Origin of the sequence: Enterobacter sp. E12 (assembly GCF_014596715.2) — a bacterium.
In the GTDB taxonomy this organism is placed as follows: Bacteria; Pseudomonadota; Gammaproteobacteria; order Enterobacterales; family Enterobacteriaceae; genus Enterobacter; species Enterobacter bugandensis.
In genome coordinates, this window is sequence record NZ_CP115601.1 from 4709263 (window position 1) to 4766650 (window position 57388).

At 57.1% G+C, this 57388-nt stretch carries 56 protein-coding genes and 1 pseudogene (2 of these 57 running past the window's edge); 30 read left to right on the forward strand and 27 right to left on the reverse strand.

Annotated elements, in window-relative coordinates:
• Nucleotides 1-14 (forward strand): annotated as a pseudogene (locus IB212_RS22535) (hypothetical protein); its annotated part reaches 97 nt to the left of the window's first position; the annotation flags it as partial.
• 58 nt (nt 15-72) lie between these two features.
• Here IB212_RS22535 and zapB read toward each other — a convergent pair.
• Nucleotides 73-312 (reverse strand): septal ring assembly protein ZapB, encoded by a 240-nt coding sequence (gene zapB, locus IB212_RS22540; protein ID WP_028014842.1) that lies wholly within the window; start codon nt 310-312, stop codon nt 73-75.
• Nucleotides 313-710: 398 nt separating this feature from the next.
• Here zapB and IB212_RS22545 point away from each other — a divergent pair, with 398 nt between their 5' ends.
• The 4 genes from IB212_RS22545 to fpr all read left to right on the forward strand — a co-directional run bounded on the left by IB212_RS22545 (nt 711) and on the right by fpr (nt 5063).
• Nucleotides 711-1556 (forward strand): MIP/aquaporin family protein, encoded by an 846-nt coding sequence (locus tag IB212_RS22545; protein WP_028014843.1) that lies wholly within the window; start codon nt 711-713, stop codon nt 1554-1556.
• 21 nt (nt 1557-1577) lie between these two features.
• The gene (gene glpK, locus IB212_RS22550; protein ID WP_028014844.1) at nt 1578-3086 is read left to right on the forward strand and encodes a glycerol kinase GlpK; all 1509 of its coding nucleotides are present in this window, start codon (nt 1578-1580) and stop codon (nt 3084-3086) included.
• A 123-nt stretch (nt 3087-3209) separates the two neighbouring features.
• Nucleotides 3210-4220: a class II fructose-bisphosphatase gene (gene glpX, locus IB212_RS22555; RefSeq protein ID WP_045630599.1), complete on the forward strand. Its 1011-nt coding sequence runs from the start codon at nt 3210-3212 to the stop codon at nt 4218-4220.
• Between the two features lie 96 nt (nt 4221-4316).
• A complete protein-coding gene (gene fpr / locus IB212_RS22560; RefSeq protein ID WP_041911792.1) occupies nt 4317-5063 on the forward strand; it encodes a ferredoxin--NADP(+) reductase in 747 nt (248 codons plus the stop codon).
• Here fpr and IB212_RS22565 read toward each other — a convergent pair whose 3' ends face one another.
• Nucleotides 5064-5483: a DUF805 domain-containing protein gene (locus tag IB212_RS22565; protein ID WP_028014847.1), complete on the reverse strand. Its 420-nt coding sequence runs from the start codon at nt 5481-5483 to the stop codon at nt 5064-5066.
• 112 nt (nt 5484-5595) lie between these two features.
• Between IB212_RS22565 and IB212_RS22570 the strand changes: the two genes are divergently transcribed.
• Together IB212_RS22570 and tpiA are read left to right on the forward strand one after the other, a co-directional pair.
• Complete coding sequence (locus IB212_RS22570) at nt 5596-6192, forward strand: DUF1454 family protein (RefSeq protein WP_041911791.1); 597 nt, start codon at nt 5596-5598, stop codon at nt 6190-6192.
• Between the two features lie 111 nt (nt 6193-6303).
• Nucleotides 6304-7071 carry a triose-phosphate isomerase gene (gene tpiA / locus IB212_RS22575; protein WP_006808674.1) on the forward strand — a complete coding sequence of 256 codons (768 nt, stop codon included), beginning with the start codon at nt 6304-6306 and terminating at the stop codon, nt 7069-7071.
• A 38-nt stretch (nt 7072-7109) separates the two neighbouring features.
• On the opposite strand, the gene IB212_RS22580 is transcribed toward tpiA, so the two are convergent.
• The 6 genes from IB212_RS22580 to cpxP form a co-directional block, all read right to left on the reverse strand.
• Nucleotides 7110-8414: an SLC13 family permease gene (locus tag IB212_RS22580; protein WP_041911790.1), complete on the reverse strand. Its 1305-nt coding sequence runs from the start codon at nt 8412-8414 to the stop codon at nt 7110-7112.
• A gap of 73 nt (nt 8415-8487) precedes the next feature.
• A complete protein-coding gene (locus IB212_RS22585) occupies nt 8488-9231 on the reverse strand; it encodes a CDP-diacylglycerol diphosphatase (protein WP_041912098.1) in 744 nt (247 codons plus the stop codon).
• A gap of 107 nt (nt 9232-9338) precedes the next feature.
• Entirely contained in the window at nt 9339-10328 is a 990-nt protein-coding gene (locus tag IB212_RS22590; RefSeq protein ID WP_028014851.1) for a sulfate ABC transporter substrate-binding protein, read from the reverse strand.
• Nucleotides 10329-10462: 134 nt separating this feature from the next.
• Nucleotides 10463-11425 carry a 6-phosphofructokinase gene (gene pfkA, locus IB212_RS22595; protein ID WP_028014852.1) on the reverse strand — a complete coding sequence of 321 codons (963 nt, stop codon included), beginning with the start codon at nt 11423-11425 and terminating at the stop codon, nt 10463-10465.
• 174 nt (nt 11426-11599) lie between these two features.
• Entirely contained in the window at nt 11600-12493 is an 894-nt protein-coding gene (gene fieF, locus IB212_RS22600) for a CDF family cation-efflux transporter FieF (protein WP_188246146.1), read from the reverse strand.
• Nucleotides 12494-12646: 153 nt separating this feature from the next.
• A complete protein-coding gene (cpxP, locus tag IB212_RS22605) occupies nt 12647-13153 on the reverse strand; it encodes a cell-envelope stress modulator CpxP (protein ID WP_028014854.1) in 507 nt (168 codons plus the stop codon).
• A gap of 150 nt (nt 13154-13303) precedes the next feature.
• Between cpxP and cpxR the strand changes: the two genes are divergently transcribed.
• Together cpxR and cpxA are read left to right on the forward strand one after the other, a co-directional pair.
• Nucleotides 13304-14002: an envelope stress response regulator transcription factor CpxR gene (gene cpxR, locus IB212_RS22610; RefSeq protein WP_006179159.1), complete on the forward strand. Its 699-nt coding sequence runs from the start codon at nt 13304-13306 to the stop codon at nt 14000-14002.
• The gene (cpxA, locus tag IB212_RS22615) at nt 13999-15372 is read left to right on the forward strand and encodes an envelope stress sensor histidine kinase CpxA (protein ID WP_003862003.1); all 1374 of its coding nucleotides are present in this window, start codon (nt 13999-14001) and stop codon (nt 15370-15372) included. Before cpxR ends, cpxA begins: the two co-directional genes overlap by 4 nt.
• 52 nt (nt 15373-15424) lie before the next feature.
• Here the strand turns inward: cpxA and yiiM are convergent, their stop codons facing one another.
• Nucleotides 15425-16099 carry a 6-hydroxyaminopurine reductase gene (gene yiiM, locus IB212_RS22620; RefSeq protein ID WP_045630603.1) on the reverse strand — a complete coding sequence of 225 codons (675 nt, stop codon included), beginning with the start codon at nt 16097-16099 and terminating at the stop codon, nt 15425-15427.
• Between the two features lie 71 nt (nt 16100-16170).
• Nucleotides 16171-16791, reverse strand: coding sequence for a superoxide dismutase [Mn] (gene sodA / locus IB212_RS22625; RefSeq protein WP_126496747.1), 621 nt, complete (start codon nt 16789-16791; stop codon nt 16171-16173).
• A 288-nt stretch (nt 16792-17079) separates the two neighbouring features.
• Here sodA and rhaT point away from each other — a divergent pair, with 288 nt between their 5' ends.
• Nucleotides 17080-18114, forward strand: coding sequence for an L-rhamnose/proton symporter RhaT (rhaT, locus tag IB212_RS22630; protein WP_188246145.1), 1035 nt, complete (start codon nt 17080-17082; stop codon nt 18112-18114).
• On the opposite strand, the gene rhaR is transcribed toward rhaT, so the two are convergent.
• Nucleotides 18115-18963 (reverse strand): HTH-type transcriptional activator RhaR, encoded by an 849-nt coding sequence (gene rhaR / locus IB212_RS22635; RefSeq protein WP_028014857.1) that lies wholly within the window; start codon nt 18961-18963, stop codon nt 18115-18117.
• Nucleotides 18964-19036: 73 nt separating this feature from the next.
• Nucleotides 19037-19873, reverse strand: coding sequence for an HTH-type transcriptional activator RhaS (rhaS, locus tag IB212_RS22640; RefSeq protein WP_188246144.1), 837 nt, complete (start codon nt 19871-19873; stop codon nt 19037-19039).
• Between the two features lie 301 nt (nt 19874-20174).
• On the opposite strand from rhaS, the gene rhaB reads away from it, so the two are divergent.
• From rhaB to rhaM, 5 genes are all read left to right on the forward strand, one after another.
• Nucleotides 20175-21644, forward strand: coding sequence for a rhamnulokinase (gene rhaB / locus IB212_RS22645; protein WP_188246143.1), 1470 nt, complete (start codon nt 20175-20177; stop codon nt 21642-21644).
• The gene (gene rhaA, locus IB212_RS22650; protein ID WP_041911783.1) at nt 21641-22900 is read left to right on the forward strand and encodes an L-rhamnose isomerase; all 1260 of its coding nucleotides are present in this window, start codon (nt 21641-21643) and stop codon (nt 22898-22900) included. Before rhaB ends, rhaA begins: the two co-directional genes overlap by 4 nt.
• 96 nt (nt 22901-22996) lie before the next feature.
• Nucleotides 22997-23827, forward strand: coding sequence for a rhamnulose-1-phosphate aldolase (rhaD, locus tag IB212_RS22655; protein WP_041911782.1), 831 nt, complete (start codon nt 22997-22999; stop codon nt 23825-23827).
• A 30-nt stretch (nt 23828-23857) separates the two neighbouring features.
• Nucleotides 23858-25006 carry a lactaldehyde reductase gene (fucO, locus tag IB212_RS22660; protein ID WP_188246142.1) on the forward strand — a complete coding sequence of 383 codons (1149 nt, stop codon included), beginning with the start codon at nt 23858-23860 and terminating at the stop codon, nt 25004-25006.
• On the forward strand, nt 25003-25317 hold the full coding sequence (gene rhaM / locus IB212_RS22665; protein WP_028014863.1) for an L-rhamnose mutarotase: 315 nt from the start codon (nt 25003-25005) through the stop codon (nt 25315-25317). The genes fucO and rhaM overlap by 4 nt, the downstream gene beginning before the upstream one ends.
• On the opposite strand, the gene IB212_RS22670 is transcribed toward rhaM, so the two are convergent.
• From IB212_RS22670 to IB212_RS22685, 4 genes are all read right to left on the reverse strand, one after another.
• The gene (locus IB212_RS22670) at nt 25305-26582 is read right to left on the reverse strand and encodes an MFS transporter (protein WP_188246141.1); all 1278 of its coding nucleotides are present in this window, start codon (nt 26580-26582) and stop codon (nt 25305-25307) included. The two genes, rhaM and IB212_RS22670, sit on opposite strands and share 13 nt — an antisense overlap.
• Before the next feature lie 44 nt (nt 26583-26626).
• Nucleotides 26627-28750, reverse strand: coding sequence for an alpha-galactosidase (locus IB212_RS22675; protein ID WP_188246140.1), 2124 nt, complete (start codon nt 28748-28750; stop codon nt 26627-26629).
• Nucleotides 28751-28854: 104 nt separating this feature from the next.
• Complete coding sequence (locus IB212_RS22680) at nt 28855-29850, reverse strand: LacI family DNA-binding transcriptional regulator (RefSeq protein WP_045630613.1); 996 nt, start codon at nt 29848-29850, stop codon at nt 28855-28857.
• Between the two features lie 16 nt (nt 29851-29866).
• On the reverse strand, nt 29867-30415 hold the full coding sequence (locus tag IB212_RS22685) for a helix-turn-helix domain-containing protein (RefSeq protein WP_003861973.1): 549 nt from the start codon (nt 30413-30415) through the stop codon (nt 29867-29869).
• Between the two features lie 103 nt (nt 30416-30518).
• Here IB212_RS22685 and IB212_RS22690 point away from each other — a divergent pair, with 103 nt between their 5' ends.
• The gene (locus IB212_RS22690) at nt 30519-31178 is read left to right on the forward strand and encodes an AzlC family ABC transporter permease (protein WP_028014867.1); all 660 of its coding nucleotides are present in this window, start codon (nt 30519-30521) and stop codon (nt 31176-31178) included.
• Nucleotides 31178-31501 carry an AzlD domain-containing protein gene (locus IB212_RS22695; RefSeq protein WP_188246139.1) on the forward strand — a complete coding sequence of 108 codons (324 nt, stop codon included), beginning with the start codon at nt 31178-31180 and terminating at the stop codon, nt 31499-31501. Before IB212_RS22690 ends, IB212_RS22695 begins: the two co-directional genes overlap by 1 nt.
• Nucleotides 31502-31541: 40 nt before the next feature.
• Here IB212_RS22695 and IB212_RS22700 read toward each other — a convergent pair whose 3' ends face one another.
• Nucleotides 31542-31754, reverse strand: coding sequence for a DUF1471 domain-containing protein (locus IB212_RS22700; RefSeq protein ID WP_041911778.1), 213 nt, complete (start codon nt 31752-31754; stop codon nt 31542-31544).
• Between the two features lie 114 nt (nt 31755-31868).
• The gene (gene fdhD, locus IB212_RS22705) at nt 31869-32705 is read right to left on the reverse strand and encodes a formate dehydrogenase accessory sulfurtransferase FdhD (RefSeq protein ID WP_045260237.1); all 837 of its coding nucleotides are present in this window, start codon (nt 32703-32705) and stop codon (nt 31869-31871) included.
• 371 nt (nt 32706-33076) lie between these two features.
• Here fdhD and fdnG point away from each other — a divergent pair, with 371 nt between their 5' ends.
• The 4 genes from fdnG to fdhE are packed head-to-tail and all read left to right on the forward strand — an operon-like array spanning nt 33077 to nt 38600.
• Nucleotides 33077-36127 carry a formate dehydrogenase-N subunit alpha gene (gene fdnG, locus IB212_RS22710; RefSeq protein ID WP_120266897.1) on the forward strand — a complete coding sequence of 1017 codons (3051 nt, stop codon included), beginning with the start codon at nt 33077-33079 and terminating at the stop codon, nt 36125-36127.
• A gap of 12 nt (nt 36128-36139) precedes the next feature.
• Nucleotides 36140-37042, forward strand: coding sequence for a formate dehydrogenase subunit beta (gene fdxH, locus IB212_RS22715; RefSeq protein ID WP_003861960.1), 903 nt, complete (start codon nt 36140-36142; stop codon nt 37040-37042).
• The gene (fdoI, locus tag IB212_RS22720; RefSeq protein WP_015569914.1) at nt 37039-37674 is read left to right on the forward strand and encodes a formate dehydrogenase cytochrome b556 subunit; all 636 of its coding nucleotides are present in this window, start codon (nt 37039-37041) and stop codon (nt 37672-37674) included. The genes fdxH and fdoI overlap by 4 nt, the downstream gene beginning before the upstream one ends.
• A complete protein-coding gene (gene fdhE, locus IB212_RS22725) occupies nt 37671-38600 on the forward strand; it encodes a formate dehydrogenase accessory protein FdhE (protein ID WP_047362474.1) in 930 nt (309 codons plus the stop codon). Before fdoI ends, fdhE begins: the two co-directional genes overlap by 4 nt.
• A 39-nt stretch (nt 38601-38639) precedes the next feature.
• Here fdhE and IB212_RS22730 read toward each other — a convergent pair whose 3' ends face one another.
• A complete protein-coding gene (locus IB212_RS22730) occupies nt 38640-39011 on the reverse strand; it encodes a type II toxin-antitoxin system VapC family toxin (RefSeq protein WP_077266491.1) in 372 nt (123 codons plus the stop codon).
• 2 nt (nt 39012-39013) lie between these two features.
• Nucleotides 39014-39256 (reverse strand): ribbon-helix-helix domain-containing protein, encoded by a 243-nt coding sequence (locus tag IB212_RS22735; RefSeq protein ID WP_060573391.1) that lies wholly within the window; start codon nt 39254-39256, stop codon nt 39014-39016.
• 199 nt (nt 39257-39455) lie between these two features.
• On the opposite strand from IB212_RS22735, the gene IB212_RS22740 reads away from it, so the two are divergent.
• Nucleotides 39456-40373 carry an alpha/beta hydrolase gene (locus IB212_RS22740; protein ID WP_047362471.1) on the forward strand — a complete coding sequence of 306 codons (918 nt, stop codon included), beginning with the start codon at nt 39456-39458 and terminating at the stop codon, nt 40371-40373.
• Between the two features lie 12 nt (nt 40374-40385).
• On the opposite strand, the gene fabY is transcribed toward IB212_RS22740, so the two are convergent.
• The 6 genes from fabY to IB212_RS22770 all read right to left on the reverse strand — a co-directional run bounded on the left by fabY (nt 40386) and on the right by IB212_RS22770 (nt 45130).
• The gene (gene fabY / locus IB212_RS22745; RefSeq protein ID WP_028014875.1) at nt 40386-41327 is read right to left on the reverse strand and encodes a fatty acid biosynthesis protein FabY; all 942 of its coding nucleotides are present in this window, start codon (nt 41325-41327) and stop codon (nt 40386-40388) included.
• A gap of 44 nt (nt 41328-41371) precedes the next feature.
• Nucleotides 41372-41809 (reverse strand): D-aminoacyl-tRNA deacylase, encoded by a 438-nt coding sequence (gene dtd / locus IB212_RS22750; protein WP_008501836.1) that lies wholly within the window; start codon nt 41807-41809, stop codon nt 41372-41374.
• Entirely contained in the window at nt 41806-42687 is an 882-nt protein-coding gene (locus IB212_RS22755; protein ID WP_188246138.1) for a virulence factor BrkB family protein, read from the reverse strand. Before IB212_RS22755 ends, dtd begins: the two co-directional genes overlap by 4 nt.
• On the reverse strand, nt 42681-43280 hold the full coding sequence (yihX, locus tag IB212_RS22760) for a glucose-1-phosphatase (protein ID WP_041911771.1): 600 nt from the start codon (nt 43278-43280) through the stop codon (nt 42681-42683). The genes IB212_RS22755 and yihX overlap by 7 nt, the downstream gene beginning before the upstream one ends.
• Nucleotides 43281-43398: 118 nt before the next feature.
• Complete coding sequence (locus IB212_RS22765) at nt 43399-44199, reverse strand: DeoR/GlpR family DNA-binding transcription regulator (RefSeq protein WP_000059683.1); 801 nt, start codon at nt 44197-44199, stop codon at nt 43399-43401.
• Nucleotides 44200-44233: 34 nt separating this feature from the next.
• Complete coding sequence (locus IB212_RS22770; RefSeq protein ID WP_188246137.1) at nt 44234-45130, reverse strand: sugar kinase; 897 nt, start codon at nt 45128-45130, stop codon at nt 44234-44236.
• 155 nt (nt 45131-45285) lie between these two features.
• Between IB212_RS22770 and yihU the strand changes: the two genes are divergently transcribed.
• The 7 genes from yihU (at nt 45286) to ompL (ending at nt 54023) form a co-directional block, all read left to right on the forward strand.
• Nucleotides 45286-46176: a sulfolactaldehyde 3-reductase gene (yihU, locus tag IB212_RS22775; protein ID WP_188246136.1), complete on the forward strand. Its 891-nt coding sequence runs from the start codon at nt 45286-45288 to the stop codon at nt 46174-46176.
• Nucleotides 46177-46193: 17 nt separating this feature from the next.
• Nucleotides 46194-47069, forward strand: a complete 876-nt coding sequence (gene yihT, locus IB212_RS22780) for a sulfofructosephosphate aldolase (protein ID WP_188246135.1) — start codon at nt 46194-46196, stop codon at nt 47067-47069.
• Nucleotides 47070-47083: 14 nt separating this feature from the next.
• Complete coding sequence (yihS, locus tag IB212_RS22785; RefSeq protein ID WP_023345127.1) at nt 47084-48325, forward strand: sulfoquinovose isomerase; 1242 nt, start codon at nt 47084-47086, stop codon at nt 48323-48325.
• Nucleotides 48326-48341: 16 nt separating this feature from the next.
• A complete protein-coding gene (locus IB212_RS22790; RefSeq protein ID WP_188246134.1) occupies nt 48342-50366 on the forward strand; it encodes an alpha-glucosidase in 2025 nt (674 codons plus the stop codon).
• A 45-nt stretch (nt 50367-50411) separates the two neighbouring features.
• Nucleotides 50412-51794, forward strand: coding sequence for an MFS transporter (locus IB212_RS22795; protein ID WP_022649848.1), 1383 nt, complete (start codon nt 50412-50414; stop codon nt 51792-51794).
• A gap of 43 nt (nt 51795-51837) precedes the next feature.
• Nucleotides 51838-53262 (forward strand): MFS transporter, encoded by a 1425-nt coding sequence (locus IB212_RS22800; protein WP_188246133.1) that lies wholly within the window; start codon nt 51838-51840, stop codon nt 53260-53262.
• Nucleotides 53263-53336: 74 nt separating this feature from the next.
• Entirely contained in the window at nt 53337-54023 is a 687-nt protein-coding gene (ompL, locus tag IB212_RS22805) for a porin OmpL (RefSeq protein ID WP_023333894.1), read from the forward strand.
• A gap of 51 nt (nt 54024-54074) precedes the next feature.
• Here the strand turns inward: ompL and typA are convergent, their stop codons facing one another.
• On the reverse strand, nt 54075-55898 hold the full coding sequence (gene typA / locus IB212_RS22810) for a ribosome-dependent GTPase TypA (RefSeq protein WP_028014891.1): 1824 nt from the start codon (nt 55896-55898) through the stop codon (nt 54075-54077).
• 378 nt (nt 55899-56276) lie between these two features.
• On the opposite strand from typA, the gene glnA reads away from it, so the two are divergent.
• On the forward strand, nt 56277-57388 hold the 5' portion of the coding sequence (gene glnA, locus IB212_RS22815) for a glutamate--ammonia ligase (RefSeq protein ID WP_008501856.1). The gene runs 298 nt beyond the window's last position; only the first 1112 of its 1410 coding nucleotides appear in the window; its start codon is at nt 56277-56279; its stop codon lies beyond the right edge, outside the window.

Below are 57388 nucleotides of genomic sequence, written 5' to 3' on the forward strand. Positions count from 1 at the left end.
CGCTGGATATCGAGAAAAAAAACCGGGTAGCGGCGACGCTTACCCGGCTATTTCTGTTCAATCCCGACAGAATTAAACCTCTTCCATACGTCCCAGCAGCGCCTGCAGGCGATCCTGCCAGCCGTTCTGCTGTTCGCGCAGCTGGTTGTTTTCGCGCTCCAGTTCTTCGCGGCCGTGCTGAGCGTTCTGAACTTCCTGCGCCAGGCTGTTGTTCTTCTCTTTCAGCTCTTCAATTTCCATCTGCAGCAGCGTGATGGTGTCAATCGCCTGCTGTACTTTCGCTTCCAGTTTCTCAAACACTTCTAAAGACATGATCCTACCTCTCCTGAATTGCAAGGCGACGCTTTAACGTAAACGCGCACAACATATGTTCCGATTGTATGGAGCGCAGTCGCCCCTGTCCAGCGGCATGCCACGCAGATCGCGGTTTGCAACACTTTTCGGCCTCGTCCTGGTGCGTTCGCGGCATATACCTCTAAGTTGTTAACCCATTCGTTAAAAAAATGATTCAGCTCACCATGCGCGACTGATGCAAAAACGCGCTTTATGGCGCGAAAACGCTCATTTTATTGACACAGACCACACATTTTAATTTCGATATTTCTCGTTTTTGCTCGTTAACGATAAATTAACACTATGTCTACAGGGCATCGTGGCTGTCACGGGCGGCCACGCTAACAATAAACATCAATTTCTTCAGGATTCCGATTATGAGTCAGACATCAACCTTAAAAGGCCAGTGCATTGCCGAGTTCCTTGGTACCGGGTTGTTGATATTCTTCGGAGTGGGCTGTGTCGCTGCACTGAAAGTGGCGGGTGCCAGTTTTGGTCAGTGGGAAATCAGTATCATCTGGGGTCTGGGCGTGGCGATGGCCATCTACCTGACTGCAGGGGTCTCTGGCGCACATCTTAACCCGGCGGTGACTATCGCACTGTGGCTGTTCGCGTGCTTCGACGGACGCAAAGTTGTTCCCTTCATTATTTCTCAATTTGCCGGCGCGTTTTGCGCAGCGGCGTTAGTTTACGGGCTTTATTACAATCTTTTCATCGACTTCGAACAGACGCATCATATGGTGCGCGGCAGCGTCGAAAGTCTGGATCTGGCAGGCATCTTCTCAACCTACCCTAACCCACATATCAATTTTGTGCAGGCGTTCGCAGTTGAAATGGTGATTACCGCTATTCTGATGGGCGTCATTATGGCTTTGGGCGATGATGGTAACGGCATTCCACGTGGCCCGCTGGCGCCATTGCTGATTGGCCTGCTGATCGCCGTCATCGGTGCGTCCATGGGGCCGTTAACAGGGTTTGCGATGAACCCGGCGCGTGACCTGGGTCCAAAAACCTTCGCCTTCTTTGCAGGATGGGGCGACGTGGCTTTCACCGGCGGCAAAGATATTCCTTACTTCCTGGTACCGCTGTTCGGACCAGTCGTAGGGGCGGCACTGGGTGCATTTGGCTATCGCAAATTAATTGGTCGCCACTTACCGTGCGACACCTGTGTGGAAGAGGAGAAGGAAACGACTTCTACCGCACAACAAAAAGCTTCGCTGTAATCTGACTACGGGACACATACCATGACCGAAAAAAAATATATCGTTGCGCTCGACCAGGGCACTACCAGCTCCCGCGCTGTCGTAATGGATCATGACGCGAATATCGTCAGCGTGTCACAGCGCGAATTTGAGCAAATTTATCCTCGTCCAGGCTGGGTAGAACACGACCCGATGGAGATCTGGGCGTCACAAAGCTCCACGCTGGTAGAAGTGCTGGCGAAAGCCGACATCAGTTCCGACGAAATCGCCGCGATTGGTATCACCAACCAGCGTGAAACCACCGTGGTGTGGGAACGCGAAACCGGTAAGCCGATTTACAACGCCATCGTCTGGCAGTGCCGCCGTACGTCAGAGATCTGCGAACAGCTTAAGCGTGACGGGATGGAAGAGTACGTGCGTAGCGCCACCGGCCTGGTGGTTGACCCGTACTTCTCCGGCACCAAAGTGAAGTGGATCCTCGACCACGTGGAAGGTTCACGCGAGCGTGCAAAACGCGGCGAGCTGCTGTTCGGTACCGTTGATACCTGGCTTATCTGGAAGATGACTCAGGGACGTGTCCACGTTACTGACTACACTAATGCCTCGCGCACCATGCTGTTCAACATCAACACCCTGGAGTGGGATGACAAGATGCTGGACGCGCTGGATATTCCGCGCGCGATGCTGCCTGAAGTGCGTAAGTCGTCTGAAGTCTACGGCCAGACCAACATCGGCGGTAAAGGCGGCACCCGTATTCCTATCGCCGGTATCGCCGGTGACCAGCAGGCGGCGCTGTTCGGCCAGCTGTGCGTCAAGGAAGGGATGGCGAAGAACACCTACGGCACCGGCTGCTTTATGCTGATGAACACCGGCGAGAAAGCGGTGAAATCAGAAAACGGCCTGCTGACCACCATCGCCTGCGGCCCGCGCGGCGAGGTGAACTATGCCCTGGAAGGTGCGGTGTTTATGGCGGGCGCATCTATTCAGTGGCTGCGCGACGAGATGAAGCTGATCAGCGATGCGTTTGACTCCGAGTACTTCGCGACCAAAGTGAAAGACACCAACGGCGTGTACGTGGTGCCAGCGTTCACCGGTCTGGGCGCACCGTACTGGGACCCGTATGCCCGCGGCGCAATTTTCGGCCTGACGCGCGGTGTGAACTCAAACCACATCATTCGTGCGACCCTGGAATCCATCGCCTACCAGACGCGTGACGTACTGGAAGCGATGCAGGCAGACTCCGGCATTCGTCTGCACGCCCTGCGCGTGGACGGCGGCGCGGTGGCCAACAACTTCCTGATGCAGTTCCAGTCCGACATTCTGGGTACCCGCGTTGAGCGCCCTGAAGTACGTGAAGTGACGGCACTGGGCGCGGCGTATCTTGCGGGTCTCGCGGTAGGCTTCTGGCAGAACCTGGACGAGCTGCAGGAGAAAGCGGTCATCGAACGCGAATTCCGCCCTGGCATCGAAACCACCGAGCGCAACTACCGCTACAGCGGCTGGAAGAAAGCGGTGAAACGCGCCCTTGCGTGGGAAGAGCACGAAGAGTAAGCCTATATTCCCTCTCCCTGTGGGAGAGGGTTAGGGTGAGGGGCATCGACCGCACCGGTCCCCTCACCCCTCCCCACTCTGTGATAAACTTCGTGCAATTCCTTTTGATTGTACGAGTCCCTCATGAAACGTGAACTTGCTATCGAGTTTTCCCGCGTCACCGAAGCAGCCGCCCTTGCAGGCTATAAATGGCTGGGTCGTGGCGACAAAAATACCGCAGACGGCGCGGCCGTCCACGCCATGCGCATTGTGCTTAACCAGGTCAACATCGACGGCACTATTGTCATCGGTGAAGGCGAGATCGACGAAGCGCCGATGCTCTATATCGGTGAAAAAGTCGGGACCGGCAAAGGCGATGCCGTGGATATCGCGGTCGACCCGATTGAAGGCACCCGCATGACGGCGATGGGCCAGGCCAACGCGCTGGCGGTGCTGGCCGTGGGCGATAAAGGCTGCTTCCTCAACGCGCCGGACATGTACATGGAAAAGCTGATTGTCGGCCCTGGTGCGAAAGGTGCAATCGATCTCAGCCTGCCGCTGGAAGAGAACCTGCGCAACATCGCCAAAGCCCTGGGCAAACCCCTTAGCGAACTTACCGTGACCATTCTGGCGAAACCGCGCCACGACGCCACCATCTCTTATCTGCAAACACTCGGCGTGCGCGTGTTTGCCATTCCGGATGGCGACGTTGCCGCGTCTATTCTGACCTGCATGCCGGACAGCGAAGTCGACGTGCTTTACGGCATCGGCGGCGCGCCGGAAGGCGTGGTCTCTGCGGCGGTGATCCGCGCGCTGGACGGCGATATGCAGGCGCGCCTTCTGCCGCGCCATGAGGTGAAAGGCGACAGCGACGAAAACCGTCGTATCGGTGAGGACGAGCTGGCGCGCTGCGCAGCGATGGGCATCGAAGCCAATAAAGTACTGGCGCTGAACGACATGGCGCGCAGCGATAACGTCGTCTTCTCTGCAACCGGCATCACCAAAGGCGATCTGCTGGACGGCATCACCCGCAAGGGCAACATGGCGACCACTGAAACGCTGCTGATCCGCGGTAAATCGCGCACCATCCGACGCATTCAGTCCATTCACTATCTCGACCGTAAAGACCCGGACGTGCAGACGCACATTCTGTAAAACCGTTTGATCGATAGAGCTTTCCGGCCCGAAGGGGCTGGAAATGTTTCCCACAAGTACGGAAGATAGAACAGAGAAACAGCACAGGAGAAGATCATGGCGGACTGGGTAACAGGTAAAGTCACAAAGATAGAATTCTGGACCGATGCGCTATTTAGTCTCACCCTGCATGCTCCCGTTCACCCGTTTAAGGCCGGGCAATTTGCCAAGCTGGGGCTGGATGTCGACGGCGAGCGCGTGCAGCGCGCCTACTCTTACGTTAACGCGCCGGATAACCCGGACCTCGAGTTCTATCTGGTCACCGTTCCTGACGGTAAGCTCAGCCCGCGCCTTGCCGCCCTTCAGCCCGGCGACGAAGTGCAGATTGTGAGCGAAGCGGCAGGCTTCTTTGTGCTCGAAGAGATCCCTGACTGTGACACGCTCTGGATGCTGGCAACCGGCACGGCCATCGGTCCGTATCTCTCTATCTTGCAGTACGGTAAGGATCTGGAGCGCTTCAAAAACATCGTGCTGGTGCACGCCGCGCGCTATGCCGCAGATTTAAGCTATCTCCCGCAGATGCAGGCGCTGGAACAGCAGTACGGCGGAAAGTTAAAGATTCAGACGGTAGTCAGCCGCGAAACCGTAGCAGGAGCGCTTACCGGTCGCGTACCGGCGTTAATTGAGAGCGGCGCACTGGAAGACGCGGTGGGTTTACCGATGACAGCCGAAACCAGCCACGTCATGCTGTGCGGTAACCCGCAGATGGTCCGGGACACGCAGCAGCTTCTGAAGGATACCCGGCAGATGACGAAACATCTTCGCCGCCGGCCGGGTCATATGACCGCCGAACACTACTGGTGATCAGCGGTATTTCACCTCGACGGTATCTTTACCGTATTTATTTTCGCTCTGGGTGCCGATAAACGCGCCCAGATCGACAATCATCATCACGAAGATGACCGACGGCAGCAGCCTGCCCACGACCCACGGCAGGATGGAAGGCAGCATCGCCCAGTTCCCTGCCACCAGCATCCACGCCAGTATGATCAAAAATGCCCACGCGCCGGAGCGGCCGCGATCGTGCAGGCGTTTCACCACGACGGCCGCCGTTGGCCATAGCAGGCAGACCAGTGCAAATGCCGCCGTTTGCGTGCTCAGCCAAGCGTTGTAGGCAACGAAAAAAAGAAGCAGCATGGCGACGACCCACGTCACCATCCAGACCCAGAAATCACGGCGTCCAATACGCCCTTTGAATGAAAACAGCCACTGCTGTATGGTCATGTAAGGTTCCTTATTATCGTTTAGCCCGCATTTTACCCTGGAGTTGTGACCTTTTGACAAGCCGACCAGATATCGTTTTAATCATGAGCACTTACGGCCAGGTGCAATGTTGATGAAAAATTCGGCACATTCTCTTTTCCTGTGTTTAGCGATGCTCGGCGCGGGTTTTCCGCTGCACGCCGCCAACACCGCGGCCCCCACCACTGCGCCGTATTTGCTGGCGGGCGCACCGTCTTTCGATCAGTCCATCAGCCAGTTTCGCGAAGCTTTCAATCAGGCCAACCCAGGGCTGCCGCTGGATGAGTTTCGCGCCATTGATAGCTCGCGCGATACCCCTACACTGACCCGTGCAGCGAGCAAGATTAACGAGAATTTGTATGCTTCCACGGCGCTGGAGCGCGGTACGTTAAAAATCAAAAGCATGCAAATCACCTGGCTGCCGATTCAGGGGCCAGAGCAGAAAGCGGCTAAATCGAAGGCGCTTGATTACATGAGCGCGGTGCTGCAGGCGTTTACGCCTGCGCTGACGAAAAAGCAGAGCCAGCAAAAGCTGCAAAAGCTGCTGGCCGCCGGTAAAAACAAGCGGTACTACGCCACAACCGAAGGTGCGATTCGCTATGTGGTGGCGGATAACGGCGAAAAAGGACTGACCTTCGCCGTTGAACCGATTAAGCTGGCGCTATCTGACACCCTTGGCGGGGCCAATTAATGACAAAAAGCAAAGCCTTTCGAGGGAAAATCTCTATACTGATTCACAGACCATGCTGCCCGACAGGGCGGCCATATTCCTTAATTCGCTTATTTAGCGTGGAGAATTGAAATGCGACATCCTTTAGTGATGGGTAACTGGAAACTGAACGGCAGCCGCCATATGGTAAACGAACTGGTTGCAAACCTGCGTAAAGAGCTGGCTGGCGTGACCGGCTGCGCGGTTGCTATCGCTCCGCCGGATATGTACCTGGATCTGGCTAAACGTGCCGCTGACGGCAGCCACATCGTGCTGGGCGCGCAGAACGTTGACGTTAACCTGTCTGGCGCGTTCACCGGTGAAACTTCCGCTGAAATGCTGAAAGATATCGGCGCGAAATACATCATCATCGGCCATTCCGAGCGTCGCACCTACCACAAAGAATCTGACGAGTTCATCGCGAAGAAATTTGCCGTGCTGAAAGAGCAGGGTCTGATCCCGGTTCTGTGCATCGGTGAAACCGAAGCGGAAAACGAAGCGGGCAAAACCGAAGAAGTGTGTGCACGTCAGATCGACGCCGTGCTGAAAACGCAGGGCGCGGCAGCGTTCGAAGGCGCGGTTATCGCTTACGAGCCAGTCTGGGCGATCGGTACCGGCAAATCTGCTACCCCTGCGCAGGCTCAGGCAGTTCACAAATTCATCCGTGACCACATTGCTAAAGCCGACGCGAAAGTGGCTGAGCAAGTGATCATCCAGTACGGCGGCTCCGTAAACGCCTCCAACGCTGCTGAGCTGTTTACCCAGCCAGATATCGATGGCGCGCTGGTTGGCGGTGCATCCCTGAAAGCGGACGCTTTCGCGGTGATCGTTAAAGCGGCAGAAGCGGCTAAACAGGCGTAATGGCCTTTGTGGCGGGTGGCGCTTGCGCTTACCCGCCGCTACAAACGCCCTAACACGCTAAACCACAGATAATCCAGCGGCAGCAGCACCAGATACGTCGCAATCGCCAGCGCCAGGCAGAGCACCATCCCCGCCCTTGCAGGCACCTTTCCTAGCCCCATCGCCACCACAATCGGCGACGCCTGATACGGCAGCAGCGGCGTGGAATAGCCCAGTACCTGAATCATGATCACCGACAGCAGCGGGAAACCGGTCGCGTCCGAGAAGCTCTGCGCCAGCGTGGTGTACAGCGCCGGAACGCCGTTGGCAGTCATAATGAAGTTGAGTGCCGTAGTAATTCCGGTTAGCGCCAGGAAGCTGGTGAATGGTTTGTCCACATCCAGGGGCATTATGCGCAGCAGCGCCTCGCCTACGGCCGCTCCGATACCCGTTTGCGTCACGACGATCGCCAGCCCGAGAATACCCGCAACGTAAATGCAGGTGCGCATATTTACCCCCGCCGAAAACTCCTCGCCGGTGATAAAACCAATGCGCGGCAGCATAACGATAATCGAGGCCGCCAGCCCCGTCCACGCCGGCCCCACGCCGTGCCAGCTCTCCGTCACCCACATCATCAGCACCACCACCAGCAGCCAGGCGAGTCGTTTTTCGTCACGCCCCATCGGTTCAGACAGCGTGAAATCCTTCGCCGGTTTCGGGCTGCCGGGGAACAGCCAGCAGATGAGGCCAATCAGAATCAGGCCTTTGAGAATACCGAGCACCGGCGTGTGCAGCAGCAGATACGGGACATAGTTCAGGTGAATGCCGTACGAGCCTTCCGCCGCGCCGCTCATGACCAGGTTAGGCACGTTGGCGGGCAGAATGGTGGCCGAGAGCTGGAAGGTACCGAAGCCGACTGCCAGCGCAAGGCCGAACCAGGCGCGGGAGCCGTCGGCAATACCGGCGCGTTTCGCCATCGCCGCGACAATGGGCATCAGCAGCGCAATACGCCCCATGTTTGACGGCATCACAAACGCCAGCGCGTAGCTGAGCAATACCACGCTCGCCACCATCAGCATCCAGGAGTCGGTGAGCTTTGCCGACAGCGCCCGGGCGGCCCTGTCCGCCAGGCCGGTTTTACGGATCGCCACGCCGAGCACAAAGCCGCTGAAGACCAGCCAGAAGGCCGACGAGGCAAAACCGCCAAAAATCACCTCCGGCGGGGCGATTCTGGCGGTCATCGCCGCCGTGAAAAACAGCAGCGCGGTGATAAATTCCGGCAACAGCGACGTCGCCCACAGCACGATGGTGACGCCGACGATCAGCGAGGGCAGCAGCAGAGGATGCGTTAACCAGAGCGACATACCTGTCTCCTGTAGATTTTTTCAGCAAGTCTACGGTGACAGGCAGCCTGAGTAAACGCGATTTATAGTGGGGTTACTTCAGGATAGCGCATTGATGATCCTGCAATTCCTCTGCCGACGCGCGGTTAAGCGTGAGCAGGTTACGCTCGGTCGCCAGCAAAACAAACGAACCATCCGACTGCTGCGCCATCGCCAGCGCGAAGCGTCCCATATGGTCGCGCGCCTCCGGCAGCTCTTCCGCCAGCATCATAAACGGACTGCGCTGGACCAGTTCATTCTCCGTCACCCGGCGTGCGAGGTACTCATGCCCTTCCAGCCCACCCGGGAACGGTAGCCACTGGGTGCTGATATCTCCCTGCGCCGCGTTGAGCTTCTCGCGCACGTCCGGGCGCAGGCAGGAGATATGGATATGGAAATGGTTTTGCGTGCGTCCGGTCGGTGAGTTAATCGTCAGCGAAATAGCGCTGTCCGGCACTTCAGAGCCACGCTTCAGGGTCATAAAGCTGCGCGACTGCCACGCCAGCCAGAAGAAGTTTGGCGTATGAGGCTCGGTCAGGAGCGGGCTTTCGGTGCCGTTGATGCGATACGTTGGCATCAGCAGATACTGCAGCGGCCCGTTGCGGTCCTTAAATACCACATAGCCCGCGTCAGGCTTCACCTGCACGCAGGGTGCCGGGTTACGGTGTTGCAGCTGATTAGGCAGACACTGGTCGAGGACGATATGGCGCAACGCATTCGGATTACCCGCTTTTATCCAGTACACGCCGCCTGCGGCAAGGGCGATGACAATCAGGATCAATAAGATAATTTTTTTCACAACGCGTTCCCTGTTTTCAATAGAGGCAAAAGAGTAACGCAAAATGATGACCAAATAAAAAACCCGGTGGATTTCTCACACCGGGTCGCCGTGTCGTTTGCTAACCGTTAACGCTGGCTAATCTGGTCGAAGGTGCCGCCATTAGAGAAGTGCTCTTTCTGCGCTTTCGTCCAGCCGCCGAACACATCATCAATGGTGAAGAGCTTCAGTTTCGGGAATTCGCTGTCGTATTTCTTCGCGACAGCCGCATCGCGTGGACGATAGAAGTTCTTCGCCGCGATTTCCTGGCCTTCCGGCGAGTAGAGATACTTCAGGTAGGCTTCCGCCACCGCTTTGGTGCCTTTCTTATCAACGACCTTATCGACCACGGAAACGGTCGGCTCGGCGAGGATGGATTCGCTCGGAGTCACGATCTCAAACTTGTCTTTACCCAGTTCGTGGGTCGCCAGCAGGGCTTCGTTTTCCCAGGCAATAAGTACGTCGCCAATTCCGCGCTCGACGAAGGTGTTAGTGGCACCGCGCGCGCCGGAGTCCAGCACTTCAACGTTTTTGTACAGGGATTTGACGAACTCCTGTGCTTTAGCCTGGTCACCGTTGTTGTGGTGCAGCGCGTAGCCCCAGGCCGCCAGGTAGTTCCAGCGTGCCCCGCCGGAGCTTTTCGGGTTCGGGGTAATCACAGAAACGCCCGGTTTGATCAGGTCGTTCCAGTCCTTAATCTGTTTCGGGTTGCCTTTACGCACCAGGAAGACGATGGTCGAGGTGTATGGCGCGGAGTTGTCCGGCAGGCGTTTGATCCAGTTTTTGTCGATACGGCCACGCTCGGCGATAGCGTCGACATCATAGGCCAGCGCCAGGGTAACCACGTCGGCTTCAATACCGTTAATCACAGATGTCGCCTGCTTACCAGAGCCACCGTGCGACTGGCGAACCACCACGTTATCGCCGGTTTCCTGCTTCCAGTGCGCCGCGAAGGCTTTGTTGTATTGATCGTACAGCTCACGCGTCGGGTCGTACGACACGTTGAGAAGTTGAATGTCCTTTGCCAGCACGCTGGTCGATGCCAGCAATAATGTTAACCCCACGCCCCATTTATTCATCGCCCAGCTCTCTTGTGTAGTGTTTTGATGAATGCAGCGTGCCAGAAAGCGAATCGATGATTAAAGAATAAAAAAAGATTGGCTATAACGTGGAGGAATAAAAGCCCTCTTCAGAAAGAAGAGGGCTCGAAAGATCAGTACAGTTTTTTCGCGCAGTCCAGCCAGTCACCTTTGAACGGACGCTTCATGTTTTCAATCGCGTCGATGATGTCATGGTGAACCAGCTGTTCGTTCTGAATACCGACGCAGCGGCCGCCGTGGCCCTGCAGCAGCAGCTCGATAGCGTACGCGCCCATGCGGGACGCCAGAATACGGTCGTACGGGCCAGGGGAACCGCCGCGCTGGATGTGGCCCAGAACGGTCGCGCGGGTTTCGCGTTTAGTTTCGGTTTCGATGTACTTCGCCAGCTCGTCAACGTCACAGATGTGCTCGGTGATAGCCACAATCGCGTGTTTCTTACCTTTCGCGATACCGGCTTTGATTTCTGCAACCAGATCTTCGCGGCTGAATTCCACTTCAGGAACCACCACAAACTCACAACCACCGGCGATAGCCGCTGCCAGGGTCAGGTCACCGCAGTAACGGCCCATCACTTCAACGATAGAGATACGCTGGTGAGAAGAAGAGGTGTCACGCAGGCGGTCAATGGCTTCCACAACGGTGCCCAGCGCGGTGAAGTAACCGATGGTGTAGTCAGTGCCTTTGATGTCGTTGTCGATGGTGCCCGGCAGGCCGATGCACGGGAAGCCCATTTCGGTCAGACGTTTTGCACCCATGTACGAACCGTCACCGCCGATAACGACCAGCGCGTCCAGACCACGCTTTTTCATGTTCTCGATAGCCACTTCACGGATATGTTCGTCACGGAATTCCGGGAAGCGCGCAGACCCAAGGAAGGTACCGCCACGGTTGATCATGTCAGACACGCTGTAGCGGTCGAGCTGAACCATACGGTCTTCATACAGACCCAGGTAACCATCATAGATACCAAAAACTTCCAGACCTTCCGTCAGCGCTGCACGGACAACCCCACGAATTGCCGCGTTCATGCCCGGCGCATCACCGCCGCTTGTCAACACACCGATTTTCTTAATCATGACTACCTCTGAACTTAGGAATGCAAAATTGAAATCTGTTGCCGGAAGAAACTTATCGACCAACGAATACTGCAAATAGTATATCAATCCCTTCTGGCTGAATTGATTCAGGTCAGACCAAATGGCGGTAATTTATACACAAAATGCTGGCCTGGCTCACTTTTTTACAACGAATTACGAAAGCCCAACATGTCCGGATACAACCGAGCAGGGATCCTGGTGAATGATGACGTCTGAACCAGGAAAACGCTGCAAAATCGCCTGCTCGACCTGCTCAGCAATAACGTGAGCCTGTACCAGTGGCAGGTTGTCTTCCATTTCAATATGAATCTGAATAAAGCGGGTCGGCCCTGACTGCCGCGTTCGAAGATCGTGTGCACCGCTGACGCCGGGCCAGGAGGTCACGATAGAAAAAATTTCGTTACGTTCTGAGTCCGGAAGAGCGCGATCGAGCAGTGATTGCACCGCGTCATACCCCATCCGCAGGGCGCTATATAAAATATAGATACCAATCCCTAACGCAAACAACGCATCGGCCCGATGCCAGCCATACCAAGCCAGACCGAGCGCAATAAGAATAGCCCCATTCATCATAACATCAGATTGATAATGAAGCATATCCGCCCGTACGGCCTGACTTTGCGTTTTGCGAACGACCCAGCGCTGGAACGTTACCAGAACAAGTGTGCTTATAAGTGCAATGACCGTGACGACCACGCCGACACCGGGATTGTTCATCGGTGAAGGCGAAACCAGATGCTGGATACCGGTCAAAAACAGGAACAGTGCAGAGCCAGAAATGAACATACTTTGCGCCAGCGCCGCGAGCGATTCCGCCTTGCCGTGCCCAAACGTGTGCTCTTCATCCGCCGGCTGCAGCGAGTAGCGCACCACCAGAAGATTGGTCAGCGAGGCGGCGATATCGACCAGTGAATCCACCAGCGCCGCCAGAATACTGACCGAGCCGGTATACCACCAGGCAAAGATTTTGATCAGCAGCAGGCCAGAGGCCATGACGGTCGCCGCAATGGCGGCCCGGCTTACCAGCCTTCCATAGGATTGATTCATAAACGCTCCTGTCATGTCATGCCGCTAGTATAACGGAAGCATGGGGAGGCAAAGGATGAATAAACGGTTAACAAATCAGAATGCGGGGCAAAAAAAACCCCCACATCATGTGGGGGAAGACAGGGATGGTGTCTATGGCAAGGAAAACAGGGTTTACTGGTTACTACGGGTACTGCTATTGCTACTGAAAAACGTCGCTTCTGAGCTTCGCTGCATCCGTGCAACCTCACGCAGCTGGTCCATACGCTGCTGATGTTTGGCATTCAAAACCGCTTGCTGCTCGGGCGTTAGCAGGTGGAACATCTGGTTGCGGACCTTCGCCATTTCTACCTGGCGGGCAACCTGTTCCTGTGCCATTTTTTCGGCCTGAGCGCGAACAGCGCTTTCGTCAAAATTTTCTGCGGTGACAAGGCGATGCATTGTCTCCATTTCGCTAACATTAACAGGGGGCTGGTCGTGTCGTGCCCTCTGCATCAGATCTCGCATCTGTTGACGCTGATGTTCGGTTAAACTTATGCCGTCAAACATATGGCTTTGGCTGCTGTGCTGCGTTGCGCCCTCTTGCGAGGAACCGTTATCGCCGATGATAGCTACAGCAGCCTGGCTAAACGCACTGAACGCCAGCGTTGAGGCCATGACGGCAGCGGTAACTTTGCGCATCACTTGCTCCCAAAATCTTTCGTGTCGCGATTCAACGAGAGACAGTCTACGATTCAGGCTGCAAACATGCGTCAGGGGGTGTAAAACAACGTAAAGTCATGGATTAGATAGCCTTGATGTCGTAATTTCTGCCTCGGAGGTATTTAAACAATGAATAAAATCCTGTTAGTTGACGATGACCGAGAGCTCACATCCCTTTTAAAGGAGTTGCTCGACATGGAAGGTTTCAACGTTCTGGTTGCCCATGATGGCGAGCAGGCGCTGAGTCTCCTTGACGACAGCATCGATCTACTTTTGCTCGACGTAATGATGCCAAAGAAAAACGGTATTGATACGCTAAAAGAGCTTCGCCAGACACACCAGACCCCCGTTATCATGCTGACCGCCCGCGGCAGCGAGCTTGACCGCGTTCTCGGCCTTGAGCTGGGTGCGGATGACTATTTACCGAAGCCGTTCAACGACCGTGAACTGGTGGCCCGTATTCGCGCGATCCTGCGTCGTTCCCACTGGAGCGAGCAGCAGCAGAATACCGACAACAGCTCGCCAACGCTGGAAGTGGACTCCCTGAGCCTGAACCCGGGCCGTCAGGAAGCAAGCTTCGACGGCCAGACGCTGGAGCTTACCGGCACCGAGTTCACACTGCTGTATCTACTGGCGCAACATCTTGGCCAGGTGGTATCGCGTGAACATTTAAGCCAGGAAGTGCTGGGCAAACGCCTCACGCCGTTTGACCGCGCCATCGACATGCACATCTCTAACCTGCGCCGCAAGCTGCCGGAGCGTAAAGACGGTCACCCATGGTTTAAAACCCTGCGTGGTCGTGGTTATCTGATGGTTTCTGCTTCATGATAGGCAGCTTAACCGCCCGCATCTTCGCCATCTTCTGGCTGACGCTGGCACTGGTTTTAATGCTCGTTTTGATGTTGCCAAAACTCGACTCACGCCAGATGACGGAGCTGCTCGACAGCGAGCAACGTCAGGGCGTGATGATCGAGCAGCACGTGGAAGCGGAGCTGGCAAACGATCCGCCGAACGATTTAATGTGGTGGCGCAGGCTGTTTCGCGCTATCGACAAGTGGGCGCCGCCAGGACAACGTCTTTTGCTGGTTACCAGCGAAGGCCGCGTGATTGGCGCCGATCGCAATGAAATGCAGATCATCCGCAACTTTATTGGCCAGGCGGATAACGCCGATCACCCACAGAAAAAGAAATATGGTCGGGTAGAGATGGTCGGCCCTTTCTCGGTACGGGATGGGGAAGATAACTACCAGCTCTACCTGATTCGCCCTGCGAGCAGTTCCCAGTCCGACTTCATCAACCTGCTGTTTGACCGTCCGCTTCTGCTGCTGATCGTCACGATGCTGGTCAGTTCCCCGCTGCTGTTATGGCTGGCGTGGAGCCTGGCGAAACCGGCGCGTAAGCTGAAAAACGCGGCGGACGAAGTGGCACAAGGCAACCTCAGGCAGCATCCGGAGCTGGAATCCGGGCCGCAGGAGTTCCTGGCCGCCGGCACCAGTTTTAACCAGATGGTCAGCGCGCTTGATCGGATGATGACGGCCCAGCAACGCCTGCTGTCGGACATCTCACACGAACTGCGCACCCCGCTCACGCGCTTACAGCTGGGCACCGCCCTGCTGCGTCGCCGCAGCGGGGAGAGCAAAGAGCTGGAACGTATTGAAACGGAAGCGCATCGTCTGGACAGCATGATTAACGATCTGCTGGTGATGTCGCGCAACCAGCAGAAAAACGCGCTGGTGAGCGAAACGGTGAAAGCCAATCACCTGTGGCACGAGGTGCTGGACAACGCGGCGTTCGAAGCGGAGCAGATGGGTAAATCGTTCACCGTCAACTTCCCGCCGGGCCCGTGGCCGCTGTACGGTAACCCCAACGCGCTGGAAAGCGCGCTGGAGAATATCGTGCGTAACGCCCTGCGCTACTCGCACACGAAGATTGAAGTGGCGTTCTCGGTGGATAAAGACGGGATCACCGTCATTGTCGATGACGACGGTCCTGGCGTCAGCCCGGAAGATCGCGAGCAGATTTTCCGTCCGTTCTACCGCACCGACGAAGCGCGCGACCGTGAGTCTGGCGGCACGGGGCTGGGGCTGGCGATTGTAGAAACCGCCATGCAGCAGCACCGCGGCTGGGTGAAAGCCGACGACAGCCCGCTGGGCGGGCTGCGGTTAACGCTGTGGCTACCGCTGTATAAGCGTTCGTAACGGTATGTGCCGGGTGGCGACTTCGCCTTACCCGGCCTACTTCCTACGGAACCTATTTCCCCCACAATCTCCGCGAACTACTCTCGATCTTCCCGCTTATACGCCGCTTTTGCATCGTTCTCGTCCAACTGGTAGACAACCCCGCCGCCGACAGCAGGCGATGATACTGTTCATCGTCGAAAGGCATATGCCAGGCAATCGCGCAGGCGTCGTACACCGACACCTCACTCAGGCGCGACGCGAGCTCAAGCGGCGCATCCGCCGAAACCTGTCCCGCCTGCACAACGCGGTACAGCCAGCCGGTTTTACCCGCGTTTTGCAGCTGGGCCGACATATCCTGAATACCGAAATGGTAGTTGAGCTTAAAGCACGGCGAGCGCGGCTGGGTGATCTGAATCAGGGCATCGCCCCAGCGGTAAATATCGCCAATAAAGACGTTCTTTTCCGTCAGCCCTTCCGTTGAGAGATTTTCGCCAAACGCGGGCGCGACGAAGAGGTCCGCCTGCTCAGGAAATTCGGTTTTCCAGTGCTGATAGTGCTCGCGCGGATAGTGGCACAGCGCGCGATCGGGCCCGCCGTGGATTTTCTTTTCGGCCTGCTGGTCGCCCACAAGCCCGAGCTCGGTCAGCGACAGCTCACCGTCGACCTGCACTTTGGCGATGGCGCTTGGGCGGCTGCCGTCGTACTCCCTTACCTTGCCTGTAAACACGTTCACCGGGTAATGCATCGCTGCCTCCATTACGCAGATACAAAAAAAGCGAGTCATCAGACTCGCTTCTCACAGACGTCAATGCAACCTTATTTTTTAGCGGCGAAACGCGCTGCTGCTTCGTCCCAGTTCACGACATCCCAGAACGCTTTGATGTAGTCAGGGCGACGGTTCTGGAACTTCAGGTAGTAAGCGTGTTCCCACACGTCCAGACCCAGGATTGGGAAACCGGATGCGCCAGAGATCGCTTCACCCATCAGCGGGGAGTCCTGGTTAGCAGTAGAAACCACTGCCAGCTTGTCGCTTTTCAAAACCAGCCACGCCCAGCCAGAGCCGAAGCGGGTTGCAGCGGCTTTTTCGAATTCCGCTTTGAAGTTGTCTACGGAACCGAAGTCGCGCTCGATAGCCGCTTTCAGGTCGCCCTGCAGGGTGGTACCGGTTTTCAGGCCTTTCCAGAACAGGCTGTGGTTAGCGTGACCGCCCGCGTTGTTACGCAGTACGGTTTTCTTGTCTGCTGGCAGCTGGTCCAGCTTGGTGATCAGCTCTTCAACAGGCAGATTAGCGAACTCTGGCAGGCTTTCCAGCGCAGCATTCGCGTTGTTCACGTAGGTCTGGTGGTGTTTAGTGTGATGGATTTCCATCGTCTGCTTGTCGAAATGCGGTTCCAGTGCGTCGTAGGCATACGGCAGGGATGGCAGTGTATAACTCATAATCCTCTCCATTATTGTCGGGCGGCACAGCTGTTAATGCCGCGTAAGCAGTTGGTTCATTATAGTTAATTAAATGATATTGAAAATGATTATCAATGCCGTAGTTTTTATATGGTTATTCGGTTTTTGAGAAATAAAAGAATTGTGAGTCTGCTCACGCGCTTAACGTGCTGATTGCCATTCAAAACAAAAGTGCGGCAACCTTCTGAAGGTTCCTGAACAGCCTAATTTTTACACTCATCAAGTCGGGGGGAAGCCTCCGGCTATAAAAACGATGAGGACGTAAAAATGAATCATGCGATTACGATGGGTATCTTCTGGCATTTAATAGGCGCAGCCAGTGCAGCCTGTTTCTATGCCCCGTTCAAAAAGGTGAAAGGCTGGTCGTGGGAAACCATGTGGTCCGTTGGCGGTACCGTGTCCTGGCTGATTTTGCCGTGGACAATCAGCGCCATGCTGCTGCCCGATTTCTGGGGCTACTTCTCCTCCTTCAACGCCTCCACCCTGCTACCGGTATTCCTGTTCGGCGCAATGTGGGGCATCGGCAACATCAACTACGGCCTGACCATGCGCTACCTCGGGATGTCGATGGGTATCGGCATCGCGATTGGCATTACGCTGATAGTGGGCACCCTGATGACGCCCATTCTTAACGGCCATTTCAACGTGCTGATCAACACCCAGGGCGGGCGAATGACGCTGCTGGGCGTGCTGGTGGCGGTGATCGGCGTGGGGATCGTCACCCGCGCAGGCCAGCTAAAAGAACGCAAGATGGGCATCAGGGCCGAAGAGTTCAACCTGAAGAAAGGGCTGCTGCTGGCGGTGATGTGCGGGGTCTTCTCGGCGGGCATGTCGTTCGCCATGAACGCCGCCAAACCGATGCACGACGCCGCTGCGGCGCTGGGCGTTGACCCGCTGTATGTTGCCCTGCCAAGCTACGTGGTGATCATGGGCGGCGGTTCGCTGGTAAACCTCGGTTTCTGCTTCATTCGTCTGGCAAAAGTGAAGAACCTGTCGGTAAAAGCCGACTTCTCGCTGGCAAAAACGCTGATCCTCACCAACGTTCTGCTCTCCGCGCTCGGCGGCCTGATGTGGTATCTGCAATTCTTCTTCTACGCCTGGGGCCACGCCAGCATTCCGCCGCAGTACGACTACATAAGCTGGATGCTGCACATGAGCTTCTACGTGCTGTGCGGTGGGCTGGTTGGGCTGGTGCTGAAGGAGTGGAACAACGCCGGACGTCGTCCGGTTGGCGTACTGAGCCTGGGCTGCGTGGTGATTATCATTGCGGCCAATATCGTCGGCCTCGGCATGGCGAACTGATTACGCTGCTTTTCGACTGCGATGACGCCACTGAACCGGCGTCATCCCCACCTCACGGTTAAACACCACCGAAAAGTAATTACTGTCCTCAAAGCCGCAGCGCATCGCCACTTCACTGACCATCAGCTCCGTATGCTGTAACAGATACTGGGCGTGGCAGATGCGCAGCTGGCGCAGGTAATGGTTTATCGTCATCCCCGTCTGGGTGCGGAACTGCTGGCGCAGCGCGCGCTCGCTGCACTGCTCCTGCTCGCAGAATTTTTCCAGTACGAAACTCTTGTTCAGACTGCCCGCAAGCCGGGCGATCAGCTTATCCAGCAGCGCTTCTTGCGTGGTGGCGGAAGGATTATCCGTGGCGTAACGATGGCGCTTCAGGGTCATCACCAGCTGGGCGAAAAGCAGCTCCGACATCTGGTTTGCAACCGGGTCGCTCTTCTGGCTCTCCTGCTCCAGCTGGGAAATCGTCTGGCGCACCTGAGCCATGCCGCTACTGCTTAAGCGCCAGTGCGGTTCGCCTCCGGCATTCAGAATGCCCGGAATGTTGCTCGCCCAGTCGACATTCAGTTTAAGCCTGTCAGGGCAGTAGATGACGTTCTGCAACACCAGATCGTTAACCGAGGCGTAGGCGTGTTTGTCTTCGGCGCGAATGTAAAACAGATCCCCGCGCGTGATGCGGTAGGGCCGGTCGTTGAGGACGTGCAGGCCGTTGCCGCGCCACACCAGCACCAGCTCGCAGAACTCATGGGTGTGCTCGGCAAAGACATTTTGCGGGTAACGGTCGGCCACCGCGACGGCCTGACTCGCGGAGGCAAAAAAATCATCTTTGCGAAGAATTAACTGAGCGGCCACACGACAACCTCTACGGCGAATAACCGGGCATTATTAGCTTTTTTGCGGCCTGAAAACGGTGACTGCCCTCGCGTTACTGAAGCAACGCGTCTTTCCCCTGACGAATATCGCGCGGCGACCAGCTAAATTCCCGGCGAAATAGCGTCGAAAAGTGGTTACTGTCGCCGAAACCGCAGCGATAAGCAATTTCTGTAACGCTTTCGTCGGTATGCCGTAAAAGGTGACGCGCTTTGATCAGGCGCAGACGGTTAAGGTAACGCTGCGGCGTGAGCCCGGTATGCTGCTTGAGCTGACGATGCAGCGTGCGCAGCGAGAGCGAAAAGTCGTTCGCCAGCGTTTCCCAGCAAACATCTTCAGCGAAATGATCTTCCAGCCAGGCCATAAGCTGGTTCAGCCGTGCGTCATTATTTTCCATCCCTTCCACCAGGCTGCTTCGGCGCAGCAGCACCAGCAGCTGCATAAACAGCAGCTCGCGGGTGGCAATCGCGTGCGTCTCCTGCACGTCCTCGCTCTGCTCCATCTGGCTCACCAGCTGACGCACCTGCTGTAACGTGGATTGATTCACCCGCCAGTGCGACGGGTAGTGGCCGTCTTTCTCCTGCGGCAACAGCTGATTCAACCCGGAGAGAAACTGGAACGCATCCGGGGAACGATAGAGCACGTTGGTCAGACACAGGTTGTCGGTATGTTCATACAGGTGCCTGTCGTGGTCGCGCACGAAGCACACCGTACCGCCGCTGATGGTATACGGCTGACCGTTGAATACGTGGATGCCTGTTCCGTGCTCAACAATCACAATCTCATGAAAATCATGATGATGCTCCGGGAACGCAGCCTGAGGAAGCCGTGGCTCAATCGCGACGGGAGAAGCCCCCGAAGGAAAAAAATCGACGCTGTGCAGTACGGTCATAACGGCCCCCACCAATGAGAAAAGTTCTCAAAATAGTAATTAAGGCCCTCCACGCTCACCTTAAATTTTTGACAGTAAACCGCGCAAAAGCTGCCGGTTTTTCAAGAAACAGGCGGAAAGATCGGGAAATGCGGTCAGCGTCACACTGCCTGCAAACCCCGCCATTACTGGAAACTGTGAACTCCCTCACGTTCACCTTTGCTTTCTTGCCAGCGCGAGATTTGGGCTGTCAGTGGAGAGAAGGTGGCTATTTCTTCCCTTTCTTACACTCATCGCTAATGACTTAAGAAAGGACCCGACCATGACTTTTCGCCATTGTGTGGCTGTCGATTTAGGCGCATCCAGCGGCCGTGTAATGCTCGCCACCTGGGACTGTGACCAGCACACCCTTACGCTTCGCGAAATGCACCGTTTCGCCAATTGTCTGCAAAAACAGGACGGTTTTGTGACCTGGGATATTGATGCGCTGGAGGCGGAGATCCGCACCGGACTTCACAACGTCTGCGAAAACGGTATCCGCATCGACAGTATCGGCATTGATACGTGGGGCGTGGATTACGTGCTGCTGGACAGTCACGGCGAACGCGTCGGCCTGCCTGTTTCCTACCGCGACAGCCGCACCGATGGGCTGATGGCGCACGCCATCGCGCAGCTTGGCAAAGAGAATATCTATGGTCGCAGCGGCATTCAGTTTCTGCCGTTTAACACGCTTTACCAGCTGCGCGCGCTGGTGGAGCAACAGCCAGAGCTGGTTGAAAAGGTGGCGCATGCGCTGCTGATCCCGGACTACTTAGGCTATCGTCTGACCGGCAACATGAACTGGGAATACACCAACGCCACCACCACGCAGCTGGTCAATATCAACACCGATAACTGGGATGAACACCTGCTGGCATGGACGGGCGCCTCGCCGTCCTGGTTCGGCACGCCAACCCATCCGGGCAATGTCATAGGCCAGTGGATTTGCCCGCAGGGGAATGAAATTCCCGTTGTCGCCGTCGCCAGTCACGACACCGCAAGCGCGGTCATTGCCTCGCCGCTCGCCAGCAAAGACGCGGCCTATCTCTCCTCCGGCACCTGGTCGCTGATGGGTTTTGAGAGCAAAACGCCTTACACCAGCGACGCCGCGCTGGCCGCCAATATCACCAACGAAGGCGGTGCCGAAGGACGCTACCGCGTGCTGAAGAACATCATGGGCCTGTGGCTGCTCCAGCGGGTGCTGAAAGAGCAGAACGTCACCGACCTGCCCGCGCTTATCGCGGAAACCGAAAAGCTGAAGGCCTGCACCTTCCTGATTAACCCGAACGACGACCGCTTTATTAACCCGGTGCACATGAGCGCTGAGATCCAGGGCGCCTGTTTTGACGCGGGGCAGCCGGTACCTTCCCGTCCCGCCGAGCTGGCGCGCTGTATTTTTGACAGCCTCGCCCTGCTCTATGCCGACATCCTGAGCGAGCTGGCTGACCTTCGCGGTAAACCGTTCAGCCAGCTGCACATCGTGGGCGGCGGCTGCCAGAACCAGCTGCTGAACCAGCTCTGCGCCGATGCCTGCGGCATTACCGTGGTGGCAGGTCCCGTAGAGGCTTCCACGCTCGGCAACATCGGCATTCAGTTGATGACGCTGGACGAACTATCAAACGTCGACGATTTCCGTTCGGTGGTGACGGCGAATAACAGCCTGACCACCTTCACCCCCAATCCCTGCCATGACATTGCCCGCTACCGGGCGCAGTTTCAGCAAAAACGACTGACTAAGGAGCTTTGCGCATGACCACTCAACTTGAACAAGCCTGGGACCTGGCTAAACAGCGTTTCGCCGCCGTCGGCGTGGATGTCGAAGAGGCGCTGCGCCAGCTCGACCGTCTGCCCGTCTCCATGCACTGCTGGCAGGGTGATGACGTCGCCGGTTTCGAGAATCCGGGCGGTTCCCTGACGGGTGGCATTCAGGCAACGGGTAACTACCCGGGCAAAGCGCGCAACGCCACCGAACTGCGTGCGGATCTTGAAATGGCGTTGAGCCTGATCCCGGGGCCAAAACGGCTGAATCTGCACGCGATTTATCTCGAATCCGACGCGCCGGTCGCGCGTAACGAAATCAAACCGGAACACTTTAAGAACTGGGTGGAGTGGGCAAAGGCCAACCGGCTGGGACTGGATTTTAACCCGTCCTGCTTCTCGCACCCGCTGAGCGCGGACGGGTTTACCCTTGCACACGCCAACGACGAAATCCGGCAGTTCTGGATCGACCACGTCAAAGCCAGCCGACGCGTCTCGGCGTATTTCGGCGAACAGCTTGGCACGCCTTCGGTGATGAATATCTGGATCCCGGACGGCATGAAGGACATCACCGTAGACCGACTGGCCCCGCGTCAGCGGCTGCTGGCCGCGCTGGATGAAGCCATCAGCGAGAAGCTGGATCCGGCGCACCATATCGACGCGGTGGAGAGTAAGCTGTTCGGCATTGGCGCAGAAAGCTACACCGTCGGCTCGAACGAGTTCTACATGGGCTACGCCACCAGCCGCCAGACCGCGCTGTGCCTGGATGCTGGCCACTTCCACCCAACGGAAGTCATCTCCGACAAAATTTCCGCCGCCATGCTCTACGTGCCGCGCCTGCTGCTGCACGTCAGCCGTCCGGTGCGCTGGGACAGCGACCACGTGGTCCTGCTGGACGACGAAACCCAGGCGATTGCCAGCGAAATCATCCGCCACGATCTGTATGACCGCGTGCACATCGGCCTCGACTTCTTTGACGCCTCCATCAACCGCATCGCGGCATGGGTTATCGGCACCCGCAACATGAAGAAAGCGCTGCTGCGCGCTCTGCTGGAGCCGACTGCTGCGCTGAAACAGCTTGAAGAAAACGGCGACTACACCGCGCGTCTGGCGCTGCTGGAGGAGCAAAAATCCCTGCCGTGGCAGGCGGTATGGGAGATGTACTGCCAGCGTCACGATGCGCCTGCGGGCAGCCAGTGGCTGGACAACGTGCGGGCGTATGAGAAGGACGTTCTCGCCGCTCGTCAGTAAAAAATATCGCCCGGCAGCGCATTGCATGCCGGGCCTACAGGTAAAAGCAGGCCGGGTAAGCGTAACGCCACCCGGCATTTTCAAAGGAAACACAGTATGCAGACCATCACCACCTCCTGGTTCGTCCAGGGCATGATCAAAGCCACCTCCGACGCCTGGCTGAAGGGCTGGGACGAGCGCAACGGCGGCAACCTCACGCTGCGCCTGGACGATGCGGACATCGAGCCCTACGCCGCCGATTTTCACCAGAAGCCGCGCTATATTGCCCTGAGTCAGCCGATGCCGCTGCTCGCCAACACGCCGTTTATCGTTACCGGTTCCGGCAAGTTCTTCCGTAACGTTCAGCTGGACCCGGAAGCCAATCTCGGCGTCGTGAGGGTGGACAGCGACGGCGCGGGCTACCACATTCTGTGGGGGCTAACGGACGACGCGGTGCCGACCTCTGAACTGCCGGCGCACTTCCTCTCCCACTGCGAACGCATCAAGGCGACCAACGGCAAAGACCGCGTCATCATGCACTGCCACGCCACTAACCTGATCGCCCTGACCTACGTGCTGGAAAATAATTCTGATTTCTTTACCCGCAAGCTGTGGGAAGGCAGTACCGAGTGTCTGGTGGTGTTCCCGGACGGCGTCGGCATTCTGCCGTGGATGGTGCCGGGTACCGACGAGATCGGCCAGGCGACCGCCAAAGATATGCAAAAACATTCGCTGGTGCTGTGGCCGTTCCACGGCGTCTTCGGCAGCGGTCCGACGCTGGATGAAACCTTCGGACTGATCGACACCGCCGAGAAATCCGCGGAGGTGCTGGTGAAGGTCTACTCCATGGGCGGCATGAAGCAGACCATCACCCGGGAAGAGCTGATCGCGCTGGGCAAACGTTTTGGCGTTACCCCGATGCAGTCGGCCCTGGATTTATACGCGTAACGCCACAGGCGATAGTTAAGGAGAATTATCATGAGCTTTATGTTGGCACTTCCCAAAATTAGCCTGCATGGCGCGGGTGCAATCGGCGATATGGTCACCCTGGTGGCGACCAGGCAGTGGGGCAAAGCGCTGATTGTCACCGACGGCCAACTGGTGAAACTGGGCCTGCTCGACAGCCTGTTTACCGCGCTGGACGCCCATCAAATGTCATATCACCTGTTCGATGAGGTGTTTCCGAACCCGACGGAAGCGCTGGTGCAAAAAGGATTTGCGGCTTACCGGGACGCGGAGTGTGATTACATCATCGCCTTTGGCGGCGGCAGCCCGATTGATACCGCCAAGGCGATTAAAATCCTCACCGCTAATCCAGGCCCGTCTACCGATTACTCCGGCGTCGGCAAGGTGAAAAACGCAGGCGTGCCGCTGGTGGCGATTAACACTACCGCAGGCACCGCGGCAGAGATGACCAGCAACGCAGTGATCATCGACTCCGCTCGTCAGGTGAAAGAGGTGATTATCGACCCGAACATCATCCCGGATATTGCCGTGGACGATGCCAGCGTGATGCTTGATATTCCGGCCCCGGTGACCGCCGCGACCGGTATGGATGCGTTAACGCACGCCATTGAAGCCTACGTGTCCGTTGGCGCGCACCCGCTGACCGATACCAACGCGCTGGAAGCGATTCGCCTGATTAATCTCTGGCTGCCGAAAGCGGTCGACGACGGTCATAACCTGGAAGCGCGCGAGCAGATGGCGTTTGGTCAGTACCTGGCAGGTATGGCGTTTAACAGCGCAGGTCTCGGCCTTGTGCATGCTCTGGCGCACCAGCCGGGCGCAACGCACAACCTGCCGCATGGCGTGTGCAACGCCATCCTGCTGCCGATCATCGAAAACTTTAACCGCCCGAACGCGGTCGCGCGTTTTGCCCGCGTGGCGCAGGCAATGGGCGTCGATACCCGCGGGATGAGCGATGAAGCCGCCAGCATGTCCGCCATTCAGGCGATTCGCGACCTGAGCGCCCGCGTCGGCATTCCGTCAGGCTTCAGCCAGCTCGGCGTCACCAAAGCCGATATCGAAGGCTGGCTGGATAAAGCCCTCGCCGATCCGTGTGCGCCGTGCAACCCGCGCACCGCCAGCCGCGACGAGGTCCGCGAGCTGTACCTGGAGGCATTATGATCCGCAAAGCGTTTGTGATGCAGATAAACCCGGATGCGCACGAGGAGTACGCGCGTCGCCACAATCCGATCTGGCCCGAACTGGAAGCGGTGCTGAAAGCCCACGGCGCGCACCACTACGCCATTTATCTCGACAGAGAACGCAACCTGCTGTTTGCGACGGTGGAGATTGAGTCGGAGGAGCGCTGGAACGCGGTGGCGAATACCGACGTGTGCCAGCGCTGGTGGAAATATATGGCTGACGTCATGCCGTCGAACCCGGATAACAGCCCGGTGAGCGCCGGGCTGAAAGAGGTGTTTTACCTGGAGTGATGCGTTAACGCTGCCGCCCCTGTGGTGGCAGCAATCTCCCGCCTGCTGCTCAGCGTAAACGCCGACACCACCGTAATCGCCAACACGAAACAGCCCAGCATCAGATACGTCTCCTGAAAGCCGATCCGGTCATACATATTTCCGGCAAAGGCGGAGAGGAAAATCGCTGCCGACTGTTTCGCAAACTGGAAGCCAATCAGGTAGATGGTGGCCGACAGGCGCGTATCAAACACTCCGGTAATGTATTTGAATGCCCCCACCAGCAGGAACGGGACCTCCAGCGCGTGCAGCATCTTCAGGGCGATCACCTCCACGGCGGTGGTGGCAAACGACGAGCCGATAATGCGCGTCGCCATAATCACCCCGGCGATCAGCAGCGTGTTCTTCGCGCCGATGCGGTTAATGATCCACGGCGAGCAGAACATGATGATGGCGTTACAAATCTCCCCCGCCGTGGTGGCAAAACCAAAGGCACGGGTCCCTTCCTGCGGCGTGGCGAAGAAGGTTTTAAAGAAGGTGGCAAACTGCTGGTCGAAAACGTCATACACGCAGGCTACGCCAATCACGTACAGGATGAACATCCACATTCTGCGCTGGCGGAACAGGTTGAACACGGTTTTAGCGGTGATCTGCGGCTGGTTCGCTCCCAGGGCGTTCATCACCTGCGCCGTCTGGTTGGGATTCGGCTTCGCGACCACCAGCAGCAGCATCAGCAGCAATGCCGCTCCCGATCCCATCCAGAAAACATACGACGGGTCGATGCCGAACAGGATGCCGCCCGTTGAGGCGCACAGCCCCCAGCCGAGGCAGCCAAACATGCGCGCCTTGCCGTATTCAAAGAGGCTGTTGCGGCTCACGCGTTCAATGTAGGCCTCAATGGCCCCGGATCCGGCTGAAAAAACAAAGCCGATATACAACCCGCCGCTCAGCGCGCCCAGCCAGATATTGGTTTTCAACAGTGGCGCAAAGACGTACAGGAAGAACGGCGCGAACAGAAACAGCAGCACCGAGATTATCCACAGCAGGTGTTTTTTCAGCCCCAGCTTGTCCGAAATGACGCCCAGCACCGGCTGGAACGCGATGGCCGACAGCGAGATGCAGGAGAAGACAATCCCGGTATGGGTTTTATTCAGGCCAATGATGTCCGACAGCCAAATCGGCAGGAACGGAAAGCAGGTGGCCATGATGAAGAAGTAGAGAAAGAAGAACAGCCCGAAGATCCAGAAATTGGGGTTGTCTTTGTGGGTACAGGTTGTTGTGTTCATTATTTTTATCCTCAACGGGGGGCCGGCTGCCCGGCCCGTCACCTTTACACGCGTTCTACGCCAATCAGAATGGCGGTTTCCGGATCCAGAATCGGCAGCGCAATACCCGCCCGCATCAGCCATTCGCCGCTTGCCGTTTGCGGGGCTTCCATCCACGCCGGCAGCTTGCGCATGGTGTGCCCCCCCTCGCCCGTGATCTGAATGTTCGGATGATCCAGCAGCGTAATACGGTACTGCGCGCTGGCGTCTAACCCCGGCATGCGCAGCGGCATCATCAGGGTGTAATCCGGCATCGCGAGCTGGCTGACCATAAACAGCCCCTGCGCTTTGTCTTCACTCACTATACCCTGCGCCAGCGTGGTGGCATCCGGCATGTCCACGCGCCATTGGGTACCGTGATGAATCACCTCACGCCACCGCTTATACAGCGCGGCATAATGGCGATAGCCCTCACGCTCCTGCGCATCGACGGTGAGCGGATCCAGCTCCAGCCCCATATGCCCAAACAGCGCCGTCAGCCCACGGAAAGCGATGCTGTGCTGGCGGAAGGTAGCGTGACATTTATGATGACCGATATGCGCCCCCATCACCTCCGGCGGGAAGAAATAGCTCATGCCGCGCTGGATCGTGTTGCGCTCCAGCGCGTCGTTGTTGTCGGAAGCCCAGAAGCGGTGGCTGCGGGTCAGCACTTCATAATCGATTCGCCCCCCGCCGGAGGAGCAGGACTCAAATTCAATGTGCGGAAAACGCTCGCCCAGCACGTCCAGCAGGCGGTAAAACTGGCGGGTCTGCGCGTCGGCGGCGGCTTTACCGTTGTGCCCGGGCTGCACCAGCTCGCGGTTCATGTCCCATTTCACGTAGTCAACCTCGTGCTCGCCCAGCAGCCAGCTCATGCGCTCCACGAGATAATCAAAGGCCTCTGGGATGTTGAGATTAAGCACCAGCTGGTGTCGTCCGGTCGCCTGGGGATAGCCCGGCAGCGCCAGCACCCAGTCAGGATGCGCGCGATAGAGATCGGAATCCGGGTTAATCATCTCCGGCTCGATCCAGATGCCAAATTCCATGCCGAGCCGTTTAACGTGACTGATTACCGGCGTCAGGCCGTTCGGGTATTTTTTCTCATCCAGGTACCAGTCGCCCAGCGCGGCATGGTCGTCGTTGCGGCCTTTGAACCAGCCGTCGTCAATGATAAAGCGCTCCACGCCCAGCGCGGCGGCCTCGTCGGCCATGCGCATGATGTACTCCGGATCGTGGCTGAAGTAGATCCCCTCCCAGGTATTGAGGTGTACCGGGCGCGGTTTGTTTTCCGGGAAGCGGATGATGCTGTCGCGCAGGTAGCGGTGGAACTGCTGGCTCATGCCGTTCAGCCCGTGCGGGGAGTAGCTGGCATACAGGCGCGGCGTCCAGAGCGTTTCGCCCTCTTCAATCGCCATTTCACCCGGCAGGTAGAGCGCTTCGGCCTGTATATAACGGCGACCATCGGTTTTCGCTTCGGCGCGCAGGCGGTGGTTGCCGCTCCAGCCCAGATGCACGCCCCAGACGTCGCCCTGCATTTCGCTGAACGATGGCGTACCGGCGATCAGCGCCGGAAAATGTTCGTGGGACGTTTTACCCCGACGGTTTTCAATGACAAAGCTGTCGTGTTCAAGCGTGACGCGGTGCGGCTGAAATTCTCTGATCCAGCGTCCGTGAAAGGCCATAACCTCCTGCGCGCGCTCGGCCACCGGCAGCGTGACGGCGAATCGGTCCACCTGCCACGCCTGCGTTTTCAGGTTGGTTAACCCATGGCGCACCACCAGCACGCCGCTGGCCTCCAGCGTCAGCTCGCTGGTCAGACGCAGTCCCGCGCATTCATCTTCGGCAGTTATCGTCAGGGTGTTTATGTCCTGCTGCACCTGCGTGGTTTTAAACACCGGGGAACCGTCCAGCCCCTGGCGATGCCCCTCAATACCGGGCGAGCCAAACAGCCCGTGCCCCAGCTCGGCCATCAGCGTCACCGGGGAGTCCACATCCAGCCTGCCGTTTGCCACAGGCCGCGCCAGCGTAGCGACATTCTGCGGCGAAAAGTGCTGAAGGTGCGGCCCCCAGTAGAGAATTTCGGCGAACGGTTGGGTTTTTATCACCACGTCAACCGTGGTGCTTTCGAGTCGTAAAATGGCATCTTGCATCAGACATCTCCTGTCGTCGGGATGTCTTGAGTGTTGATCCGAAACGTTTCGGATACAAACCAAAACGTTTCGGATCTGTGATCGGGTTTGGAAATTTACGCAGTTTAGGCCGTCTGGCCCGGGAAGAATTCAGGCTGCCAGAGCACCTGGAGCTGCTCGATCGCCTCGCCATTGATCAGCTGGCGCACCATATCGGCAATCTGTTTCCCGACGCCCTGACGAGTGGACTGGATCACTGCCGCCACGTCAGCATCAACGATGCTGTCCTGCGGAAGTCCGTCATAAACCACCAGCGCAACGGCGTTCTCGCCTGTCAGGCGGCCCAGTTCCGCCAGCGCCATCGCCGCGCCGTCGCCGTGGGTGTTGCAGTCGGTAATGATGGCCGTGGGGGGCTGCGGCAGGGAGAGAAGTTCTTTCGTGGTGGCATACCCCACGCGGCGCGAAGGGGGCATAGCGCGCAGCCATTCGCTGGAGAGCCCGGCTTCCCGCAGCGCGTCCAGGTAGCCCTGTCGCCGCTGGGTGATGAATGCCTGATTATTGCTTTCGCCCAGCAGGGCGATGCGCTGATGGCCTTTCTCAATCAGCCAGCGGGTGGCCTGGTACGTGCCAGCATAGTTGTCGAAGTCGAACCATGCGTACGGCTGCGGCAGCTGGCTGCGGCCAAGCGCCAGAAAAGGGAATCCGACGGCCTGCAGCTGTTCAAGTCGCGGATCGTGATCCAGCGTGTGGGCCACAATCAGCGCATCCACGCGGCGGCTTTGCACCATGCGCATATAGCTGTGCTTATCCGCCAGATCATCGTCGGCGATGAGCAGCAGGTCGATCTCATGTCGCGCCAGTTCGTGGCTAATTTCGCCGACCATGTCCATAAAAACGCTGTTATTGAGCGGAACAGGATGCACGGGAAAAACGAGGCCGACGGCATCAATTTTGCCCATCTTCAGGCGGCGCGCAAACGTATTAGGTCGGTAACCACGGCGCTGGGCCTCCGCCTCCACGCGGGCGCGTGTCTCAGCAGAAACATCGTCATACCCGTTGAGGGCGCGGCTGACGGTAGTGACGGACAGCCCCAGTTCTTTAGCAATGGCTTTGAGCGACATGATTTTCGTATCTTCGTTAATTTTGTTCCGCCACCAGAAGGGCGTGGGTGTCTGGCTCCAGCGCCTTAAAGATATGCGGCTGATCGGCAGGGTAGCAAATGTAATCGCCCGGGCCGAGTTCTTCCGCGGCGTCGATCAGGCCGACCATCGCCCGCCCCTGGGTCACGATAATATGCTCAACCGACCCCGGCGGATGCGGCTGGGAAATACGGTCTGCGCCCGGCTGCGTCAGCAGCAGATAGATATCACGACGCGCGCCCGGCGGACACGCCGCCAGCAAAATCGCCTCGTAGTTTGCCTGCCCGGCAACCACCTTGGTGCCCTCGCCGCGGCGGATCACCTGCGTGACGGGCTGCTGCGGCTCCAGTAACCGGGCAAATGGGATATCCAGCGCCACGCAAAGCGACCAGAGCGTTTCCAGGCTAGGATTGCCGTTGCCAGACTCCAGCTGAGAAAGCGTAGATTTGGCGATCCCGGCACGGCGGGCAATTTCCGCCAGTGACAGCCCGGTTCGCAGGCGTTCCCGCACCAGGCTTTTGGCGATCACGCTGATTGGCTGCGTCATAAAAACGGCCTCTTTCTCTCTATAACGAACGATTCGTTCATCTTGTAAAACGATTTTGATGCGTTCATTATAATGGAAATACGTTCGATATGGCTAAAATGATATGAAGAATCCCCTCTCTTGCCTGAAAGGCGACACGATAAAAGCGATAATTTTGGTCTGCCTCGCGGTAGGCGTGGTCGGCATGTCTTACGGCTCCCTGGCGATGGCCTACGGTTTTCCGCTGTGGGTGCCGTTTGTGCTTTCCCTCACGGTGCTGGCGGGCGCATCCGAGTTTATGTTTATCGGCATTGTGGCAAGCGGAGGTAACCCGCTGGCGGCAGCGGCCGCCGGTTTGCTGGTCAACGCGCGCCATGTGCCGTTTGGCGTGACGGTGCGTGAACTGGTGGGCAAACGGGGTTTGAGCTATCTCGGCTGTCACATCATGAACGATGAAAGCGTGGTGTTTGGCCTGTCGCAAAAAACGCCCGAGCAGCGTAAAGCGGCCTACTGGCTGTGCGGTTTAGGCGTGGCGATTATCTGGCCGGTGGGGGCGCTGCTGGGTGCCATGGTCGGTAAACTGCTGCCGGACCCGGAGACCATCGGGCTGGACGCGGTGTTTCCGGCGATCCTGCTGGCGTTAGTGGTACCCGCGTTTAAAAACCGTACCACGCTGATCCGCGCCTGCAGCGGTGCCGCGCTATCACTGGCTGCCGTGCCGTTTGCCCCGGTGGGTTTACCGGTTCTGCTTTCGTTACTCGGTCTCGCTGCGAGGAAAAAATAATGGGAAACATGACGTTTTTTATTCTCGGCATCGCCATTCTTTCTGCCGGAACCTACCTGATGCGTCTCGGCGGGGCAAAGCTGGGCAACCGGCTGGCGCTTTCTGAACGTTCGCAGGCGCTGCTTTCCGATGCGGCTACCGTTTTGCTGTTCTCCGTCGCGCTGGCGACCACGTTTTATGAAGGGGAACATTTTGCGGGCATGGCGCGCGTGCTGGGCGTAGGGTTCGCGGTGTTCCTGGCATGGCGAAAAATGCCGTTAATTGTGGTGATCGTCGCGGCGGCGTTGGTGACGGCGCTGCTGCGTCTGGCGGGTATAAACTAAAAAAGCGCCCGAGGGGCGCTCTTTCGACGGTATAGAGAAATTATTTGTTCAGTTCAGCGGTCATGTGTACGCGGTTACCGGTGAACGCCTGGGTAATTTTGTAGGATGACGCGCCTGCTTCCTGAGCCTGAGCCGCGATTTTCGCTTCTGCGCTATCAATGGTGGAGGCAGAGGCGGTCACTGTTTGTGCAGCGAAAGAACCGAAAGAAGCAGCCAGAGCGATTACAGCGACAAAAGTTTTGATGCTTTTCATGATATAAACCCTTTCATTAAGTTGTTTAGATAAGGCACCGTGCCTTGATGAGATAAATACTAGCCCTCATCCTGAACAACTAAAAGCGGAAGGATTTGCTATTATCGTTCAAAATTACTGATCAACCATTAACCGCTGCGGATGGGTATAAATCGTCGCCCTGCCCGGCTTGCAGAACCCCACCAGCGTCAGATTGCAGCGCTCCGCCACCTCCACCGCCAGCGTGGTTGCCGCCGACACCGCAAACAGAATTTCCACGCCGCACATCGCGGACTTCTGCACCATCTCATAGCTGGCGCGGCTGGAAACAAGCGCCGCGCCCTGCTGCCAGAGATCGCTCTCCCCCGCACGACGGCCTAATAGCTTGTCGAGCGCGACGTGGCGGCCCACGTCCTCATGCCCTCCAGCAATATCTCCTGACGGCAATACCCACGCCGCCGCGTGCGTGCAGCCGCTCAGTTGGCCGATGGGCTGAACATCGTTGAGATTTTCCAGCGCACGGTCGAGATGCGCCAGATTGAAGGTCTGGGTAAACGGCAGTGGCGCAACGGGCTTGCCAATATCATTAAGCTGCTCAACACCACAGACACCGCACCCGGTACGCCCGGCCAGCGCGCGGCGGCGCTCTTTCAGCCCCATAAAGCGGCGGCTGGAGAGTTCGATTTGCACTTCAAGACCGTTACACGCCTGAACCACGTCCATGCCGTAGATCTCCTGCGGGTGCGAAATGATGCCTTCCGAAAGGGAAAAACCGATGGCGAACAGTTCGAGATCTTTAGGTGAGGCCATCATCACCACGTGCGAAATACCGTTGTAAACGAGGGCAACAGGCACTTCTTCAGCCAGAAAATCGGGTGTGGCATGGGTAATGTGGGGCGGTCTGCGTACCGACATTTCCACAATGCCCGCAGGCAGTGGCGATGAGCGGGTAGCACGGTTTTGTTTAGACACAGCGGTATTCCTGAACAACCACGGAAGTAGGCCTGCTATTGCAGCATAAACCGCAGGCCTTACGCATAGTATGGATCAACTTTTCGACACTCATTGTCCTACTCATTAAGAAGAGGTGCAACCCGGCCCCCGCTACACCCCTTTAACATGCAGAGCTTATAGTGTGATCAGTGTCACACTTTATAATCAACACAGTGATAATACGTTCACTTTGTATTAACGCCGTTGGAACAGGTATACCGACATTGTGGTATTCTGATGATATCCCTCGGAGAAATGAGGGATTAACGCAAATTTTTCTCCTTTGCGGTCAATTCTCAACCGCGAAGTTAAAACTACATATATAAGCAATGTCGAACAAGGAGTGACCCATGCAGGTCAGCAGAAGGCAGTTCTTTAAGATCTGCGCTGGCGGTATGGCAGGCACCACGGCGGCGGCACTGGGCTTTGCGCCCGGCGTAGCGCTGGCGGAAACGCGGCAGTACAAACTGCTGCGCACCCGCGAAACCCGTAACACCTGTACGTACTGCTCCGTCGGCTGTGGGCTGTTGATGTATAGCCTCGGCGACGGTGCGAAAAACGCCAAAGCGTCTATTTTCCATATCGAAGGCGACCCGGACCATCCGGTCAACCGCGGCGCGCTGTGCCCGAAAGGGGCCGGTCTGGTGGACTTTATCCACTCCGAAAGCCGTCTGAAATTCCCGGAATATCGCGCACCTGGCTCCGATAAATGGCAGCAAATCAGCTGGGAAGAGGCGTTTGACCGCATCGCAAAACATATTAAAGAAGACCGCGATGCCAACTTTATTGAGAAGAACGCCGACGGCGTTACGGTCAACCGCTGGCTCTCCACCGGGATGCTGTGTGCTTCTGCCTCCAGCAACGAAACCGGCTATTTAACCCAGAAATTCACGCGCGCACTCGGTATGCTCGCGGTCGACAACCAGGCGCGTGTCTGACACGGACCAACGGTAGCAAGTCTTGCTCCAACATTTGGTCGCGGTGCGATGACCAACCACTGGGTCGACATCAAGAACGCCAACCTCATTGTGGTGATGGGCGGTAACGCCGCTGAAGCGCACCCTGTCGGGTTCCGCTGGGCGATGGAAGCCAAAATCCACAACGGTGCGAAACTGATTGTGATCGATCCCCGCTTTACGCGTACTGCGTCAGTGGCGGATTTCTACACCCCTATTCGTTCAGGTACTGACATCACTTTCCTGTCAGGCGTACTGCTGTACCTGATGACCAACGAAAAATATAACCGCGAGTACACCGAAGCCTATACCAACGCCAGCCTGATCGTGCGTGAGGATTACCACTTCGAAGATGGCCTGTTCAGCGGTTATGACGCGGAAAAACGCAAGTACGACAAAACCAGCTGGAACTACGAGCTGGATGAGAAAGGCTTTGCGAAGCGCGACACCACTCTTCAACACCCGCGCTGCGTATGGAACCTGCTGAAAGAGCACGTTTCCCGCTACACGCCGGACGTTGTCGAGAACATTTGCGGCACGCCGAAAGCAGACTTCCTGAAGGTCTGCGAGCTGATCGCCGAAACCAGCGCGAAAGACAAAACCGCCTCGTTCCTGTACGCCCTCGGCTGGACGCAGCACTCCATCGGCGCGCAGAACATCCGTACCATGGCAATGGTGCAGCTGCTGCTCGGCAACATGGGGATGGCAGGCGGCGGCGTGAACGCCCTGCGCGGTCACTCTAATATCCAGGGTCTGACCGACCTCGGCCTGCTGTCGCAGAGCCTGACGGGTTACATGAACCTGCCGAGCGAGAAACAGACTGACCTGCAGACCTACCTGACGGCCAGCACGCCAAAACCGCTGCTCGAAGGCCAGGTGAACTACTGGGGCAACTATCCGAAGTTCTTCGTCTCGCTGATGAAAGCCTTCTACGGCGACAAAGCGACGGCGGAAAACAGCTGGGGCTTTGACTGGCTGCCGAAGTGGGACAAAGGTTACGACGTTCTCCAGTACTTCGAAATGATGCACCAGGGCCAGGTCAACGGCTATATCTGCCAGGGCTTTAACCCGGTGGCGTCGTTCCCGAACAAGAACAAGGTTGTTGAATCCCTCTCGAAGCTGAAGTTCCTGGTGACGATTGACCCGCTCAACACCGAGACCTCGACCTTCTGGCAGAACCACGGCGAGTCGAACGACGTCGATCCGTCGAAGATTCAGACCGAAGTGTTCCGCCTGCCGTCTACCTGCTTCGCGGAAGAGAACGGTTCTATCGTCAACTCCGGCCGCTGGCTGCAGTGGCACTGGAAAGGCGCGGATGCCCCGGGCATCGCCATGAACGACGGCGAGATCCTGGCCGGTATCTTCTTACGCCTGCGTAAGATGTATGCGGCAGAAGGCGGCGCGAACCCTGAGCCGGTGCTGAACATGACCTGGAACTACTCGACGCCGGAAAATCCTGCGCCGGAAGAAGTGGCCATGGAGAGCAACGGTAAGGCGCTGGCGGACGTTATCGACCCGGTCACCGGCGCGGTTCTGGCGAAGAAAGGCGACCAGCTCAGCACCTTCGCCCACCTGCGCGATGACGGTACCACCTCCAGCGGCTGCTGGATCTTTGCCGGTAGCTGGACGCCGAAAGGCAACCAGATGGCCAACCGCGACAACGCCGACCCGTCGGGCCTCGGCAATACGCTGGGCTGGGCATGGGCATGGCCGCTCAACCGCCGCATCCTCTATAACCGTGCCTCCGCTGACCCGCAGGGTAACCCGTGGGATCCGAAGCGTCAGCTTCTGAAGTGGGACGGCGCGAAATGGGGCGGCGTGGATATTCCGGACTACAGCACTGCCGCACCAGGCAGCGACGTTGGGCCGTTTATCATGCAGCCTGAAGGGATGGGGCGCCTGTTTGCTATCGACAAGATGGCGGAAGGGCCGTTCCCGGAACACTACGAGCCGTTTGAGACGCCGCTGGGCACCAACCCGCTGCACCCGAACGTGGTCTCTAACCCGGCAGCGCGTATCTTCAAGGGCGACTTTGAAGCGCTGGGTAAAAAGGACAAGTTCCCGTACGTGGGCACCACCTACCGTCTGACCGAGCACTTCCACTACTGGACCAAGCACGCACTGCTTAACGCCATCGCTCAGCCGGAACAGTTTGTGGAGATCGGCGAGAAGCTGGCGAACAAGCTCGGCATTGCCCATGGCGATACCGTGAAGGTCTCCTCTAACCGCGGCTACATCAAGGCCAAGGCGGTGGTGACCAAGCGTATTCGCACGCTGAACGTTCACGGTCAGCAGGTGGATACCATCGGCATCCCAATTCACTGGGGCTATGAGGGCGTGGCGAAGAAAGGGTTCATTGCGAACACCCTGACGCCGTTCGTCGGCGATGCGAACACGCAGACGCCGGAGTTTAAGGCCTTCCTCGTGAACGTGGAAAAGGTGTAACGGAGACGACTTATGGCTTATCAATCTCAAGACATTATCCGTCGTTCCGCGACTAACGGTTTCACGCCCGCGCCTCAGGCGCGGGACCACCAGCAGGAAGTGGCGAAGCTGATCGACGTGACCACCTGTATCGGCTGTAAAGCCTGTCAGGTGGCCTGCTCTGAGTGGAACGACATCCGTGACGAAGTGGGTCACAACGTCGGGGTGTACGACAACCCGGCAGACCTGACCGCCAAGTCCTGGACGGTAATGCGTTTCTCGGAAGTGGAGCAGAACGACAAGCTGGAATGGCTTATCCGCAAAGACGGCTGTATGCACTGCGCGGATCCGGGCTGCCTCAAGGCGTGTCCGTCAGAAGGGGCTATCATTCAGTATGCCAACGGCATCGTCGACTTCCAGTCCGAGCAGTGCATTGGCTGCGGCTACTGCATCGCGGGCTGTCCGTTCGACGTGCCGCGCATGAACCCGGAAGACAACCGCGTCTACAAATGTACCCTGTGCGTTGACCGCGTTAACGTGGGCCAGGAGCCTGCATGCGTGAAGACCTGCCCAACCGGCGCTATCCACTTTGGCTCCAAAGAGGATATGAAAACGCTGGCGGCAGAGCGCGTGGGCGAGTTGAAAACCCGTGGTTACGACAACGCGGGCCTGTACGATCCGGCCGGGGTTGGCGGTACGCACGTGATGTACGTGCTGCACCACGCCGACAAGCCGAACCTGTATCACGGCCTGCCGGAGAACCCGGAAATCAGCGCCACCGTGAAGTTCTGGAAAGGCATCTGGAAACCGCTGGCCGCGGTGGGCTTTGCTGCCACCTTCGCAGCGAGCATCTTCCACTACGTCGGCGTTGGTCCGAACCGTGCGGAAGAGGAAGACGACAACCTGCATGAAGAGAAAGACGAGGTGCGCAAATGAGAAAACGTGACACCATCGTGCGCTACACCGCGCCGGAACGCATCAACCACTGGGTCACCGCCTTCTGCTTCATGCTGGCGGCGATAAGCGGGCTGGGGTTCTTCTTCCCCTCCTTCAACTGGCTGATGCAGATCCTGGGCACGCCGCAGCTGGCGCGCATCCTTCACCCGTTCGTGGGTGTGGTGATGTTTGCCTCGTTTATCATCATGTTTTTCCGCTACTGGCACCATAACCTAATCAATCGGGATGATATCTTTTGGGCGAAGAATATTCGTAAGATCGTCGTCAACGAGGAAGTGGGTGATACCGGGCGTTATAACTTCGGCCAGAAATGCGTATTCTGGGCGGCGATTATCTTCCTGGTCCTGTTGCTGGTGAGCGGCGTGATCATCTGGCGTCCGTACTTTGCGCCTGCTTTCTCAATCCCGGTGATCCGATTTGCGCTAATGCTGCATTCATTTGCCGCAGTGGCGTTAATTGTGGTTATCATGGTGCATATTTACGCCGCCCTCTGGGTGAAAGGCACCATTACCGCGATGGTGGAAGGATGGGTAACCAAAACGTGGGCGAAGAAACATCACCCGCGCTGGTACCGTGAAGTCCGCCAGAAACAGGAAAAGTCATCTGAATGAGTATTCGCATAATCCCGCAAGATGAGCTGGGGTCGAGCGAGAAACGTACGGCGGAGTATATTCCGCCGTTGTTATTCCCCAGACTCAAGAACCTCTACAACCGCCGCGCAGAGCGTCTGCGCGAGCTGGCAGAGAACAACCCGCTGGGCGATTTTCTGCGCTTTGCCGCGCTGGTTGCACATGCGCAGGAAGTGGTGCTGTACGACCACCCGCTGCAAATGGATCTGACCGCGCGCATCAAAGAAGCCAACGCGCAGGGCAAGCCGCCGCTGGACATTCACGTCCTGCCGCGCGACAAGCACTGGCATAAGCTGCTGCATTCGCTGATTGCCGAGCTGAAGCCGGAAATGAGCGGCACGGCGCTGGCGGTCATTGAAAATCTGGAAAAAGCGTCCGAACAAGAGCTGGAAGAGATGGCGAGCGCGCTGTTTGCCTCCGACTTCTCGCTGGTCAGCAGCGATAAAGCGCCGTTTATCTGGGCCGCGCTGTCGCTCTACTGGGCGCAAATGGCGAGCCTGATCCCGGGCAAAGCCCGCGCCGAATACGGCGAAGCGCGCCAGTTCTGCCCGGTCTGCGGCTCAATGCCGGTCTCCAGCATGGTGCAGATTGGGACCACGCAGGGGCTGCGCTACCTGCACTGCAATCTGTGTGAAACCGAGTGGCACGTGGTGCGCGTGAAGTGCAGCAACTGCGAGCAGACTCGCGATCTCAACTACTGGTCGCTGGAAAATGAAGACGCGGCGGTGAAAGCCGAAAGCTGCGGCGACTGCGGCACCTACCTGAAGATTCTGTATCAGGAAAAGGACCCGAAAGTCGAAGCGGTGGCGGACGATCTCGCCTCGCTGATTCTGGATGCGAAGATGGAGCAGGAGGGCTTTGCCCGCAGCTCGATCAACCCGTTCCTGTTCCCGGGTGAAGGGGAGTAATCTCCTGTGAGAGTGCCGGGCGGCGCGAGCTTGCCCGGCCTACACCTGGTAAGGCGTAAGGACCTCGTCAATACCCGCAAAATCTTTCGTGTTGCGAGAAATCAACGGACATTTTCTGCTCTGCGCTGTAGCCAGGATGATAGCATCAGGCAGTTTCATCCCATGCTTCTCACGTAGTAAAACGCTTCTTTCCGCGATATCCCGAGACACATCAATAATTTCAAAAGCGCCCATCACGGCTGCCGTTTTCGCTTCATGACCATGCCTGCGAGCGCCCACCATCACTTCCATCCAGGTAATTAAGCTGATGGCACGATGCGACGCGGTATGCTCAATCGCATCCGCAGCTTCAACACGGTTGTTGAAGAGATCAATGAGAATATTGGTATCAAACACTGCCATGTGCTCCATGATTACCACTCCTCACGCAGCTTGCGTTCATACTCAAGCCCGTCCTCTTTTCTGTCTCCCCACAGACCAAGCGCATTTCGGATAACAGAAGAACTCTGCTGGTCGAGATACAGCTCAATCGCTTCGCGAAGCAGTTCAGCACGTGGTTGATTTCGCAATTGCTTGAGGTTATCCAAACGTTGAATCACGTCATCAGACAAATCGATCAGTATTCTGCCCATATCAAGGTCCGCCAAAAGACTCATATATCACCTTAGTATATCATCTGCGGTTAATTTTCAGGCAATATATCCACATTAAAAACAGAGTTAAAGGGCATAGCCAAGGTAGTTGCAGGTTTTGCGAGCCGCTTTCCAGAATGTTCACACCCGCAAATTTCTCTGTTTTCATCTGCCGTAAACCAGGCTATAAAGCTGTATATAAACACAGTGTAAGGACGTAGCCATGGCGCTGGAAAAGGGTATTAAAAAGCTTGTTCAGGATTTTATTGCGGCAGGACGGCCCTCCCCGCGAAAGCAAAGTATTGATGACCGCAGAGCCGGGTACATTGCGAGCACAGAACTTGCCGGTGAGACTGAAAATCGCGTCCTTGTTGAAACGCTCGTTCTTGAGGAGATGACCTTTCGGGTGTTTTCACCTCTCAATGCACCCGAAACCTTACCTGCAGCCATCTACTATCACGGCGGTTGTTTTGTCAGCGGTGGGTTTGAAACGCATGATAATCAGCTTCGCCAGCTGGCGTTTAAAGGCAACTGCCGTATCGTTGCGGTGCAGTACCGGCTTGCGCCAGAACATCTTTTCCCCGCCGCACATGACGACGCTGAAAGAGGGGCAGATTTAGTTTGGCAGTATGCCGACAGGCTTGGGGTTAACAGAAACCGGATAACCCTTTGCGGAGACAGTGCAGGGGCACATCTGGCGCTGGTGACGTCGCTGCGGCTCAAAGCGAAAGGTGTCTGGCAACCAGCACAGCTGATCCTGATCTACCCAATGCTCGACGCGACGGCTCGTTTTGAAAGCTATATTCTCAACGGCGCGGATTATGTCATCACTCGCGACACCCTGCTCAGCGGGTATGAAATGTATCTGGCCAGCACCGATCGCCAACATCCAGAAGCCAGCCCACTGTGGCGGGATGATTTTTGCGGACTTCCGCCAGTGCATATTGTTACCGCTGAGTATGATCCGCTCTGTGATGAGGGCGAGATGCTGTATCGGCATCTTTCAGAGCAGGGGGTGACGTGCACGGCCCAACGGTGGCTGGGTGTGATACACGGTTTCTTTCAGCTTGGCGGCGTGAGTCAGTCGGCGAGGGACGTGATGCGGGATATCGCCTGGCGGATCAGTGCCGCCCGGCGATAAAAACGGAAGAGACTACTCCTCCTCGTTCCCACCCTCTTCATAAGCGCCATACGGCTTCGCAGGAAGAACGATATAGGTTCCTTCAAACACCGCGCCCGGCGTTTCATCGCCGAACAACTCAACCTGCATCTGCACGCGCGCTTTGCGGCCACGTGCCAGACGATCAAGATCGCCGCCCAGCGCGCCAAGGTCCGCCACCGCGCTCGGCTTGCCGCTGATCGGCGCACTGTAGCGAATGTGGGCATCGGCCAGAATAATGGTGCCGCCAAGATGCCGCTCGCGCAGCATTAGCCAGATCAGCCCCCAGCCGGTGAGCGTCGCCAGGGAAAACAGGCTGCCGGCAAACAGGGTGTGGTGAGGGTTCTGATTGCCGGTTTCCGGCATGGTGGTAATGAATTTTTGCCCGGTGTACTGCTGAATGCGCACGCCCATCTTTTCACTCAGAGGGATGTGTTCATACCAGGCCTGCTGCAGCTGCCCGCACCAGTCCGCGCGATGAAGAATATCGTCCAGCGTGGCGATGGGTTTGATCATCAAAAAGTGGCGAATCGGCGTGGTTTGCGGAGCGGTGATTTCACCCTGGTTAACAAAACCGAGTTTGGCAAAAAACTCCACGGCATCTTCCCGGGCGCTACAGGTGACGCGCTTAACGCCTTCCTGACGGGCGACGGACTCCAGCGTCATCGCCATTAGCGTCCCCAGCCCTTTATCCTGCACGGAAGGGTGAACCGCCATAAAACGAATCGACGCTTCGTTATCAGCGTTGATATACAGTCGCCCGACGGCGACGAGGTTGCCCTCTTCGTCCATCACCATCTGATGATGGGCCATCGCATCCCAGGCGTCGCGTTCAGATCCTTTTGGCTGATGCAGTGGCTTGCGCAGCATTTCCCAGCGGAACTGGTAATACGCTTCTAACTCTTCTTCCGTTTGCGGTACTCGAAGGTGATACATAGCTGTACTCTCTCTTGTTACCCGCGGCCACGCCGCCAGTTGGCTCATACCTGAAGCCAGAATGTGACGGGGCCATCGTTCACCAGCGAGACCTGCATATCTGCAGCGAATCGTCCGGTTTGCGTATTCATTTCCTGTTGGCGACAACGCTCAACAAAGTATTCGTAAAGTGCTTCTGCACGATCCGGCGCGGCGCCTTTAGAGAAACTTGGGCGCATGCCGCGCTCGGTATCCGCTGCCAGCGTAAACTGGGAAACCACCAGCACGCTGCCGCCCGCCTGCTGGACGTTCAGATTCATCTTGCCTTCCGCATCGCTGAATATGCGGTAGCCCAGCACGCGCTCGCATAAGCGGTTCGCTTTTTGTTCGTCATCATCCTTTTCGACACCTAACAACACCAAAAGTCCTGGGCCAATTTCACCCGTCACCTCTCCCTCCACGGTGACGCTGGCACGGGTTACGCGCTGTATCAATGCAATCATGGTTGGTCTGCTTCTAATTGTTTTTCAGCTTCTGCTACTTTTTTAAGTTCGCGGTATACGCCGAGAGTGACAGTTATTTCGGCACCAAGCAAGACGATACACCAGGTCCAGTAAACCCAGACAAACAAAATGGGGATCACCGCCAGCACGCCGTAAATCAGCTGATAAGACGGGAACATGGTGATGTAAAGCGCGAATCCTTTCTTGCCCAGCTCGAAGAGGACGGCTGCGACCAGCGCACCCACGATGGCATCACGGTTAGGTACGCGCGTCGTCGGCACCACGCTGTAAAGCAGCCAGAATGAGAGCCACGATAAAATGAGCGGGAAAATGCGCAGAACGTTATCAATCACGCTGTTTAAGTCACTCGCCCAGCGCAGAGAAAGAAGATAGGAACTTATCGCCAGGCTCGCCCCCGCCAGCAGCGGACCGAGGGTCAAAATCATCCAGTACACGGCAAAGGAGTATACCTTAGGACGGATTTTTTTGCTTCGCCAGATGGTGTTGAGAGCACTGTCGATGGAATACATCAAAAGCAGCGCCGTGACGATGAGGCCGCAGGCGCCCACCGCCGTCATCTTGCTGGAGTTGGCGACAAACTGCTCAATATAGTTCTGAATAACGTCGCCGGTGGCCGGAATGAAGTTTGCAAAAACAAAATGACGAAGCTGCAAGCTGACATCTGCAAACATCGGAAACGCGGAAAACAGGGCAAAGATGACCGCCACCAGCGGCACCAATGAGAGCAACGACACATAGGCGAGATTCCCCGCCAGCGTCGTCATGTTGTCCTCATCAATGCGGTGCCAGAGCAGCTTCAGCCATGCCCGGAGCGGCCGAGTATGGTGCGTGGCTTTTTGATGAACGGTTTTTAGCATAACTGCTTCGCAAAATAGTTCGGTATCGTCTCTTTTCCGGTCACCAGAATTGACGTGATACCTAACTGGTTAGCTCCCTCTATATTATCGGCGTTGTCGTCGAAAAAGACCGCATCGGCCGCGGAGAATCCTTCTTCCTGCAGAACCGCCTGATAAATACGCGCTTCAGGCTTGCGCATGCCCATCTCCTGGGAGAGATAAATTTTATCTGCTGCCGCGTGAATCTCCGGATATTCATCCGGCCAGAAGGTGGTATGCAGGCGGTTGGTATTCGACAGCACCACCACGCGATGCCCCTGCTCGCGCAGTTTATGCATGATGTCGATCACTTCGGGGCGGATCGCGACAAATATGGCCTGCCAGCCGTGGGAAAACTGCTCATAGCTTAACGAGAGACCCATTTCCTGGCAGAAACGCTCTGCGAACGTTTCATCGCTGATCTCACCGCGCTCGTGCAGATGGAAAGTGTCGCCCATCGCGAAATTCTGCTTTAACGTCGCCAGCGGAACACGGCTAAAATCGCTCCATGCGCCCAGCACCCGGTTAAAATCGATATCGACGATTACATTTCCTAAGTCAAAGATATAAAGCATGTTTATCTCCTTTCGCCGTGGAAAAGTAACTGTAGCGGGAAAGAGTAACTTTAGCTATGCGCCAGATTCAGCTTAGAGAAAGGAAAGGCCCGAATAGGCATATCGGGCCATCAGAAGGTCAGCCAGCCTGCTGCTCTTCTCCGGAATTGACTTCAACAACCTCAACCTTGCTGGATTTAAGGTGGTTTTGCAGCGCCGAGCCGGGCAGTTCGTCGGTGAACAGCGCCGTTGCCTGCGCCACGTTGCCGATTTCAACCGCCGCGGAGGCGTGGTATTTCGTATGATCGGCCGCCAGCAAAATGTGGCGAGAGTGGGCCATCATGGTTTTCACCACGCTGGCTTCATTCACGTCAAACTCCATCATCGCGCCGTCGTGCTCAATCGCCCCGACGCTGGTCACAAGATAGTCCGCCCGAAAACCAGACACAAACGCCGTCGCCGCAGGCCCGATAATGCCGCCGTTGTGCGGGCGCAGCGTGCCGCCCGGCACCATCACTTCAAAGCGCGGGTTCTTATACAGAATATGCGCCACCCTCAGGCTGTTGGTGATGATGCGCAGATGATTATGGTTAAGCAGCGCCCGGGCAACGTGCTCTACGGTCGTGCCGATGGTGATGAAAATAGTTGAGCCGTCGGGAATATAGTCCGCAATCGCCTCCGCAATCGCCCGCTTCTCTTCGGTAAGCGACACTTCGCGCTGTTCGAACGCCGTGTTCACCACGCTGGATGCCCTGCCCGCGCCGCCGTGATGACGCGTGATCAGCCCCTGCTCGCTGAGCTTACGGATATCCCGGCGCACCGTTTGCGTCGACACGTCCAGCAGCTGCGCCAGTTCATCAATGTTCATATAGCCGCGATCGGCAATCAGCGTCAGCAGCTGATCGTGACGCGGGTTGCCGGTCAGTTCGGTAAGGCTCATGGGCTGTCCTCTGAAAACCATCACGCTCCGCATTTTATACAAAAAGTGACAAAAAAGAGCGGGTTTGATCACAGTCGGGTATACCCGCGCGCCCGCCGGGCTTTGTGCATTTCAGGGCGGCGACGGCGCTGGCAAAACGCACGGCGTCTACGGCGGTGGATTGCTGCCCCAGGCTGAACGCCAGCGCGCCGTGGAAAACGTCGCCCGCGCCGGTGGTATCCACCACCTTCACCTCAAAGCCGGATTGATGACACAAGGCGCCGTTTTCCAGCCAGTAGCAGCCATCTCGCCCCTGAGTGACATACACATGTCCATTTGTGAGCGTTTGTGCTTTTTTAAGGGCATCTTCTGCTTTATCCAACTGAGTTAGTCGCCGCAGGCCCGGCGCGGAGAAGGCCGCGTGGTCGCTTAAGGCTATCAGCTCCGCGATGTCCTGCGGGGTAACGTCGGCATCAAGCAAAGTAGGAACGCCCTGCTGACGGGCCAGGGTAAACGCCTGTTTTGCCCCGTCATGCCAGCGCACGTCTGCTAACACGATATCCCATTGCGAGAAGTCGATTTCATGCAGCCAGTCTGCCTCGGCGGGCAGATCGGGGCTGGGGTAGTTGGCAATCACTCGTTCTCCGCCTGCGTCCACCAGCACCGCGGATTGTGACGATCGGGCACCCTTAAATACGCGGGTGTAACGGGTCTTCACCCCCAGGGATTCCAGCTCCGCAAGCAGCCGTCTGCCTGTATCGTCGTCCCCCACCCGGCCAATAAAATCCACTTCCGCACCCAGTTTTGCCGCGGCCACCGCCGCCGTGGCCGCCGGGCCACCGCCCACTTCCGTATAATCCTTTGCGACATATTTCCCTCCTTCTTTAGGTAAATCATCGAGATACCAGATGCGATCCAGCACGGTAATGCCGACACAAACGATGCGAGTCATGGTGATTCCTTCTGCGATTTCTGATGCCTTCATTTTAATTTCACCAAATGTTTAAAAAGTGACCCGTGTCAATTTTTTGACTATAAATTACAAATACGATCAAAAACAGACAACAAAAACGCGCAGAAATTGACACGATGTGACAGGAGAGAGGCATGTCAGCAATCGCATTTATCGGTTTAGGTCAGATGGGCGCGCCAATGGCGAAGAATCTGTTGAAGCAAGGCCATCAGCTTAACGTCTTTGACGTGAACCCGCAGGCGGTTCAGGCGCTGGTAGAGAGCGGCGCACGGGCGGCGGCTACGCCCGCTCAGGCCGCAACGGACGCCGAATTCGTCATTACCATGCTGCCAAACGGCGACCTGGTGCGCAGCGTGCTGTTCGGCGAGCACGGCGTGTGCAAAGGGTTATCCCGCGACGCGCTGGTGATTGATATGTCCACCATCCACCCGCTGCAAACCGACGCGCTGATCCGTGACATGGCAGAGCGCGGCTTCAGCCTGATGGACGTGCCCGTGGGACGCACGTCTGACCATGCCATCGCCGGCACGCTGCTTCTGCTGGCGGGCGGCACCGCGCAGCAGGTGGAACGCGCCACCCCTGTCTTAATGGCGATGGGCAGTGAGCTGATTAACGCCGGCGGGCCGGGCATGGGCATCCGCGTGAAGCTTATCAATAACTACATGAGCATCGCCCTGAACGCGCTTTCCGCCGAGGCGGCGGTGCTGTGTGAAGCGCTTGGCCTCTCCTTTGACGTGGCGCTGAAGGTTATGAGCGGTACGCCTGCGGGTAAAGGCCACTTCACCACCTCATGGCCGAACAAGGTGCTGAAAGGCGATCTTTCACCCGCCTTCATGATCGACCTTGCGCATAAAGATCTGGGGATCGCCCTGGACGTGGCTAACCAGCTCCACGTTCCGATGCCGCTGGGCGCGGCGTCCCGCGAAGTTTATAACCAGGCTCGCGCCGCCGGGCGCGGGCGCGAAGACTGGACGGCCATTCTTGAACAGGTTCGCGCATCTGCCGGGCTGAAAAAATCACACTGATACGAAAGGACTGAGGAATGACGATGTACACCCTGAAAGATATCACCCGACCTTCCGGCGGTTTTGCAATGCTGGCCGTGGATCAGCGCGAAGCGATGCGCCTGATGTTTGCCGCCGCAGGCGCGCCGGTGCCGGTAACCGACCAGCACCTGACGGATTTTAAGGTCAACGCGGCGAAGATTCTGTCGCCGTACGCCTCTGCCATTCTCGTCGATCAGCAGTTTTGCTATCGCCAGATTGTGGAGCAGCAGGCCGTTGCCGAAAGCTGCGCGATGATTGTGGCGGCCGACGAGTTTATTCCAGGGAACGGGATCCCGGTCGACAGCGTGGTCATCGACAAGAACATCGACGCGCAGGCGATCAAACGCGACGGCGGCAAGGCGCTGAAGCTGCTGGTGCTGTGGCGTAGCGATGAAGATCCGCAGCAGCGCCTGGAGATGGTGAAAGCGTTCAATACGCTGTGCCACGACAACGGGCTGCTGAGCATTATCGAGCCTGTGGTGCGTCCGCCGCGTCGCGGAGCCGAATTTAACCGCGAACAGGCGATTATCGATGCGGCTAAAGAGCTGGGCGACAGCGGTGCCGACCTCTACAAGGTGGAGATGCCGCTGTTTGGTAAGGGCACGCAGCAGGAACTGCTGGCGGCCTCGCAGAAGCTGAACGAGAACATCGCCATGCCGTGGGTGATCCTCTCCTCCGGCGTGGACGATAAGCTGTTCCCGCGCGCCGTGAGCGTGGCGATGCAGGCGGGGGCATCGGGCTTTTTAGCCGGTCGCGCCGTCTGGTCCTCGGTGATTGGCCTGCCGGATACCGAGCTGATGCTGCGTGATATTTCCGTACCAAAACTTCAGCGTCTGGGTGAGATCGTCGACGAAATGATGGCTCGCCGTTAAGAAAGGACCCGAACATGAAATGGTTTAACACCCTGAGCCACAACCGCTGGCTCGAACAAGAGACCGACCGCATTCTTGATTTCGGCAAAAACGCCGCCGTACCGACCGGCTTTGGCTGGCTGGGCAATAACGGGCAGGTGCGCAGCGATATGGGTACCCACCTGTGGATCACCGCCCGCATGCTGCACGTGTACGCGGTGGCGGCGAACATGGGCCGTCCCGGCGCGTATGCCCTGGTTGAGCACGGCATTAACGCCCTCAACGGTCCGCTGCGCGACAAGCAGCACGGCGGCTGGTACGCCTGCGTAAACGATGAAGGCGTCATTGACGCCTCCAAGCAGGGCTATCAGCACTTCTTCGTCCTGCTGGGCGCGGCGAGCGCCGTGACCACAGGACACCCGCAGGCACGCAAGCTGCTGGACGATGCCATCGAGGTGATTGAGCGCTACTTCTGGAGCGAACAGGAGCAAATGTGCCTCGAGTCCTGGGATGAAGCCTTCAGCAAAACGGAAGATTACCGCGGCGGTAACGCCAACATGCACGCCGTGGAAGCCTTCCTGATTGTCTATGACGTAACCCACGACCGTAAGTGGCTCGACCGCGCCCTGCGCATCGCCTCGGTGATTATTCACGACGTAGCGCGCAAAGGTGAGTATCGCGTTAACGAGCATTTCGACACCGACTGGAACCCGATCCGCGATTACAACATCGATAATCCTGCTCACCGCTTCCGCGCCTACGGCGGCACGCCGGGACACTGGATTGAGTGGGGCCGCCTGATGCTGCACCTGCGCGCCGCGCTGGAAGCGCGCTTTGAAACTCCACCTGAGTGGCTGCTGGAAGATGCGAAAGGCCTGTTCCACGCCACCATCCGCGACGCCTGGGCACCCGACGGCGCCGACGGGTTTGTCTATTCCGTGGGCTGGGACGGCAAGCCTATCGTCCGCGAACGCGTGCGCTGGCCAATCGTCGAGGCGATGGGCACGGCCTATGCCCTCTATACCGTGACCGGCGAAGCGCAGTACGAAGCCTGGTATCAGAAGTGGTGGGATTACTGCATCAAGTACCTGATGGATTACGAAAACGGTTCCTGGTGGCAGGAGCTGGACACTAATAACGAAGTGACCACCAAAGTCTGGGACGGCAAGCAGGATATTTACCATCTGCTGCACTGCCTGGTGATCCCCCGCCTGCCGCTGGCGCCGGGCTTAGCGCCTGCCGTCGCCGCCGGATTGCTGGACAGCCAGGCCAAATAATAAAGACGGAGTTTTTATGCGTACCCTACACAATATTGACCTAAAAAATAACGAACGTGGCTTTACCCTGCGCTGGCAGGATCGCCTGATTTTGTCCCACTCTGAAGAAGCGCCTTGCCTGTGGATCGGAGCAGGCGAGGCCGATATCGAGATGTTTCGCGGCAATTTCAGCATTAAAGACAAGCTCAACGAAAAGATTGCCCTGACGGACGCGACCGTCACGCAGCAAAGCGCGGGCTGGGCGATCCGCTTTACCCGCGGCGATGCGGTAAGCGCGACGCTGCTGGTGGGCGTGGATGCGGAAGGCCGTCTGGAGCTGAAGCTGAAAAATGATGCTCCCGGCCATAACCGCATCTGGCTGCGGCTGGCGGCGCAGCCGGAAGATCATATCTACGGCTGCGGCGAGCAATTCTCGTACTTCGACCTGCGCGGCAAGCCGTTCCCGCTGTGGACCAGCGAGCAGGGCGTGGGCCGCAACAAGCAGACCTACGTCACCTGGCAGGCCGACTGTAAAGAGAACGCGGGTGGTGACTACTACTGGACCTTCTTCCCGCAGCCTACCTTTGTGAGCACCCAGAAGTACTACTGCCACGTGGATAACAGCTGCTACATGAACTTTGACTTCAGCGCGCCGGATTTCCACGAGCTGGCGTTCTGGGAAGATAACGCCACGCTGCGCTTCGAATGTGCGGAAACCTACGTCGATCTGCTGGAAAAACTCACCGGCCTGCTGGGGCGCCAGCCTGAGCTGCCGGACTGGGTTTACGACGGCGTGACGCTGGGCATCCAGGGCGGCACCGAGGTGTGCCAGCAGAAGCTCGACGCCATGCGCGAGGGCGGCGTGAAGGTGAACGGCATCTGGGCGCAGGACTGGTCCGGCATCCGCATGACCTCCTTCGGCAAACGCGTGATGTGGAACTGGAAGTGGAACAGCGAGCTCTATCCGCAGCTTGACGAGCGGATCGGGCAGTGGAAGCAGGAGGGCGTACAATTCCTCTCCTATATCAACCCGTACGTCGCCAGCGATAAAGATCTCTGCGAAGAGGCGGCGAAACGCGGCTATCTGACCAAAAACGCCAACGGCGAGGACTACCACGTTGAGTTCGGCGAGTTCTACGCGGGCGTTATCGACCTGACCAACCCGGAAGCCTACGGCTGGTACAAAGAGGTCATCAAAAAGAACCTGATCGAACTGGGCTGCGGCGGCTGGATGGCCGATTTCGGGGAGTATCTGCCAACCGACACTTTCCTGCACAACGGCGTGAGCGCGGAGATCATGCATAACGCCTGGCCTGCCCTGTGGGCGAAATGTAACTACGAGGCGCTCCAGGAGACCGGCAAGCTCGGGGAGATCCTGTTCTTCATGCGCGCGGGCTACACCGGCAGCCAGAAGCACTCAGTGATGATGTGGGCGGGGGATCAGAACGTTGACTGGAGCCTGGACGACGGTCTGGCGTCCGTCGTGCCCGCAGCGCTGTCGCTGGCGATGACCGGGCACGGCCTGCACCACAGCGACATCGGCGGCTATACCACCCTGTTCGAGATGAAGCGCAGCAAGGAACTGCTGCTGCGCTGGTGCGACTTCAGCGCCTTTACGCCGATGATGCGTACCCACGAGGGCAACCGCCCTGGCGACAACTGGCAGTTCGACGGCGATGCGGAAACCATCGCGCACTTCGCGCGCATGACCACCGTGTTCACCACCCTTAAGCCGTACATCAAAGCTGCGGTTGCGCAGAACGCGAAAAGCGGCCTGCCGGTGATGCGTCCGCTGTTCCTGCACTATGAGGACGACGCGCGCGCCTACACGCTGAAATACCAGTACCTGTTTGGCCGCGATCTGCTGGTGGCACCGGTTCATGAAGAGGGCCGCCGGGACTGGTCGCTCTATCTGCCGCAGGACAGCTGGGTCAATGCGTGGACCGGAGAAACCTGCCAGGGCGGTGACGTGACCGTAGATGCCCCGATCGGCAAGCCGCCGGTCTTCTATCGCCAGCACAGCGAATGGGCAGATCTGTTTAGCACCTTACGTGATATCTGATAAGGCTCGCCCGCAGGGAAACCTGCGGGCAGACGGAGAACAATAATGAGTCAACATACTTCCGATCCGGCAACCCTACGCCTGCCGTTTAAAGAAAAACTCGCCTACGGGATGGGCGATCTCGGCTCTAACATCCTGCTGGATATCGGCACGCTCTATTTGCTGAAGTTTTACACCGACGTGCTGGGGCTGCCGGGCACATACGGCGGGATTATCTTCCTGATTGCGAAGTTTTTTACCGCCTTCACCGATATGGGCACCGGGATCATGCTCGACTCCAGGCGCAAGATCGGCCCGAAAGGGAAATTCCGCCCGTTCGTGCTGTATGCCGCCTTCCCGGTGACCTTACTGGCGATTGCCAACTTCGTCGGTACGCCATTTGAGATGACCGGCAAAACGGTGATGGCGACGGTGCTGTTCATGCTGTACGGCCTGTTCTTCAGCATGATGAACTGCTCTTACGGCGCGATGGTGCCCGCCATCACCAAAAACCCGGACGAGCGCGCCTCGCTGGCGGCCTGGCGTCAGGGCGGCGCCACGCTCGGCCTGCTGCTCTGTACGGTGGGCTTTGTCCCGGTGATGAACCTGATTGAGGGTAACGACCAGCTTGGCTACATCTTTGCCGCCACCCTCTTCTCGCTGTTCGGGCTGTTCTTTATGTGGTGGTGCTATAAGGGCGTCACCGAGCGTTACGTCGAGACGCAGCCCGCTAACCCGGCGCAAAAGCCGGGGCTGCTGCAGTCGTTTCGCGCCATTGCCGGGAACCGTCCGCTGTTTATCCTGTGCATCGCGAACCTGTGCACGCTGGGCGCCTTTAACGTCAAACTCGCTATTCAGGTCTACTACACGCAGTACGTGCTGAACGACCCGATCCTGCTGTCGTACATGGGTTTCTTCAGCATGGGCTGTATTTTTATCGGCGTCTTTATGATGCCCGGCGCGGTGCGGCGCTTCGGCAAGAAAAAGGTCTACATCAGCGGGTTGGCAATTTGGGTGGCGGGCGATCTGCTCAACTACTTCTTCGGCGGCGGCTCGGTGAGCTTTGTGGCGTTTTCCTGCCTGGCGTTCTTCGGCTCCGCGTTCGTGAACAGTCTGAACTGGGCGCTGGTGTCCGATACCGTGGAATACGGCGAGTGGCGCACCGGCGTGCGCTCCGAGGGAACGGTCTACACCGGCTTTACCTTCTTCAGGAAGGTATCCCAGGCGCTGGCCGGCTTCTTCCCGGGGATCATGCTCACCCAGATCGGCTACGTGCCGAACGTGGTTCAGTCCGCCGGGACGGTTGAAGGGCTGCGGCAGCTGATATTTATCTACCCGAGCCTGCTGGCGGTCATCACCATCGTGGCGATGGGCTGCTTCTACAACCTCAACGAGAAGATGTATGTGCGCATCGTGGAAGAGATCGAACTGCGCAAACGTACGGCCTAAATGACGTGATAGAGCGCCCTGCGGGGCGCTCTGAGGATCGACCATGACATACAATACTGATCCGTTAACCCTGAAATTGAGCCTGCGAGAGAAGTGCGCCTACGGGATGGGCGATTTTGGCTCGAACCTGATGCTCTGTATTGGCACGCTGTATTTGCTGAAGTTTTACACCGATGAACTGGGGATGCCCGCGTTCTACGGCGGCATTATTTTCCTCGTCGCGAAGTTTTTCACCGCGTTTACCGACATGCTTACCGGGGTGCTGTTGGATTCCCGGCGAAACATCGGACCGAGGGGGAAGTTCCGGCCATTCATTTTGTATGCCTCCGTCCCGGTGGCGCTGGTTGCGACGGCGCAGTTTATGGCCAACGACTTTAGCCTGACGGTCAAAACGGCCCTCGCCACCGTGCTCTTCATGATGTTTGGGCTCTGCTACAGCCTGATGAACTGCGCCTACGGTGCGATGGTCCCTGCCATCACCAAAAACCCGAACGAGCGCGCGCAGCTTGCCGCGTGGCGTCAGGGCGGCGCAACGGTGGGGCTGTTACTCTGCACCGTCGGCTTTATGCCCATTCAGGCGCTGTTCGTCCACCAGCCCTCCCTCGGCTATCTGGTGGCTGCGCTGGTGTTCGTCACCGGCGGCCTGTTCTGCATGTGGTGGTGCTACAGCGGGGTGAAAGAGCGCTACGTCGAGATAACGCCCGATCACCATAAGCCCGGCATTCTGAAATCGTTCTGCGCGATTTTCCGCAATCCGCCGCTGCTGGTGCTGTGCATTGCCAACCTGTGTACTCTCGCCGCGTTCAACATCAAGCTGGCGATTCAGGTCTATTACACCCAGTACGTGCTAAACGACCTGCATCTGCTGTCGTGGATGGGCTTTTTCAGCATGGGCTGCATTCTGATTGGCGTGTTTCTGGTGCCCGGCGCGGTGAAGCGCTTTGGCAAGAAGCCGGTCTATCTGGGCGGGCTGACGCTGTGGGCGGTGGGCGACGTGCTGAACTTCTTCTGGGGGACCAGCTCCCTGCTGTTCGTGCTGTTTTCCTGCATGGCCTTTTTCGGCACGGCGTTTGTTAATAGCCTCAACTGGGCGCTGGTGCCGGACACCGTCGATTACGGCGAGTGGAAAACCGGCATCCGCGCCGAGGGATCGGTTTACACCGGCTACACCTTCTCGCGCAAAATCTCCGCCGCTCTCGCCGGCTTCCTGCCCGGCATCATGCTGACCCAGATCGGCTACGTTCCTCATGCGGTGCAGAGCGCGGGCACGTTGCTGGGTTTGCGTCAGCTTATTTTCCTCTGGCCGTGCGGCCTGGCAATCGTCGCCGCCGTGACCATGGGGCTGTTTTATAAACTCAACGAAGCGCGCTTCGCCTTTATTATCGAGGAGATTGGAAAACGGAAAAAACAGTCAGCGAATACCCCTGAGATAACACCCAACAATAAAGCGTCAGCAGTCACTTTATAACAATAAATTCGGCCACTATGTCCTTCCTGTTTATCAGGAGGGAGGCCTTTCTGTACCTGATACATGGACAAATTATGAAAAGAATCATCACTGTACTGATCGTGTCGTCTGTGTCCTGCCCGGTATTTGCCGGGGCCTATGTCGAAACCCGCGAAGCCTACAATACGGCTTCTGAGCTGCACGAGGTGATCCTGCGTGCGGGCTATAACTTCGATATGGGCGCGGGACTGATGTTCACCAACGCCTATAACGTGGGTAAATGGGATGAACTTAAGCACAGCTATAACGAAATCGAGGGGTGGTATCCGCTCTTTAAGCCGACCGACAAACTCACCTTCCAGCCGGGCGGGTTGATCAACGACAGCAGCGCCGGTTCGGGTGGCGCGGTTTATTTAGATACCAACTATAAATTCACGGACGGGTTTAATCTGACGTTCCGCTATCGCTATAACCATAACAACTACGATACGCCGGACTATAACGGGCAGATGGATAAAAACGACACGCACGAATTTGCCAACTACTGGAATTTCAAGGTGACGGATGCGTTTTTCTACACCTTTGAACCGCACTTTTTCCAGCGGGTGAATGATTACCACAGCAAAAATGGCAAAGACCATCACTGGGAAATTACCAACAAGTTCAGCTATAAGATCGACAGAAACTGGCTGCCGTACCTCGAACTCCAGTGGCTGGACAGATGGAATGATTACAACCGCGAGCAGTACAGGATCCGCCTGGGGTTACGTTATTCGTTCTAATAAAAAAGCCGCTGATTTCTCAGCGGCTTTTTTTACTACGGATTGACCGTATTAGTCTTCTTTCGCACCGCGCATAGCACGTTTACGATCGTTCTCGGTCAGGTGACGTTTACGGATACGAATTGACTGTGGAGTCACTTCTACCAGTTCGTCATCATCAATGAACTCCAGAGCCTGCTCCAGGGTCATCTTGATCGGTGGAACCAGAACCGTTGCTTCGTCAGTACCGGACGCACGCATGTTGGTCAGCTTCTTACCGGTCAGGCAGTTTACCGTCAGGTCGTTAGAACGGCTGTGAATACCGATGATCTGGCCTTCGTAAACTTCAGCACCGTGACCCAGGAACAGCTTACCGCGATCCTGCAGACCGAACAGCGCAAACGCAACCGCTTTACCCTGACCGTTGGAGATCAGTACGCCGTTGTTACGCTGGCCCACTTCGCCCGGACGAACGTCGTCGTAGTGGCTGAAGGTGGAGTACAGCAGGCCGGTACCGGAGGTCATGGTCATGAACTCAGAACGGAAGCCGATCAGGCCACGGCTTGGGATCACGTAGTCGAGACGTACGCGGCCTTTGCCGTCTGGATTCATGTTTTTCAGGTCGCCTTTACGCTCGCCCAGCGCCTGCATCACAGAACCCTGGTGCTGCTCTTCTACGTCCAGCGTTACGTTTTCGAACGGCTCTTGTTTACGGCCATCGATTTCGCGGAAGATTACTTTCGGACGGGAAACCGCCATCTCGAAACCTTCACGACGCATGTTTTCGATCAGAACAGACAGGTGCAGCTCACCACGACCAGAAACGCGGAATGCATCAGCATCTTCGGTTTCTTCAACGCGTAGCGCAACGTTGTGCACCAGCTCTTTGTTCAGACGGTCAAGGATCTGACGAGAGGTAACGAACTTACCTTCTTTACCACAGAACGGAGAGGTGTTGACGTTGAAGAACATGGATACGGTTGGTTCATCAACGGACAGGGCTGGCAGCGCTTCGACGTTCTGCGGATCGCAGATGGTGTCGGAGATGTTCAGCTCACCCAGACCGGTGATCGCGATGATGTCGCCCGCTTCAGCGATGTCGCTCTCGATACGCTCAAGACCCAGGTGAGTCAGGACTTTACCGACTTTACCGTTACGGGTTTTGCCTTCGCTATCGATGATAGTGACCTGCTGGTTAGGCTTCACTTTACCGCGCTTGATACGGCCAATGCCGATTACGCCAACGTAGTTGTTGTAGTCGAGCTGGGAGATCTGCATCTGTAGGGTGCCTTCCAGGTCAACGTTTGGCGCAGGAACACGGTCAACAATCGCCTGATACAGCGGGGTCATGTCTTCAGCCATGTCTTCGTGGTCCAGACCTGCGATACCGTTCAGCGCAGAGGCGTAAACGATAGGGAAGTCCAGCTGCTCGTCGGTCGCGTCGAGGTTAACGAACAGGTCGAAGACCTGGTCAACAACCCAGTCAGGACGCGCGCCAGGGCGGTCAACTTTGTTGATAACAACGATTGGCTTCAGACCATGGGCAAAAGCTTTTTTGGTCACGAAGCGCGTCTGTGGCATTGGGCCATCCATTGCGTCAACGACCAGCAGAACGGAGTCTACCATGGACATTACACGTTCAACTTCACCACCGAAGTCGGCGTGCCCTGGGGTATCAACGATGTTGATACGGTAGTCATTCCATTTAATCGCGGTGTTTTTCGCGAGGATGGTAATCCCACGCTCTTTCTCCAAATCGTTGGAGTCCATCACGCGTTCTTGGGTTTCGGCACGCGCATCAAACGTACCGGATTGCTGCAGCAGCTTATCAACCAGGGTAGTTTTACCATGGTCAACGTGCGCGATGATGGCGATGTTACGCAAATTTTCGATCACAACTTTGCCTCAGGCATTTAGAAATAGCGCGTTATTGTACACGGATTAATCGCACTACAAAACAGGATCACAAACATCCCCCGCAAACAAGTATTGCAGAGATGCTTTGTGATCGCTTTCACGGAGCGGTAAAAGGGCACTTTAACGTAAATTGCACCAATATGGTGCTTAATGTTCACATTGAAGCACTATACTGGTGCAACAAATCCATCATGGTGCAGCCCTTTTGCACTATGGTGCGCATGATAACGCCTTTTTGGGGTGTTTTAAAAGTTGGCACAGATTTCGCTTTATAAAAAATACATGGCAACAGCCAGTACCAACAGAAATTGAAGACCTCGTTACCACGACGACAATGACCAATCTGGAGAGTTAAGTATGTCCGCTGAACACGTTTTGACGATGCTGAACGAACATGAAGTGAAGTTTGTTGATCTGCGCTTCACCGATACCAAAGGTAAAGAACAGCACGTCACAATCCCTGCTCATCAGGTGAACGCCGAATTCTTTGAAGAAGGCAAAATGTTTGACGGCTCCTCCATTGGTGGCTGGAAAGGCATTAACGAATCCGACATGGTTCTGATGCCAGACGCAACCACTGCGGTCATTGATCCGTTCTTCGAAGAACCAACCCTGATCATCCGCTGCGACATCCTCGAGCCAGGCACGCTGCAGGGCTACGACCGCGACCCACGTTCTATCGCTAAACGCGCTGAAGAGTACCTGCGTTCCACCGGCATCGCGGACACCGTTCTGTTCGGGCCAGAGCCAGAGTTCTTCCTGTTCGACGACATCCGCTTCGGTGCCTCTATTTCTGGCTCCCACGTGGCTATCGACGACATCGAAGGCGCATGGAACTCTTCCACCAAATACGAAGGTGGTAACAAAGGTCACCGTCCTGGTGTGAAAGGCGGTTACTTCCCGGTTCCTCCGGTCGACTCTGCGCAGGACATCCGTTCCACCATGTGCCTGGTGATGGAAGAGATGGGCCTGGTTGTTGAAGCGCACCACCACGAAGTGGCGACGGCGGGTCAGAACGAAGTGGCAACCCGCTTCAACACCATGACCAAAAAAGCGGACGAAATTCAGATCTACAAATACGTTGTGCACAACGTTGCGCACCGTTTCGGTAAAACCGCGACCTTCATGCCAAAACCAATGTTTGGCGACAACGGCTCCGGTATGCACTGCCACATGTCTCTGTCCAAGAACGGTACCAACCTGTTCTCTGGCGACAAATATGCCGGTCTGTCCGAGCAGGCGCTGTATTACATCGGTGGTGTGATCAAACACGCTAAAGCGATCAACGCCCTGGCGAACCCAACCACTAACTCCTACAAGCGTCTGGTCCCGGGCTACGAAGCGCCAGTTATGCTGGCCTACTCTGCGCGTAACCGTTCTGCTTCTATCCGTATCCCGGTGGTGGCGTCTCCAAAAGCGCGTCGTATCGAAGTGCGCTTCCCGGACCCAGCGGCTAACCCATACCTGTG

Coding starts and splice junctions, on each gene's coding strand:
- yihU (WP_188246136.1), top strand. CDS start 45,286: ATGTCAGCAATCGCATTTATCGGTTTAGGTCAGATGGGCGCGCCAATG.
- cpxA (WP_003862003.1), top strand. CDS start 13,999: ATGATAGGCAGCTTAACCGCCCGCATCTTCGCCATCTTCTGGCTGACG.
- IB212_RS22795 (WP_022649848.1), top strand. CDS start 50,412: ATGAGTCAACATACTTCCGATCCGGCAACCCTACGCCTGCCGTTTAAA.
- rhaD (WP_041911782.1), top strand. CDS start 22,997: ATGCAGACCATCACCACCTCCTGGTTCGTCCAGGGCATGATCAAAGCC.
- IB212_RS22670 (WP_188246141.1), bottom strand. CDS start 26,582: ATGAACACAACAACCTGTACCCACAAAGACAACCCCAATTTCTGGATC.
- glpX (WP_045630599.1), top strand. CDS start 3,210: ATGAAACGTGAACTTGCTATCGAGTTTTCCCGCGTCACCGAAGCAGCC.
- IB212_RS22765 (WP_000059683.1), bottom strand. CDS start 44,199: ATGAGCCTTACCGAACTGACCGGCAACCCGCGTCACGATCAGCTGCTG.
- fdoI (WP_015569914.1), top strand. CDS start 37,039: ATGAGAAAACGTGACACCATCGTGCGCTACACCGCGCCGGAACGCATC.
- ompL (WP_023333894.1), top strand. CDS start 53,337: ATGAAAAGAATCATCACTGTACTGATCGTGTCGTCTGTGTCCTGCCCG.
- rhaS (WP_188246144.1), bottom strand. CDS start 19,873: ATGACCGTACTGCACAGCGTCGATTTTTTTCCTTCGGGGGCTTCTCCC.
- tpiA (WP_006808674.1), top strand. CDS start 6,304: ATGCGACATCCTTTAGTGATGGGTAACTGGAAACTGAACGGCAGCCGC.
- rhaB (WP_188246143.1), top strand. CDS start 20,175: ATGACTTTTCGCCATTGTGTGGCTGTCGATTTAGGCGCATCCAGCGGC.
- cpxR (WP_006179159.1), top strand. CDS start 13,304: ATGAATAAAATCCTGTTAGTTGACGATGACCGAGAGCTCACATCCCTT.
- fucO (WP_188246142.1), top strand. CDS start 23,858: ATGAGCTTTATGTTGGCACTTCCCAAAATTAGCCTGCATGGCGCGGGT.
- glpK (WP_028014844.1), top strand. CDS start 1,578: ATGACCGAAAAAAAATATATCGTTGCGCTCGACCAGGGCACTACCAGC.
- fpr (WP_041911792.1), top strand. CDS start 4,317: ATGGCGGACTGGGTAACAGGTAAAGTCACAAAGATAGAATTCTGGACC.
- IB212_RS22680 (WP_045630613.1), bottom strand. CDS start 29,850: ATGTCGCTCAAAGCCATTGCTAAAGAACTGGGGCTGTCCGTCACTACC.
- fieF (WP_188246146.1), bottom strand. CDS start 12,493: ATGAATCAATCCTATGGAAGGCTGGTAAGCCGGGCCGCCATTGCGGCG.
- sodA (WP_126496747.1), bottom strand. CDS start 16,791: ATGAGTTATACACTGCCATCCCTGCCGTATGCCTACGACGCACTGGAA.
- IB212_RS22580 (WP_041911790.1), bottom strand. CDS start 8,414: ATGTCGCTCTGGTTAACGCATCCTCTGCTGCTGCCCTCGCTGATCGTC.
- IB212_RS22545 (WP_028014843.1), top strand. CDS start 711: ATGAGTCAGACATCAACCTTAAAAGGCCAGTGCATTGCCGAGTTCCTT.
- IB212_RS22695 (WP_188246139.1), top strand. CDS start 31,178: ATGGGAAACATGACGTTTTTTATTCTCGGCATCGCCATTCTTTCTGCC.
- fdhE (WP_047362474.1), top strand. CDS start 37,671: ATGAGTATTCGCATAATCCCGCAAGATGAGCTGGGGTCGAGCGAGAAA.
- rhaM (WP_028014863.1), top strand. CDS start 25,003: ATGATCCGCAAAGCGTTTGTGATGCAGATAAACCCGGATGCGCACGAG.
- fdxH (WP_003861960.1), top strand. CDS start 36,140: ATGGCTTATCAATCTCAAGACATTATCCGTCGTTCCGCGACTAACGGT.
- IB212_RS22685 (WP_003861973.1), bottom strand. CDS start 30,415: ATGACGCAGCCAATCAGCGTGATCGCCAAAAGCCTGGTGCGGGAACGC.
- IB212_RS22690 (WP_028014867.1), top strand. CDS start 30,519: ATGAAGAATCCCCTCTCTTGCCTGAAAGGCGACACGATAAAAGCGATA.
- IB212_RS22570 (WP_041911791.1), top strand. CDS start 5,596: ATGAAAAATTCGGCACATTCTCTTTTCCTGTGTTTAGCGATGCTCGGC.
- cpxP (WP_028014854.1), bottom strand. CDS start 13,153: ATGCGCAAAGTTACCGCTGCCGTCATGGCCTCAACGCTGGCGTTCAGT.
- IB212_RS22800 (WP_188246133.1), top strand. CDS start 51,838: ATGACATACAATACTGATCCGTTAACCCTGAAATTGAGCCTGCGAGAG.
- IB212_RS22735 (WP_060573391.1), bottom strand. CDS start 39,256: ATGAGTCTTTTGGCGGACCTTGATATGGGCAGAATACTGATCGATTTG.
- yihS (WP_023345127.1), top strand. CDS start 47,084: ATGAAATGGTTTAACACCCTGAGCCACAACCGCTGGCTCGAACAAGAG.
- dtd (WP_008501836.1), bottom strand. CDS start 41,809: ATGATTGCATTGATACAGCGCGTAACCCGTGCCAGCGTCACCGTGGAG.
- IB212_RS22755 (WP_188246138.1), bottom strand. CDS start 42,687: ATGCTAAAAACCGTTCATCAAAAAGCCACGCACCATACTCGGCCGCTC.
- IB212_RS22565 (WP_028014847.1), bottom strand. CDS start 5,483: ATGACCATACAGCAGTGGCTGTTTTCATTCAAAGGGCGTATTGGACGC.
- yihT (WP_188246135.1), top strand. CDS start 46,194: ATGACGATGTACACCCTGAAAGATATCACCCGACCTTCCGGCGGTTTT.
- pfkA (WP_028014852.1), bottom strand. CDS start 11,425: ATGATTAAGAAAATCGGTGTGTTGACAAGCGGCGGTGATGCGCCGGGC.
- IB212_RS22740 (WP_047362471.1), top strand. CDS start 39,456: ATGGCGCTGGAAAAGGGTATTAAAAAGCTTGTTCAGGATTTTATTGCG.
- IB212_RS22590 (WP_028014851.1), bottom strand. CDS start 10,328: ATGAATAAATGGGGCGTGGGGTTAACATTATTGCTGGCATCGACCAGC.
- IB212_RS22730 (WP_077266491.1), bottom strand. CDS start 39,011: ATGGAGCACATGGCAGTGTTTGATACCAATATTCTCATTGATCTCTTC.
- rhaA (WP_041911783.1), top strand. CDS start 21,641: ATGACCACTCAACTTGAACAAGCCTGGGACCTGGCTAAACAGCGTTTC.
- IB212_RS22700 (WP_041911778.1), bottom strand. CDS start 31,754: ATGAAAAGCATCAAAACTTTTGTCGCTGTAATCGCTCTGGCTGCTTCT.
- yiiM (WP_045630603.1), bottom strand. CDS start 16,099: ATGCATTACCCGGTGAACGTGTTTACAGGCAAGGTAAGGGAGTACGAC.
- IB212_RS22675 (WP_188246140.1), bottom strand. CDS start 28,750: ATGCAAGATGCCATTTTACGACTCGAAAGCACCACGGTTGACGTGGTG.
- zapB (WP_028014842.1), bottom strand. CDS start 312: ATGTCTTTAGAAGTGTTTGAGAAACTGGAAGCGAAAGTACAGCAGGCG.
- rhaT (WP_188246145.1), top strand. CDS start 17,080: ATGAATCATGCGATTACGATGGGTATCTTCTGGCATTTAATAGGCGCA.
- IB212_RS22790 (WP_188246134.1), top strand. CDS start 48,342: ATGCGTACCCTACACAATATTGACCTAAAAAATAACGAACGTGGCTTT.
- IB212_RS22770 (WP_188246137.1), bottom strand. CDS start 45,130: ATGACTCGCATCGTTTGTGTCGGCATTACCGTGCTGGATCGCATCTGG.
- fabY (WP_028014875.1), bottom strand. CDS start 41,327: ATGTATCACCTTCGAGTACCGCAAACGGAAGAAGAGTTAGAAGCGTAT.
- yihX (WP_041911771.1), bottom strand. CDS start 43,280: ATGCTTTATATCTTTGACTTAGGAAATGTAATCGTCGATATCGATTTT.